General features: G+C 71.7%; 47 protein-coding genes (1 of these 47 running past the window's edge). 28 read left to right on the forward strand and 19 right to left on the reverse strand.

Annotation, left to right across the window (positions count from 1 at the left end):
* The coding region (locus tag ACLQ29_RS28360) for a C39 family peptidase (RefSeq protein WP_425774489.1) at positions 1-290 on the reverse strand (290 nt) is incomplete at its 3' end.
* A gap of 633 nt (positions 291-923) precedes the next feature.
* Positions 924-1,112: a hypothetical protein gene (locus tag ACLQ29_RS28365; RefSeq protein ID WP_425774490.1), complete on the reverse strand. Its 189-nt coding sequence runs from the start codon at positions 1,110-1,112 to the stop codon at positions 924-926.
* Between the two features lie 19 nt (positions 1,113-1,131).
* Between ACLQ29_RS28365 and ACLQ29_RS28370 the strand changes: the two genes are divergently transcribed.
* From ACLQ29_RS28370 to pulA, 5 genes are all read left to right on the forward strand, one after another.
* Complete coding sequence (locus ACLQ29_RS28370; protein ID WP_425774491.1) at positions 1,132-1,902, forward strand: hypothetical protein; 771 nt, start codon at positions 1,132-1,134, stop codon at positions 1,900-1,902.
* A gap of 37 nt (positions 1,903-1,939) precedes the next feature.
* The gene (locus ACLQ29_RS28375; protein ID WP_393362848.1) at positions 1,940-2,329 is read left to right on the forward strand and encodes a hypothetical protein; all 390 of its coding nucleotides are present in this window, start codon (positions 1,940-1,942) and stop codon (positions 2,327-2,329) included.
* 153 nt (positions 2,330-2,482) lie between these two features.
* Positions 2,483-3,124 (forward strand): hypothetical protein, encoded by a 642-nt coding sequence (locus ACLQ29_RS28380; RefSeq protein ID WP_425774492.1) that lies wholly within the window; start codon positions 2,483-2,485, stop codon positions 3,122-3,124.
* A gap of 98 nt (positions 3,125-3,222) precedes the next feature.
* Positions 3,223-3,924, forward strand: a complete 702-nt coding sequence (locus ACLQ29_RS28385) for a cellulose binding domain-containing protein (protein ID WP_425774493.1) — start codon at positions 3,223-3,225, stop codon at positions 3,922-3,924.
* Positions 3,925-4,034: 110 nt separating this feature from the next.
* Positions 4,035-9,536: a pullulanase-type alpha-1,6-glucosidase gene (gene pulA, locus ACLQ29_RS28390; RefSeq protein ID WP_425774494.1), complete on the forward strand. Its 5,502-nt coding sequence runs from the start codon at positions 4,035-4,037 to the stop codon at positions 9,534-9,536.
* 52 nt (positions 9,537-9,588) lie between these two features.
* On the opposite strand, the gene ACLQ29_RS28395 is transcribed toward pulA, so the two are convergent.
* The 3 genes from ACLQ29_RS28395 to ACLQ29_RS28405 form a co-directional block, all read right to left on the reverse strand.
* Entirely contained in the window at positions 9,589-11,253 is a 1,665-nt protein-coding gene (locus ACLQ29_RS28395) for a hypothetical protein (protein WP_425774495.1), read from the reverse strand.
* Between the two features lie 301 nt (positions 11,254-11,554).
* Positions 11,555-13,861: a right-handed parallel beta-helix repeat-containing protein gene (locus ACLQ29_RS28400; protein ID WP_425774496.1), complete on the reverse strand. Its 2,307-nt coding sequence runs from the start codon at positions 13,859-13,861 to the stop codon at positions 11,555-11,557.
* A gap of 244 nt (positions 13,862-14,105) precedes the next feature.
* Positions 14,106-15,587 (reverse strand): aminopeptidase P family protein, encoded by a 1,482-nt coding sequence (locus tag ACLQ29_RS28405; RefSeq protein WP_425774497.1) that lies wholly within the window; start codon positions 15,585-15,587, stop codon positions 14,106-14,108.
* A gap of 128 nt (positions 15,588-15,715) precedes the next feature.
* Between ACLQ29_RS28405 and asnB the strand changes: the two genes are divergently transcribed.
* Positions 15,716-17,677: an asparagine synthase (glutamine-hydrolyzing) gene (gene asnB / locus ACLQ29_RS28410; RefSeq protein WP_387202573.1), complete on the forward strand. Its 1,962-nt coding sequence runs from the start codon at positions 15,716-15,718 to the stop codon at positions 17,675-17,677.
* A gap of 78 nt (positions 17,678-17,755) precedes the next feature.
* On the opposite strand, the gene ACLQ29_RS28415 is transcribed toward asnB, so the two are convergent.
* Positions 17,756-18,853 carry a lytic polysaccharide monooxygenase gene (locus ACLQ29_RS28415; RefSeq protein WP_425774601.1) on the reverse strand — a complete coding sequence of 366 codons (1,098 nt, stop codon included), beginning with the start codon at positions 18,851-18,853 and terminating at the stop codon, positions 17,756-17,758.
* Positions 18,854-19,247: 394 nt separating this feature from the next.
* Between ACLQ29_RS28415 and ACLQ29_RS28420 the strand changes: the two genes are divergently transcribed.
* Positions 19,248-20,399: an XdhC family protein gene (locus ACLQ29_RS28420; RefSeq protein ID WP_425774498.1), complete on the forward strand. Its 1,152-nt coding sequence runs from the start codon at positions 19,248-19,250 to the stop codon at positions 20,397-20,399.
* Positions 20,400-20,513: 114 nt separating this feature from the next.
* Entirely contained in the window at positions 20,514-21,449 is a 936-nt protein-coding gene (locus tag ACLQ29_RS28425) for a carbohydrate kinase family protein (RefSeq protein WP_425774499.1), read from the forward strand.
* A gap of 164 nt (positions 21,450-21,613) precedes the next feature.
* Here ACLQ29_RS28425 and ACLQ29_RS28430 read toward each other — a convergent pair whose 3' ends face one another.
* Both ACLQ29_RS28430 and ACLQ29_RS28435 read right to left on the reverse strand, forming a co-directional pair.
* On the reverse strand, positions 21,614-22,444 hold the full coding sequence (locus ACLQ29_RS28430; protein ID WP_425774500.1) for an MBL fold metallo-hydrolase: 831 nt from the start codon (positions 22,442-22,444) through the stop codon (positions 21,614-21,616).
* Positions 22,441-22,845: a thioesterase family protein gene (locus tag ACLQ29_RS28435; protein WP_357803715.1), complete on the reverse strand. Its 405-nt coding sequence runs from the start codon at positions 22,843-22,845 to the stop codon at positions 22,441-22,443. The genes ACLQ29_RS28430 and ACLQ29_RS28435 overlap by 4 nt, the downstream gene beginning before the upstream one ends.
* A 128-nt stretch (positions 22,846-22,973) precedes the next feature.
* Between ACLQ29_RS28435 and ACLQ29_RS28440 the strand changes: the two genes are divergently transcribed.
* Positions 22,974-24,062, forward strand: coding sequence for a phosphatase PAP2 family protein (locus ACLQ29_RS28440; protein WP_425774501.1), 1,089 nt, complete (start codon positions 22,974-22,976; stop codon positions 24,060-24,062).
* 207 nt (positions 24,063-24,269) lie between these two features.
* Here the strand turns inward: ACLQ29_RS28440 and ACLQ29_RS28445 are convergent, their stop codons facing one another.
* The 3 genes from ACLQ29_RS28445 to ACLQ29_RS28455 form a co-directional block, all read right to left on the reverse strand.
* Entirely contained in the window at positions 24,270-25,772 is a 1,503-nt protein-coding gene (locus ACLQ29_RS28445; protein WP_425774502.1) for a PH domain-containing protein, read from the reverse strand.
* 88 nt (positions 25,773-25,860) lie between these two features.
* Positions 25,861-26,412: a PH domain-containing protein gene (locus ACLQ29_RS28450; RefSeq protein ID WP_425774503.1), complete on the reverse strand. Its 552-nt coding sequence runs from the start codon at positions 26,410-26,412 to the stop codon at positions 25,861-25,863.
* Positions 26,409-26,639 carry a hypothetical protein gene (locus tag ACLQ29_RS28455; protein WP_425774504.1) on the reverse strand — a complete coding sequence of 77 codons (231 nt, stop codon included), beginning with the start codon at positions 26,637-26,639 and terminating at the stop codon, positions 26,409-26,411. Before ACLQ29_RS28455 ends, ACLQ29_RS28450 begins: the two co-directional genes overlap by 4 nt.
* Positions 26,640-26,880: 241 nt before the next feature.
* Here ACLQ29_RS28455 and ACLQ29_RS28460 point away from each other — a divergent pair, with 241 nt between their 5' ends.
* From ACLQ29_RS28460 to ACLQ29_RS28470, 3 genes are read left to right on the forward strand one after another with little or no spacing between them, the layout of a single operon-like run.
* Positions 26,881-27,987, forward strand: a complete 1,107-nt coding sequence (locus ACLQ29_RS28460) for an AAA family ATPase (RefSeq protein ID WP_425774505.1) — start codon at positions 26,881-26,883, stop codon at positions 27,985-27,987.
* A complete protein-coding gene (locus ACLQ29_RS28465; RefSeq protein WP_425774602.1) occupies positions 27,966-28,964 on the forward strand; it encodes a DUF58 domain-containing protein in 999 nt (332 codons plus the stop codon). Before ACLQ29_RS28460 ends, ACLQ29_RS28465 begins: the two co-directional genes overlap by 22 nt.
* Entirely contained in the window at positions 28,961-29,911 is a 951-nt protein-coding gene (locus ACLQ29_RS28470; protein ID WP_425774506.1) for a VWA domain-containing protein, read from the forward strand. The genes ACLQ29_RS28465 and ACLQ29_RS28470 overlap by 4 nt, the downstream gene beginning before the upstream one ends.
* 75 nt (positions 29,912-29,986) lie before the next feature.
* On the opposite strand, the gene ACLQ29_RS28475 is transcribed toward ACLQ29_RS28470, so the two are convergent.
* From ACLQ29_RS28475 to ACLQ29_RS28495, 5 genes are all read right to left on the reverse strand, one after another.
* The gene (locus ACLQ29_RS28475; protein ID WP_425774507.1) at positions 29,987-30,199 is read right to left on the reverse strand and encodes a hypothetical protein; all 213 of its coding nucleotides are present in this window, start codon (positions 30,197-30,199) and stop codon (positions 29,987-29,989) included.
* A 62-nt stretch (positions 30,200-30,261) separates the two neighbouring features.
* Positions 30,262-31,494, reverse strand: a complete 1,233-nt coding sequence (locus ACLQ29_RS28480; RefSeq protein ID WP_425774508.1) for an acyltransferase family protein — start codon at positions 31,492-31,494, stop codon at positions 30,262-30,264.
* Positions 31,491-32,396, reverse strand: a complete 906-nt coding sequence (locus tag ACLQ29_RS28485) for an alpha/beta hydrolase (RefSeq protein WP_425774509.1) — start codon at positions 32,394-32,396, stop codon at positions 31,491-31,493. The genes ACLQ29_RS28480 and ACLQ29_RS28485 overlap by 4 nt, the downstream gene beginning before the upstream one ends.
* 99 nt (positions 32,397-32,495) lie before the next feature.
* Positions 32,496-33,158 (reverse strand): response regulator transcription factor, encoded by a 663-nt coding sequence (locus ACLQ29_RS28490; protein WP_357248668.1) that lies wholly within the window; start codon positions 33,156-33,158, stop codon positions 32,496-32,498.
* The gene (locus tag ACLQ29_RS28495) at positions 33,155-34,384 is read right to left on the reverse strand and encodes a sensor histidine kinase (RefSeq protein ID WP_425774510.1); all 1,230 of its coding nucleotides are present in this window, start codon (positions 34,382-34,384) and stop codon (positions 33,155-33,157) included. Before ACLQ29_RS28495 ends, ACLQ29_RS28490 begins: the two co-directional genes overlap by 4 nt.
* Before the next feature lie 155 nt (positions 34,385-34,539).
* Here ACLQ29_RS28495 and fabG point away from each other — a divergent pair, with 155 nt between their 5' ends.
* From fabG to ACLQ29_RS28515, 4 genes are all read left to right on the forward strand, one after another.
* On the forward strand, positions 34,540-35,244 hold the full coding sequence (gene fabG, locus ACLQ29_RS28500; protein WP_425774511.1) for a 3-oxoacyl-ACP reductase FabG: 705 nt from the start codon (positions 34,540-34,542) through the stop codon (positions 35,242-35,244).
* A gap of 28 nt (positions 35,245-35,272) precedes the next feature.
* Positions 35,273-36,040, forward strand: a complete 768-nt coding sequence (gene fabI / locus ACLQ29_RS28505; RefSeq protein WP_425774512.1) for an enoyl-ACP reductase FabI — start codon at positions 35,273-35,275, stop codon at positions 36,038-36,040.
* A 99-nt stretch (positions 36,041-36,139) separates the two neighbouring features.
* The gene (locus tag ACLQ29_RS28510; RefSeq protein ID WP_425774513.1) at positions 36,140-37,192 is read left to right on the forward strand and encodes a ferrochelatase; all 1,053 of its coding nucleotides are present in this window, start codon (positions 36,140-36,142) and stop codon (positions 37,190-37,192) included.
* Positions 37,185-37,964: an HAD-IIA family hydrolase gene (locus ACLQ29_RS28515; RefSeq protein ID WP_425774514.1), complete on the forward strand. Its 780-nt coding sequence runs from the start codon at positions 37,185-37,187 to the stop codon at positions 37,962-37,964. The genes ACLQ29_RS28510 and ACLQ29_RS28515 overlap by 8 nt, the downstream gene beginning before the upstream one ends.
* 843 nt (positions 37,965-38,807) lie before the next feature.
* Here the strand turns inward: ACLQ29_RS28515 and ACLQ29_RS28520 are convergent.
* Positions 38,808-39,602 carry a hypothetical protein gene (locus ACLQ29_RS28520; RefSeq protein WP_425774515.1) on the reverse strand — a complete coding sequence of 265 codons (795 nt, stop codon included), beginning with the start codon at positions 39,600-39,602 and terminating at the stop codon, positions 38,808-38,810.
* Between the two features lie 452 nt (positions 39,603-40,054).
* Between ACLQ29_RS28520 and ACLQ29_RS28525 the strand changes: the two genes are divergently transcribed.
* Positions 40,055-40,867, forward strand: a complete 813-nt coding sequence (locus ACLQ29_RS28525) for a DUF3097 domain-containing protein (RefSeq protein ID WP_425774516.1) — start codon at positions 40,055-40,057, stop codon at positions 40,865-40,867.
* A gap of 93 nt (positions 40,868-40,960) precedes the next feature.
* Here the strand turns inward: ACLQ29_RS28525 and ACLQ29_RS28530 are convergent, their stop codons facing one another.
* A complete protein-coding gene (locus ACLQ29_RS28530) occupies positions 40,961-42,262 on the reverse strand; it encodes a serine hydrolase domain-containing protein (RefSeq protein WP_425774517.1) in 1,302 nt (433 codons plus the stop codon).
* Between the two features lie 106 nt (positions 42,263-42,368).
* Between ACLQ29_RS28530 and ACLQ29_RS28535 the strand changes: the two genes are divergently transcribed.
* The 9 genes from ACLQ29_RS28535 (at position 42,369) to ACLQ29_RS28575 (ending at position 54,594) form a co-directional block, all read left to right on the forward strand.
* Positions 42,369-42,842 (forward strand): NfeD family protein, encoded by a 474-nt coding sequence (locus ACLQ29_RS28535; protein ID WP_425774518.1) that lies wholly within the window; start codon positions 42,369-42,371, stop codon positions 42,840-42,842.
* Positions 42,843-42,847: 5 nt separating this feature from the next.
* Entirely contained in the window at positions 42,848-43,954 is a 1,107-nt protein-coding gene (locus tag ACLQ29_RS28540; protein ID WP_425774519.1) for an SPFH domain-containing protein, read from the forward strand.
* Between the two features lie 184 nt (positions 43,955-44,138).
* Positions 44,139-44,942 carry a hypothetical protein gene (locus ACLQ29_RS28545; protein WP_425774520.1) on the forward strand — a complete coding sequence of 268 codons (804 nt, stop codon included), beginning with the start codon at positions 44,139-44,141 and terminating at the stop codon, positions 44,940-44,942.
* A gap of 524 nt (positions 44,943-45,466) precedes the next feature.
* Positions 45,467-46,462 carry a hypothetical protein gene (locus tag ACLQ29_RS28550; RefSeq protein ID WP_425774521.1) on the forward strand — a complete coding sequence of 332 codons (996 nt, stop codon included), beginning with the start codon at positions 45,467-45,469 and terminating at the stop codon, positions 46,460-46,462.
* 154 nt (positions 46,463-46,616) lie between these two features.
* Positions 46,617-47,615 carry an L-histidine N(alpha)-methyltransferase gene (locus ACLQ29_RS28555; RefSeq protein ID WP_425774522.1) on the forward strand — a complete coding sequence of 333 codons (999 nt, stop codon included), beginning with the start codon at positions 46,617-46,619 and terminating at the stop codon, positions 47,613-47,615.
* 13 nt (positions 47,616-47,628) lie between these two features.
* The gene (locus ACLQ29_RS28560; RefSeq protein WP_425774523.1) at positions 47,629-49,131 is read left to right on the forward strand and encodes a class I SAM-dependent methyltransferase; all 1,503 of its coding nucleotides are present in this window, start codon (positions 47,629-47,631) and stop codon (positions 49,129-49,131) included.
* Positions 49,132-49,187: 56 nt separating this feature from the next.
* Positions 49,188-51,914, forward strand: a complete 2,727-nt coding sequence (locus ACLQ29_RS28565) for a hypothetical protein (protein WP_425774524.1) — start codon at positions 49,188-49,190, stop codon at positions 51,912-51,914.
* The gene (locus ACLQ29_RS28570) at positions 51,911-52,300 is read left to right on the forward strand and encodes a hypothetical protein (RefSeq protein WP_393362760.1); all 390 of its coding nucleotides are present in this window, start codon (positions 51,911-51,913) and stop codon (positions 52,298-52,300) included. Before ACLQ29_RS28565 ends, ACLQ29_RS28570 begins: the two co-directional genes overlap by 4 nt.
* Positions 52,301-52,326: 26 nt before the next feature.
* Entirely contained in the window at positions 52,327-54,594 is a 2,268-nt protein-coding gene (locus tag ACLQ29_RS28575) for a transglycosylase domain-containing protein (protein ID WP_425774525.1), read from the forward strand.
* A 166-nt stretch (positions 54,595-54,760) separates the two neighbouring features.
* On the opposite strand, the gene ACLQ29_RS28580 is transcribed toward ACLQ29_RS28575, so the two are convergent.
* Positions 54,761-56,608: a thiamine pyrophosphate-requiring protein gene (locus ACLQ29_RS28580; protein WP_425774526.1), complete on the reverse strand. Its 1,848-nt coding sequence runs from the start codon at positions 56,606-56,608 to the stop codon at positions 54,761-54,763.
* 118 nt (positions 56,609-56,726) lie between these two features.
* Between ACLQ29_RS28580 and ACLQ29_RS28585 the strand changes: the two genes are divergently transcribed.
* Together ACLQ29_RS28585 and argG are read left to right on the forward strand one after the other, a co-directional pair.
* On the forward strand, positions 56,727-57,536 hold the full coding sequence (locus ACLQ29_RS28585; protein ID WP_425774527.1) for a TrmH family RNA methyltransferase: 810 nt from the start codon (positions 56,727-56,729) through the stop codon (positions 57,534-57,536).
* A gap of 49 nt (positions 57,537-57,585) precedes the next feature.
* Positions 57,586-57,671: the 5' end (the start) of an argininosuccinate synthase gene (gene argG, locus ACLQ29_RS28590; RefSeq protein WP_393362751.1), read on the forward strand. The gene runs 1,366 nt beyond the window's last position; only the first 86 of its 1,452 coding nucleotides appear in the window; it begins with the start codon at positions 57,586-57,588; its stop codon lies beyond the right edge, outside the window.

Below are 57,671 nucleotides of genomic sequence, written 5' to 3' on the forward strand. Positions count from 1 at the left end.
GCCTCGGTGGTGCCCATTTCCTTGGCCATGTCGTCGACGTTGATGTTCTTGCCCTGCACGCTCAGGGCGTTACGGGTCGCGGCGGGCCCGCAGTAGTAGAAGTTCGGCTGCGCCTCGTAGCGCACGCCCAGTTCCCGCTCACCGTGAGTCTTGCGGTCGGTCTGGGTCTGCGTGGTCGGCTTGGCGTCGGACGCGGCGTACGCGGCGGTGATCGGGCCGGCGATGGCTCCACCGGTGAACGCGAGGCCAGCGGCGGTCAGAGCGGTCTTACGGATCAGATCGGTACGCATGATGGCGTGCTCCTCTGCATCGGGGGAACCCACACAGCACTCATCCGGGGGAGGTACGGCCGTGCGGGGGAGTTCGTGCCCGGCAGCCCACAACAGGGGCCGGCATCGGGTAGGGGTGTCGCGCCAGCGAGGCATTCCGTCTGCCAGGACGCCGGGCTGTGGTGCTCGGTCCTGCGGGGGATGTAACCGTGGCGGCCCGGCGGGTGTTCCCGGCGGCTGCCGCGCACCAACGACCGGACGGTCGCGGTGCCATGCCAGGTATAACGACCTGGTCCGGCCCCCCATTCCGCCGCCATGGTGACCCCGACCATGGGACGAAACCCACCAGACGGAACGAATCACCCATCCGGTGATCCCGCTAGGCGGGCACCGGGCGATGATCCACTCGCGGTCAGGGATGTCGCGGTGTCAGTGCGGCCCGGACACCGCGATATCGGCAAACCGGAGTGGACGATGGCGGAGTCCGGTTCCGGCCCGAATGGGGTGACCCGAGCCGGAACCGGTCGATCTGCCGCCACGAGCGGGAGGCGCCGAGGGGTCGGCATCACGAGCACCAGCGCGACCGCTACCGTCGCGGCGACCGTCCATGAGGGAGGCCCGAGGGCGCGGCGGTGCGGGAGACGGTCGAGCTGGTCAGGCGCCGGCTGCGGGCTTCGTGGCGTCGCCGGCCTGGGCGTGCCGTTCCCGCAGGCGCTGCCGGATCTCCTCCGGGGTGTACGCGCGCCGACGTCGTTCGGCCCGCGCGATGACCACGCCGGAGGCCGCCACGCCAGCGAGGCCGGCCAGCCCGAGGACCTTCCACCACCGCAATCCTTGCCGCATCGGCCTAGGCTAGTCCCTCATGAGCATCAGCCTGGATGAGGCCGTCGAGTTGACCCGTACCGGAGACGTGTGGGTGTTCCGGGGTCGCAGCGTGCCGGACCGGGCGATCCAGTCCATTACCAACAGCCCGGTCAACCACGTCGGGATGGCGGTCGTGCTGGACGACATGCCCCCGTTGATGTGGCACGCGGAGCTGGGCAGGTCGTTGCCGGACCTGTGGTCGGGCACCCACCAGCGCGGCGTCCAACTGCACGACCTGCGGGACGCGGTCTGCGTCTGGGCGAACCGGTACGGCCAACGTGCCTGGCTGCGGCAACTCGACCCGCCGGCCGACGGTGAGATGGAGCGGGCGGTGCTGCGGACGATCGCGCGGTTGGACGGCACGCCGTTCCCGTCGACGGCGCAGTTGGCGTGGCGCTGGGTACGTGGTCGGGTGCCGACGCTGCCGCTCCCGGGCCGCCTGTCCGCGCTGCCGCGCCCCGCTCGGCCAACACCTGCGCCAACCCAGGCCAGCCCTGACAGCGCGGCCAGCCCTGACAGCGCGGCCAGCCCTGACAGCGCGGCCACCCCCGGGAGCACGGCCGCGTCGGCGGGGGAGCGGGACCGGGCGTTGGAGACGGCGTACTGCGCCGAGGTGGTGGCGGTGACCTATGAGGCCATGGGGTTGCTGCCGGCGGGCCGGCGTCCGAACTGGTATGACCCGGGGCGGTTCTGGAGTGGGGACGACCTTGGCCTGGCCGCCGACGCCCGGTTGGGTTCGGAGATCGAGGTACGGGTGCCGCCGCGCTGAGGTTTGACCTGGGCGGTGACTGGCAACTGCTGTGACCGTGAACGCCTCCACGGATCTTGACACGTTGGCCGACTTCTTCGACAGGTACGGCGTGGCGTTGACCTCCGGCGACCTGCCGGCCATCGCTGGCTGTTACGCCCTGCCGGGGTTGGTGGTGGCCGACACCTACAGCTTCTCGTTCACGTCCGCGGCGGCGGTGGCGCTGTCCTTCGTGGGTGCCGCGCCCGACTACCAGGACCGGGAGTTGGTCGCGGCCCACGCCCGGATCGAGGACGTGCAGCCGCTGTCCGCGTTGTTGACGATGGTGGCCGTGGAGTGGGAGTTCCTGGACAGTCGGGGGCAGGCGGTGCCGGGGGAGCGGTACCGGTACCTGCTGCGGCTCGCTGATGGTGGACCACTGATCTGCACGGTTGTCCGGACGGGCTGACCGACCCGGGCCGGTTGGCCCGATCCGTACCCGCCGGGTTTCCGGTGGGTACGGTGCTGGCTACGCTGTCGCCTCGGTGGGACGAGGGGAGACCTGATGGCGGTGCGGCCGGACGGTGCGGCAGGGTCACGAGCTGCGCGATTGTTGGCGTCGATGCCGTGGGTCGTGGTGTTGCTCGGTGTGTGTGCGCTCGTGGTGCTCCTGGTGATCGCGCTGCTGTCGTTCCGGACCAGGGAGCGGGACGCCGCGCCGCAGGCCGCGCCTTCGGTGTTCCTGCCGACCGTGCCGGCCGCCGCGTCTGCCACCGGTGGGCCGACTCCGGCCGCCGTGGAGCGGCGCTCGGTGTCGCCGCGGCCGTCGCGCAGTAGTCGGGCGCCGTCGCCGCGGGCCACCGTGACCAGCTCACCGACTCCGGGGCGGACGAGCGCGTCGGCGATGCCGGTCGTGCCGACGGCGTCGGTCGTGCCGGCGGACGGCGCGGTGGGTGCCCGCTACCAGGTCGGTACGAACGGCTGGGACGGTGACGCCGCGGTGCTGTCGATCGTGAACGAGTCGAGTCGGTCGGTGGACTGGCTCGTGGAGTTGGCGTTCGACGACGACCTGTGGGCTCTGCGGGTCACCGACGACTCGGGCATCTCGGTGCGGGGCCGGGGGGACGGCATGTTCGTGGTACGTGGCACGCGTTCGTTGGAGGCGGGTGACTCCCGGACGCTGCGGCTGCGCGTCGGCTGGGGTGAGTCGGCGCAGCGGCCGCTTCGGTGCACGATCAACGGGGTCGACTGTCGGCTCGGCTGAGCCGGGTCGGACCGGCGGCGCGGCGGGGCGTGTCGTCGGCGCTTCCGGCTCCGGCCGCCGATCGCTAGGCTGCCCGGACGGTGCGCTGAGGGAGGTACATGTCCGGCATGCGTCGTGCCCCGCGACTGTCGCACGGTCCGGCTGCGATCGTGTCGTCGCCCTGGATCGTGGTGGGCGCTGGTGTCCTCGTGATGGTGGTCCTGCTCTTCATGGCTCTGGGCGCGTACCGGGGGCGTAGTCCCGCGCCGGACGGCGCGCCGGTGCCGCCGGTGGTGCCGCTGCCCACGGGCGTGGGCGCGTCGAGCGCTCCCGGCCCGGCATCGTCGTCGCCCCCGCCGGTGCGGCCGGGGTTGTCCGGGCGGGCGAGTGGGTTGCCGCCGAGCACCCCGCCCGGGTCGCGGTCACCGTCGGTCGGCGCGTCTGTCGGCGCGACGGGGGGTGCGCCGGTGGTGACGCGGTCACCGAGTGGGGCTCCGCAGGGGCAGCCGGCGATGAGTGGGCGGTACCGGGTGGTGCAGAGCTTCGACGGCGGGTTCATCGGCGAGGTGTCGATGGTCAACAGGTCCGCGGTGAGTCGTGGTTGGACGGTCCGGTTGGAGTTCTCCGGTGGGCGGTTGGTGACCACCTGGGTGGAGGGCGTGCCGCAGGGGACGCTTCGTCAGTCCGGCGACGGTTTCACGTACGTCAGTGGGGTGGACGTGCGGCCCGGCGGTTCGGTGTCGTTGCGGTTCCACCTGGAGCGGACGTCCAGCACCCCGCGGGAGTGCACAGTCGACGGGGTGCGCTGTAGCGGATTCTGAGCGGCGCTTCCGCAAGGATGCTGCTGTGTTGCGACTGTGTTTGCAAGTGATTGCAGAATGTTTCGGCAAGGGTTAGCGTGCGGCCCATCAGCGACCAGAGGAAGTTGTCGATGAAACCCTCGCCGATACCGCGCTCCGCACTGCTGGCCCTCGTCCCCCTGCTCACCCTCACGCTCGTCGGCACTCCGGTCGCCGCGCACCAGCCTGCCGCCGCCACGGATCCCCGGCCGTCCGGCGCCGACACGTTGGCCACCACCGGTGCGGTGCAGTGGCGTACCGAACCCTCCGCCGAGGCGCTGCTGAAGGCGGGCGGGAACTCGGCGCGGGCCGAGCAGTTCTACTTCGTGCTGCCGGACCGGTTCGCCAACGGTGACCCCCGCAACGACCGGGGCGGCCTGACCGGTGACCGGTTGCGGACCGGGCTCGACCCGACCGACAAGGGCTTCTACCACGGCGGTGACCTCAGGGGCGTCATCGACAAGCTGGACTACATCCAGGGGATGGGCACCACTGCCATCTGGCTCGCCCCGGTCTTCAAGAACCGGCCGGTGCAGGGCGCCGGCAACGACATCTCGGCCGGGTACCACGGCTACTGGATCACCGACTTCACCCAGGTGGACCCGCACTTCGGCACGAACGAGGAGATGAAGCGGCTGGTCACACTCGCCCACCGGCGCGGCATCAAGATCTACCTTGATGTGATCGTCAACCACACCGCAGACGTCATCAAGTACGCCGAGGGCTCCTACGCGTACGTGGACAAGGCGACCTCGCCGTACACCGACGCGCGGGGGCGGGCGTTCGAGGACCGCAACTACGCCGACGGCAGCCGCGCGTTCCCGCCGGTCGACAGGGAGTCCTTCCCGTACACCCCGGTTCTTCCCGAGCCGGGTGACGCGAGCGTCAAGGTGCCGGCGTGGCTGAACGACGCGACCATGTACCACAACCGGGGGGACTCGACCTTCACGGGCGAGAACAGCGAGTACGGCGACTTCTTCGGCCTCGACGACCTGTGGACCGAGCGTCCCGAGGTGGTCCGGGGGCTGACCAGGGCGTACGGGGACTGGATCGGCGCGATCGGCGTCGACGGGTTCCGGCTGGACACCGTGAAGCACGTCAACATGGAGTTCTGGCCGCAGTTCAGCCAGGGCATCCAGCGGGCCGCCGAGAAGGCCGGCAAGAAGGACTTCTTCATGTTCGGTGAGGTGTACAGCGCCGACCCGGAGATCAGTTCCCGCTACGTCCGCCAGGGTGGGTTGCCGGCCACCCTCGACTTCGCCTTCCAGGAGGCCGCGCGCGGTTACACCACAGGCGCCGGCTCGGCGCGGGCGCTCGCCGACGTGTACGCCCGCGACGACCTCTACGCCGCCCGGGACACCGACGCCGGCCGGCTGACCACCTTCCTCGGCAACCACGACATGGGCCGGATCGGATCGTTCGTCGCCGGTGGTGGCACCGACCCGGCCAGTCACCTGCGCCGCGACCAGCTCGCGCACCAACTGATGTTCCTGACCCGCGGCCAACCGGTGATCTACTCCGGCGACGAGCAGGGCTTCACCGGGCCCGGCGGGGACAAGGACGCGCGGCAGGACATGTTCGCCTCGAAGGTGCCCGACTACCTCGACGACGACCTGCTCGGCACCGACCGCACCCACGGCAGCGACCAGTTCGACACCGACCACCCGCTGTACCGGACCATCGCCGAGCTGGGCCGGCTGCGCCAGGAGCACCCTGCCCTGCGCGACGGCGTGCAGGTCACCCGGTACGCCGCCGACGGCCCGGGCGTGTTCGCCGCCTCCCGGATCGCCCCCGCCGACCGCACCGAGTACGTGGTGGCGGTCAACAACGCCGACACCGCGCAGACTGTCACCGTGGACACCTGGTCGGCCGGCGCCACCTTCACCGGCATCTACGGCGGCAGTCAGACCGCGATGGCCGGCGGTAACGGCAGGCTTACCCTTAGCGTGCCGCCGCTGTCGGCGGTGGTGTACCGGGCCGGCACCCCCATCGCGCAGGCGACCGGCAAGCCGACCGTCACCATCACCGCCCCCGCCCCGGACGCGCCGGTCGCCACCCGGGCGGCGGTCACCGCCCAGGTGACCGGTGACCCCCTCGCCACCGTCACCGTCGCCGCCCGGGTCGCGGGTGGGCGGTGGACGGTGCTGGGCAGCGCCGACCACGCGCCGTACACCGTGCAGCACGACCTGACCGGCCTGGCCGGCGGCACCCGGGTCGACTACAAGGCGGTGGTCCGTGACGGCCGGGGTCGTACCGCGACCGCCCGGTCCGCCGCCACCGTGGGTACGCCCCCGCAGGGCGGTTCCCGGGAGTGGGCGGTGGTGCACTACCAGCGCCCCGCGGGTGGGTACGACGACTGGGGGCTGTACGCCTGGGGGGACATCGACCCGGCGTACGTCACCGAGTGGCCGAAGGGCCAGCCGTTCGCCGGGGAGGACTCCTATGGTCGCTTCGCCTGGGTGAAACTGAAGCCGGGCGCGACGTCGGTGAACTTCCTCGTTGTCGACAGGGCCGGCACCAAGGACGTCGCCCAGGACCGCGGCGTCGACGTCACCCAGACCGGCGAGGTCTGGCTGAAACAGGGCGACCCGGCCGTCTACCCGAGCCGGCAGGCGGCCACCGGTGAGCCGGACCCGCCGGTCGAGGAGGGCACCGCGGTCATCCACTACCGGCGGGCCGACAACACCTACGACGGCTGGGGGCTGCACGTGTGGGACGGCGCGGCCAACCCGACCGAGTGGTCGACGCCGCTGAAGCCCACCGGGACCGACGCGTTCGGGGCGGTGTTCCGGGTGCCGCTGGCGGCCGGCGCGACCGGGCTGAACTACATCATCCACAACGGCGACACCAAGGACCTGCCCGACGATCAGCGACTCGACCTGGCCGGCGCGGGCCGAGAGGTGTGGCTGCTCGCCGCCACGCCGGGGCGGTTGCTGCCGACGACGGCGACCACCGCGGGCGGGGACACCGACATCAGCAAGCAGGAGGCGCACTGGATCGACAGGTCCACAGTGGCGTGGCAGACACCGCCGACCGACGGCCTGACGTACGCGCTCGTCGCCGCGCCCACCGGCGGGATCAGCGTGGTCGACGGGGAGCTGAGCGGGGCGTACACCACGTTGCCGTTGCGGGCGCAGCGCAACGGGCTCACCGAGGCGCACCGCGACAGGTTCCCGCACCTGTGGTCGTACCGTAGCTTCGCCCTTGATCGACGCGACCTGGCGAAGGTCCCGGCGGCGCTGCGGGGGCAGGTGCTCGTCACCGAGCGCGACGCGAAGGGTGCCCTGCTCGCGGCGACGGGTGTGCAGATCCCCGGGGTGCTCGACGATGTGTACTCCCGGGCCACCGATGCCACCCTCGGCCCGACGTTCGACGGTCGGACGCCGAGCCTGGCGCTGTGGGCGCCGACCGCGCGGACCGTGCGGCTGCACCTGTTCGACTCGCCGAGCGCGTCACCCAGGATCGTGCCGATGCGCCGCGACGACCGCACCGGCGTCTGGTCGGCGCGCGGCACCGCCGCCTGGGTCGGCAGGTACTACAGGTACGAGGTGCAGGCGTGGCAGCCCGCCGCACAAAAGATGATCACCGCCGTGGTGACCGACCCGTACTCGGTGGCCCTGGCGGCGGACTCCACCCACAGTCAGCTCGTCGACCTGAACGACGCGGCGCTGGCCCCGGCGGGCTGGCGGACCCTGCGCAAACCGGCCCCGGTGCCGGCGGCGAGGGCGCAGATCACCGAGCTGTCGGTGCGGGACTTCTCCATCGCCGACGAGACCGTGCCGGCCGAGCGGCGGGGCACGTTCCTCGCCTTCACCGACCCGGCGACCGCCGGCATGACCCACCTGAGGGCCCTCGGCGACGCCGGTGTCACCCACCTGCACCTGCTGCCGGCGTTCGACTTCGCGACGATCCCGGAGCGGCGCGCCGACCAGCGTCAGCCGGCCTGCGACCTGGCCGCGCTCCCGCCGGACTCCGCGGAACAGCAGAAGTGCGTGGCGGCGGTCGCCGACACCGACGGCTACAACTGGGGGTACGACCCGTTGCACTACACCGTGCCGGAGGGCGGCTACGCCGTCGACCCGGCCGGCGTGGCGCGGACCACCGAGTTCCGGCGGATGGTCGCCGGGGCGAACGACGCCGGGCTGCGGGTGGTCATGGACGTGGTCTACAGCCACACGGCCGCGGCCGGTACCGACCCGAAGTCGGTGCTCGACCAGATCGTGCCCGGCTACTACCACCGGTTGTTGGAGGACGGCACCACCGCCAACTCCACCTGCTGCGCCAACACGGCCCCCGAGCACGCCATGATGGGCAAGCTGGTCGTCGACTCGCTCGTCACCTGGGCGCGGCAGTACAAGGTGGACGGGTTCCGGTTCGACCTGATGGGCCACCACCCGAAGGCGAACATCCTGGCCGTACGCCGGGCGTTGGACCGGTTGACCGTCGCCCGCGACGGCGTGGACGGCCGGTCGATCCTGCTCTACGGCGAGGGCTGGAACTTCGGCGAGGTCGCGGGCGGCGCCCGGTTCGTGCAGGCCACCCAGGCCAACATGGCCGGCACCGGCATCGGCACCTTCAACGACCGGCTGCGGGACGCCGTGCGCGGCGGTGGGCCGTTCGACGCCAACCCGCGGGCGCAGGGCTTCGCGTCGGGGCTCTACACCGACCCGAACGGCGACGACGTCAACGGGTCACCGGCCGAGCAGAAGGCCCGCCTGCTGCACGCCCATGACCTGATCAAGGTGGGTCTGACCGGCAACCTGCGCGGCTACCGGTTCACCGACACCGCCGGGCGGCAGGTCACCGGGGCGCAGGTGGACTACAACGGCTCCCCGGCCGGCTACACCGCCGCACCGGGGGAGGCCGTCACCTACGTCGACGCGCACGACAACGAGATCCTGTACGACGCGCTGGCGTACAAGCTGCCGCAGGCCACCTCGGCGGCCGACCGATCCCGGATGCAGGTGCTGGCGCTGGGCACCGTGGTGCTGGGACAGGGCGCCGGGTTCGTCACCGCCGGCACCGAACGGCTGCGGTCGAAGTCGCTGGACCGCAACTCGTACAACTCCGGCGACTGGTTCAACCAGATCCGCTGGGGCTGTGAACAGGGCAACGGATTCGGCGCCGGTCTGCCGCCCGCGCCCGACAACGAGGACAAGTGGTCGTACGCGAAGCCGCTGCTGGCCGACCCGGCGCTGGTGCCGGACTGCGCGGCGATCAACACCACCGACGCCCGGTACGCCGAGTTGCTGCGCATCCGGGCGTCGTCGCCGGTGTTCGGGCTGGCCACCGCCGAGCAGGTGCAACGGAGGGTGGCGTTCCCGCTGTCCGGAGCGCAGGAGACGCCCGGCGTGCTGACCATGACCCTGGACGCCAGTGGACTGGGCGGGCCGTGGAAGTCGCTGACCGTCGTCTTCAACGGCACGCCGTCGGCGGCCGACCAGACGGTGACCGGGCTGCGCGGAGCGGCCGTGGCACTGCACCCCGTGCTTGTCGACTCGGCCGACCCGGTGCTGCGTACCGCCTCGTTCGACAGGGCGGCCGGCACGTTCACCGTGCCGGCGCGCAGCGTGGCGGTCTTCGTTCAAAAGTGACGTGAACCGGCCCCCTTCCGCGTCGCGCGGAAGGGGGCCGGTCCGTTGGTGATCAGGCGAAGCAGTTCTCGATGGTGCCGCCCGGGATGGCCAGGCAGTTGGTCGGACGGTTCGCGGTGATCGCGGACTTGTCGTCCACGTTCACGTCTCCGAAGAAGCTGAAGACACCGCCCGGCTCGAAGGTGGAGAAGTTGTAGGCGACCTTCGTCTTCTGCAGGTTGACCTGGCCGAAGACGTTGAAGATGCCGCCGCCGACCCCGATCGGACCGACGGCCCGGTTGCCGACAACCTCGCTGTCGCGCAGCGTGGTGACGCTGCCGGCGTTGAAGAGCCCGCCGCCGAAGAAGCCGGCGGTGTTGTCCTTGATGCTGCTCTTCTCGAACGTGGCCACGCTGTCGAAGGCGATGGCCACACCGCCACCGACACCGGCGGTGCTGTTCTTCTCGACAGTGACGTTGTGCAGGTTCAGCTGGCTGTCCGCCGCAGCGATACCGCCGCCAGCGAGAACCGCGGTGTTGGAGACGAACTTGGTCTCGTACGCCGTGGTGTTGCCCTCGATGTCGAGGTAGCCACCACCGAAGCCCAGCGTCTCGTTGTCGGTGATCTCGGCCTTCTTGAGCTCGACCGTTCCGCCGTCGACGTCCTCGGTGAAGATCTCCGCAGCGCCGTTGGAGATACCGCCACCACCGATGACTGCGGTGTTGTCCTTGATCTTCGACTCCTCGACCTTGAGCAGCCCGGCGTTGAAGACGCCGCCACCGAAGAAGAAGGCGGTGTTACGGGTGACCGTGCTGTGCCAGATCTTCGTGGTGCCGAAGTTGGCCACACCACCACCGTTGCCGCCCGACTGGTTCAGGACGACCTCGGACTCCAGGATCTCGGCGGTGCCACCCGGCTGGACCAGGATGCCGCCGCCGTCGTTCTCCTCCGGCTGCTCGACGAGCGGCGTGACGACGCCCGGTGTGGCCTTCGGGGTGACCTTCGGCGCGGCCTTCAGGCCCGCCTTCGGGTTGGCCTGCCGCGCGGTGAGCGCCTGGGCCAACGGGGTGCCCGCCTTCACCTGCGCGGCGAGCGCCTCGGAGTCCGAGTAGGCCGCCCAGACCGCGGCCGGCTCGACACCGTTCTCCAGCTCGAGGGTCTGGCCACCCTTGATGGTCAGGCCCTTGATCGTCAGGTGACCACCGGCGCCGACGTTGAGGATGCGGAAGTAGTCCGCCGTGGCTTCCCGAGAGATCGTGGTGTGCTCGCCCTTGAGCGTGATCCGCTCGGTGATGATCGGCAGGCCGTTGCCCTGGTAGTCGTTGCGGGTGAGGTTGTAGGTGCAGCCCTTGGCCAGCTCCAGCACACCGCCGTGCTTGTTGTTGGCGAACACGATCGCCTGAATCAGCTTGTCGGTGTCGCAGGGCACCTCCTTCCCGCGCTCGTGGTCCTTGTCCTTGTCCTTGTCCTTGTCCTTGTCCCGGTCCTTGTCCTTGTCCCGGTCCTTGTCTTTGTCCTTGTCCCAGTCGCGCGCCTCGTCACCGCGCTGGTCACCGTCCTTGCTGACCTGCGCGGTGTTCCAGTTCAGGCCGACGGCTCCGGCGCTGCCCGCGACGCCCACCGCCGCGAGACTGATCACGCCCGTCAAACCGGCCACGCCACTGGCGAGCCAGAGCTTGCGGCGGCGCTTGGCCGTCGCCCGCCCGGAGGCTTCGTTGTTCGTTAGGTAGTTGGACATCGGAGCTCTCTGCCCTCTCCTCGTACCAGACAGGGTCGCCGCCGTCAGACGGGTATCCCCTGCTACAAATCGGTTGTAGCTCCCAAAACCACCGTATGAGAAGGTTCCTCGCCTCGCGGGCTTATCCGAGAGAACCCCACATTCGGTTCATATGCCGTCCACGGCGTCGTGGACGCCTCGGCCCGGCACGCGAGCCCCAAGACCTACCGCAGGCCCCCTGAGCTGCCTAAACAGGCACGCCCCTCCGGACCGCGACCGGCCGGAGGGGCGTGCCCTCTCTATGTGGTTCAGCCCCACCCGATCAGGCGAAGCAGTCCGAAACGTTGAAGCAGTTGGTCGGGCGGTTGGCGGTGACCGCGGACTCGTCGTCGAGCGTCACGGTGCCGCCGATGCTGTTGAAGATGCCGCCCGGCTCGAGGGTGGCGAAGTTGTGCGCCACCGTCGTCCGGTGGAGCCTGACCTCGCTCCCCTCGTCGTTGACGATCCCGCCGCCGCGGGCGAACGGACCGACGGCCCGGTTGCCCACCACCTCGCTGTCGCGCAGCGTGGTGACGCCGTCTTCGTTGAAGAGGCCGCCGCCGCCGGAGCCCGCGGTGTTGTCCTTGATCCTGCTGTTCTCGATCGTCGCGACGCTGTCGGAGGTCACGAACACGCCGCCACCGTCGCGAGCCGCGCTGTTCTTGGCCACCGTGGCGTCCTTGAGGGTGAGCTGGCTGTCCGCCACCGCGATGCCACCACCCTCGATCACCGCGTTGTTGTCACTGACAGTCGTCTGGTGCAACGTCGTGGTGCCCTCGACATCCAGCACGCCGCCGCCGAAGCCGAGCGTCTCGTTGTCGGTGACCTCGCTCTTGTAGACCCAGACCGAACCGCCCACAACGCCCTCGCTGCGAATCGCCGGCGCGCCGTTGGAGATGCCACCGCCACCGATGATTGCGGTGTTGTCCTTGATCTTCGACTCGTCGACCTGGAGTACGCCGGCGTTGAAGATGCCGCCGCCGACGAAGAAGGCGGTGTTGTGCGCGACAGTCGTCTTGCTGAGCCTGGTGCTGCCGAAGTTGGCCAGCCCACCGCCGTTGCCGCCGGACTGGTTGTAGAGCAACTCGCTGTCCAGGATCTCCGCCCGTCCACCGGGCTGCACCAGCACCCCGGCCCCGTCGTTGAACCCCGGCTCCTCCACCAGCGGCACCACCGCAGACCCGGCCGGCGCCGGTGTCGCCACCGCGGCTACCGGTTTGGCGGCCGTTACTGCGGCGTTGGCTTTGGGTGCTGCGGCCTCGGCTCCGGCGGCCTTGACCGCTGTGGCCTTGACCGCTGTGGCTCTGGCTTCGGTGGCCTTGGCTTCGGCTTCGGCGGCCTTGACCGCTGTGGCCTTGGCTTCAGTGGCCTTGACCGCCGTGGCGTCAGCTTGAGCGGCCTTGACCGCTGCCGTCGAAGCCTTGGCACCCGTCGTGGGTGTGGCCGCGGTGGGCTTGGCGGCTGTTGTTCCTGCGGCTGTTGTCGCCGCGGCCATTGTCCCCGCGGGCTTCGCGGCCGTGGGCTTCGCGGCCGCTGTCGCCGCGCTGGGCTTCGCGGCCGTTGCCGCCGCGCTCGGCTTTGCGGCCGTAGCCGCCGCGGGCTTGGCTGCCGCCGCCGCCTTTGCGGTGGACGGCGAGGTCGGCGTGCCGGCGGGTGCGGTGGTGACCGCGGGCTTGGGTGCCGTACCGGCCGCGACGGACCGGGCCGAGTAGGGCGCCCAGACCGTCGCCGGGTCGGCGGTCACCGATTCCTGAAGGGTCTGGCCGCCCCTGACGCTCAGGCCCTTGAGGGTGAGGTGCCCGCCGGGGCCGACGTTGAGGATGCGGAAGTAGTCGGCGGTGGCCTCACGGCCGATGGTGGTGTGCTCACCCTTGAGCGTGATGTTCTCGGTGATCACCGGGAGGCCGTTGCCGTCCTGGTTGCGGGTCAGCGTGTAGGTGCAGCCCTTGGCCAGTTCCAGCACCCCGCCGTCCTCGTTGTTGGCGAAGGTGATCGCCTGGATCAGCCTGTCGCTGTCGCACGGGACCTGCCGGCCGCGGTCCTTCTCCTCGTGCTTGGCCTCCTCGTGCTTGGCGTCCCGGCCCGACCGGTCGTCGACGCCGCTCCAGTCGTCGCCGCTCCAGTCGTCGTCCCGACCGCCGCCCTCGTGGGCACCGTCTTTCTTGGCACCGTCATCCTTCGTGCCAGCGGAGTCGCTGACGTTCTGCCGATTTGTCGACGGCTGCGTGTCGGACGCCCGTTTGGAGGCGGGCTTGTCGTCCCGAGCGGCCACGCCGCCGAGAGCCGCCAGGCCCACCACGCCGGTCAGCCCAGCCACGCCGGCGACCCAGAGCGCCCGCCGTCGTCGTGTCGGCGGAGCCGTCGAGGCCCCGCCGTCGGTACTCGTTACGTCGTTGGACATCAGAGCCTTCCGCCCTTTCCTGTTACCAGACGGGATCGCACCGCCCGAGGCGCCACGACCAGCTACAAATGGGTTGCAGCCTCTGATCCCCACCGTATGAGAACCATCTTCGCGATGCGGACTTATCCGAGATAACCCCGCATTCGGCGCAGGTCGGATGAGGTCGGACAGGCGGGAGATTTGATCCACTCGGGTTCAGGGATGACGCGGTGTCGGTGTGGTCCGGACAGCACGACTTCCGTGAAGCCGAGTGGATCTTGCCGAGAACGACAGCGGCGCCGCCGTCGGCCGTTGATCGGCCGGCGGCGACGCCGGTGCGGGCTGGTGCCGGGTCAGGGCTCGTGCCGGGTCAGGGCTCGTGCCGGGTCAGGGCTGGAGCCGGGTCAGGGCTGGAGCCGGGTCAGGGCTCATGTCAGGTCAGGGCTCGAGCGGGTCAGCCGGGCAGGCGGGGGCCTGCCTCGCGCTGCTCGGCCAGCCAGGTCTCCACCTCGTCGGAGGTGCGCGGCAGCGCGGCCGACATGTTCACCGCGCCGGTCGCGGTGACCAGTACGTCGTCCTCGATCCGGATGCCGACGCCGCGCAGCTCGGCGGGGACCAGCTCGTCCTCCGGCTGGAAGTACAGACCGGGCTCGACGGTGAGCACGTAGCCCTCGCCCAGCGCGCCGTCGCGGTAGGTCTCCTTGCGGGCGTTGGAGCAGTCGTGCACGTCGATGCCGAGCATGTGACCGAAGCCGTGCAGCGTCCACCGCCGGTAGACGGTCGACTTCTCGTCCATCGCCTCGTCCACGCTCACCGGCAGCAGACCCAGCTCGGACAGGCCCTCGGCGAGCACCCGCATGCAGGTCAGGTGGACGTCCTTGAACGCCACCCCGGGGCGGATGGCGTCGATGCCGGCCTGCTGCGAGGCGTACACGATGTCGTAGACCTGGCGTTGCAGGGCGGTGAACCGCCCGTTGACCGGCAGCACCCGGGTCACGTCGGCGGTGTAGAGGTTGCGGCCCTCGACGCCCATGTCCATCAGCAGCAGGTCACCCGGCCGGGTGGCGCCGTGGTTGTGCACCCAGTGCAGGATCGTGGCGTGCTCGCCGGCGCCGACGATCGAGCTGTATCCGACGTCGTTGCCGTCGTGGCGGGCCCGCAGCGCGAAGACACCCTCCAGCAGCCGCTCGGAGACGGCGCGGTCGGCCGGCAGGATCCGGGCCACGTCCTCGAAGCCGCGTACGGTGGCGTCGATCGCGTCCTGGAGTTGGCCGATCTCCCACTCGTCCTTGACCAGCTTCATCTCCGAGAGGGCGATGGCCAGCTCCCGGTCGCGGGGCGGTTGGCCCTCGGCGCGCGGTCCGTCGTAGGCGCGGACGGCCGCGTCCACCTGGGCGTCGAAACCGCGCAACACCCGGGTACGCCCCGGCGCCAGGTCGGCGAGCGTCGCCTCCAGGCCGGTCAGGTCGGCGGTGGGCAGGCCCAGCTCGGTCGACTTCTCGCTGAGCGTGTGCCGCCGGCCCACCCACAGCTCGCCGTTGCGGCTGCGGAAGAACTCGTCGGTCTCCCGGGACGAGCGGGGCCGCATGTACAGCGTCGCGTCGTGCCCCGAGCCGTTGGGGCGCAGCACCAGCACGCTGTCGGCGTCGTGGTCGCCGGTCAGGTAGGCGAAGTCACTGCCCGGCCGGAACGGGTAGTCGGTGTCGTTGGCCCGGACCTTCTCGCTGCCGGTGGGGATGACGAGCGTCTCGCCCGGGAAGGCCGCGGAGAGCGCGGCACGCCGCTTGGCGTAGTTGGGCGTCTCCGGGCGGGGCGTCACGGGGAGCGCGGTGTCGCGCCAGCCCTGCCGCATGAAGGACAGGAACGCCTCCGGGAAGTCCGGATCGTGCGATTCCGTGCCGTCCGTCGGCGTACCGTCGGTTTGTCCCTCGGTCATTGCGCCGCTCCCTCCGCTTCGTTGCTGATCTCGACGGTACCGCGCGCCGAGTTCGCGTTGGTGACCCCGGGAGTCGGATCGACGGACGGCTGCGACGGGCCGACAGCGCGCGTGGAAAGATGACCACCATGTGCGGACTTCTGGCCTTCTTCAGCGCGAACGGTAACGCCGCCGCGCACCGCGACCACATCGCCGGAGCGTTGGAATGCCTGCACCACCGCGGCCCCGACGAGACCGGGGTCGAGGTGGTCGGCGACGCTTCCGGCCGGTACGCGGACGGCGTGTTCGCCCACAAGCGGCTGGCCATCATCGACGTTGCGTCGAGTCACGAGCCGCTGCCCTACGCGAACGGCCGTTACCTGCTCACCTTCAACGGTGAGATCTACAACTACATCGAGCTGCGCGAGGAGTTGATCAGGAACTTCGGCGCGCAGTTCGCCACGGCCGGTGACGGCGAGGTGATCGTGGCGGGCTACCACTTCTGGGGCGAGCAGGTGCTCACCCGGCTGCGGGGCATGTTCGCCTTCGTCATCTGGGACCGGCAGGAGCGGCGCGCGTTCGGTGCCCGCGACTACTTCGGCATCAAGCCGATGCACTACCTGGAGACCGCCGACGGCCTCTACCTGGCGTCGGAAAAGAAGGCGCTGTTGCCGTTCGCGCACAGCAGCTACCAGGGTGACGCGGGCGTCGACGGAGCCAGCCTCAGCCACTACCTGACCCTGCAGTACGTCCCCGAGCCCGGCACCCTGCACAAGGGCATCAGCCGGATCGGCTCGGGGGAGTACCTGAACTGGACCCCGGGTGGGCGCATCGACGTGCGCCGGTGGTACCGGCCGGTGTTCCGGCCGGCGCCTGTCGACGACGAGCAGAAGCTCTACCACGAGATCCGGGAGACGCTGCGGGAGAGCGTGCGCATGCACATGCGCTCCGACGTGCCGGTCGGCTCGTTCCTGTCCAGCGGCATCGACTCGACGGCTGTGGTCGCGCTGGCCCGGGAGTTCAACCCGAACATCCTGACCTTCACCGTCGGCTACGACGTCCCGGGTTACTCGGAGATCGACGTCGCCCAGGAGTCGGCGCGGCACCTGGACGTCACCACCATCCCCACCAAGATCGGTCCGCAGGACATGATCGACGCGCTGCCGAAGATCGTCTGGCACCTGGACGACCCGGTGGCCGACCCGGCGCTGGTGCCGCTCTACTTCGTGGCCAAGAAGGCCGCCGAGCATGTGACGGTGGTGCTCTCCGGTGAGGGCGCGGACGAGTTCTTCGGCGGCTACACGATCTACCGGGAGCCGTTGTCGCTGGGCACCGTCAACGGTCTGCCCGGCGGGGTGCAGAAGGGCCTGCGCGCGGTCTCCAAGGCGATCCCGCAGGGGGTCAAGGGCAAGAGCTTCCTGGAGCGGGGCACCACCCCGATCGAGGAGCGCTACTACGGCAACGCGCGGATGTTCACCGAGGAGGAGAAGCAGCACCTGATGCGCCGCTACGACCCCTCGGTGCGCTACACCGACGTCACCGCCCCGATCTACGCCGAGTGCACCGAGCTGGACGACGTCACCAAGATGCAGTACGTCGACCTGTACACCTGGCTGCGCGGCGACATCCTGGTCAAGGCCGACCGGATCTCGATGTCGCACTCGCTGGAGGTGCGGGTGCCGTTCCTCGACCGCGAGGTGTTCGACGTCGCGGCGAAGATCCCGGTGGACCTGAAGCTGCCGCCGCGCTCCGACGCCACCAAGTACGCGATGCGTCAGGCGTTGCAGGGTGTGGTGCCGCCGGCCATCGTCAACCGCAAGAAGTTGGGCTTCCCGACCCCCACCCGGGTCTGGCTGCGCGGCGAGATGTACGAGTGGGCCCGGCACGTGCTGAGCACCTCGGGCGCGGGCGACCTGCTCGACCTGTCGTACGCGCTGCGGCTGCTCGACGAGCACAAGCGGGAGGAAGCCGACCACTCCCGCAAGGTGTGGACGGTGTTGATCTTCTGCATCTGGCACGCCATCTTCGTGGCCAAGACCCTCGACCCGGGCATCCAGCGCAACCAGTCCGCCCTGCTCACGAAGCCGGTGGTCGGTTCGATGGTCCGCTGACACCCTGTTGACCAAGAGGTTTGCGTCATCCGGAGCAGTTCCGGTGACGCAAACCTCTTGGTCATTTCAGGGGGGCGGTTACTTGCGGGCGCAGGTGACCGTCGGGAGTCCGTTCGTTCCTGTGCTGCTGGCCAGGAAGCCGAACGTGGTGGTGCCCTCCGGTGCGACGGTGCCGTTGTAGTTGACGTTCGTGGCCGTCACCGTCGAGCCGGACGATGTCTGGGTGGCGCTCCAGATCTGACTTATCGACTGCCCGTTGGGCCAGGTCCAGCTCGCGGTCCAGCCGTTGAACGGCGTACTGCCGTGGTTCATGATCGTGACCTCGCCCTGGAAGCCACCCTGCCAGGTGCTGCTCACCTTGTAGACCGCCATGCAGTCACCGCCGCTCGGCGGCGGGGTGGTGGTCGGCGGCGGGGTGGTCGGGTCCGGCGGCGGGGTCGTCGGGTCCGGCGGCGGAGTGGTCGGGTCCGGCGGCGGGGTCGTCGGGTCGGGCGACGGCGAACCGGTACCCGGGCCCACCCCGGTCACCTGACCGTTGCCGCCGTCGAAGGTGACGTCGGAGCAGCCGAAGAAGTTCTCCTGCGAGTCCGAGCGCACCCAGCGGGAGTAGATGATGTGCCGGCCACTCTTACCCGACGGCAGGTTGCCGCTGAAGTAGTAGTGCCCGTCGTTGCTGCCGACCGAGCCGCGCTGCGGCGGGTTGGTCACCGTCAGGAACGGCTGCTCCAGGTCGCTCCAGGCCAGGGCCCGGGTCGGGCTCCAGCTGTCCTTGGTCACGTAGAAGTAGAACGTGCCCGGGTGGTGCGCCCAGTTGCTGTACTTGAAGTCCAGCCGGGACCCGGCGGTCAGGTGGGTCAGCGGCCAGTCGGTGCGCGGCAGGTCGTAGCCGCGGAAACCGGTGGCGCCGCCGCTGCACAGTTGCCCGTCCGGGATGAAACCGGTGGTCCGGCCGCCGGCGTCGGAGCGCAGCACACTGAACCAGTTGTAGAGCGAGTTGGCCCCACTCTGCGCCACCGCGGCGGAGCACGCGGGGTTGTTCGGCCGGATCTCACCGGTCTGGCTGCGGCCGTCCTGCCAGCACAGGTAGGTGCGGCTGCCCGGCGTCATCGCCGCGCCGTGCGCGGCGGCCGGCTGGGGACTGGACGCCAGGGCGACAGCGCCCAGCGCGAGGGTCATGGCCGCGGTGAGCAACGCGGCCGTACGGGAACGGTTCACGGGTTCTCCTGACTCGCGAGGCGTGCCGCCCGAGCCGTCCCGCCGCAAACGGGTGGGACGTGGCCTGCTCGCCCCGCTGAAGTGAACGGTGCGACGATCACGGCGACGTGCCCCGGCGAAAGACCGGCCGGTGGACGCGCGCCATCAACGGTCCTGTCAGGGACCGGCGCCCTCGCGTGTGTCGAACCCGGCAACCGGTGGCGCGGCAGCCCTCGCACCGCCCGGTACCCGTCATCCCACCACGCCCCGCCGCGCCGCGCAATAGCTGTTCCTCGATGGATGGGTTGACCCACCGGCCGCCGTCGAACGCCATATCCTGCGGACGGGGACGACGGAGGCGGAGAGGCGGCGGTCGGTGCCGGACGTGTTCGACGAGGTGCACCGCAGGTGCCGCGCCGGTGAGTCGGTCGGCCTGGCCACCGTCGTGGCCACCTGGCACTCGGCGCCGCAGCCGCCCGGCGCGACGATGGCCGTCGCGATCGACGGCACGGTCACCGGCAGCGTCTCCGGCGGCTGCGTCGAGGCGGACCTCTACGAACGGTCCCGCCGGGTGCTGGACACCGGCGCGGCTGAGCTGATCCGCTACGGCATCAGCGACGACGACGCGTACGGCGCGGGTCTGACCTGCGGTGGCATCCTCGACGTGTTCGTGGAGCGCGTCGACCCCGCTGCCGTGGCGGAGTTGGCGGCGGTCGCCGCCGCCCGCCGGGGCGGCCAACCGGCGGCGGTGGTCACCTGCGTGGCCGCCGACGCCGGTGATTCACCGGGCGCGCCGCCGACCGATCCGGCTCGGCGGTTGGGGCGGCGGCTGGTGCTGACCGGTCAGCTGTCGATCGGCTCGCTGGGTGACGACCGGCTCGACGACGCCGCGGCCGTCGACGCCGCCGGGCTGCTCGCCGCCGGGCACAGCGGGGTGCTCCGCTACGGCTACCACGGGCAGCGGCGCGGCAGCGGCGTCAGCCTCTTCGTGACCGCGTACGCCACCCCGCCCCGGATGATCGTCTTCGGGGCCATCGACTTCGCCGCCGCGGTCGCCCGGATCGGTGCGTTCCTCGGCTACCGGGTCACCGTCTGCGACGCCCGAGGAGTCTTCACCACCGCGCGGCGCTTTCCCGACGCCGACGAGGTGGTGGTGCAGTGGCCGCACCGCTACCTGCGGACGGAGTTGGACGCGGGCCGGGCCGACGGGCGGACTGTGGTGTGCGTCCTCACCCACGATCCGAAGTTCGACGTGCCGGTGCTGGAACTGGCGTTGCGCCACCGGTTGGCGTATGTCGGCGCGATGGGTTCGCGGCGTACCCACGACGAGCGGCACAAGCTGCTGCGCGAGGCAGGGCTCGGTGCGGAGCAACTCGCCCGGCTCGCCTCCCCGATCGGGCTGGACCTCGGTGGTCGTACCCCCGAGGAGACCGCGGTGAGCGTGGCCGCGCAGATCGTCGCGGCCCGCTGGGGTGGCAGCGGTCGCCCCCTCGCTGCGCTCGACGGGCCGGTCCACCGGCCGGGGTAGCCCCGTGCGCCGCTTCGGCGCCCACCGAGCGGCCCGCTGTGCCAGCCTGGTGGCACGGCGACCGGCTCGGCGGGCGACGGCCGGCGGTGGGCTGGCCGCGACGGGAGGATCGGCATGGGGTACGCGGTGGTGCTCGGCGAGGCGCTCGTCGACCTGCTCGACAGCGAGCGCGACGGGGAACGGGTCTACCGGCAGGCGATCGGCGGCGGGCCGCTCAACGTCGCCGTCGGGGTGGCCCGCCTCGGTGGTGCGGCACAGTTCGTCGGCTCCCTCGGCGACGACGTGCTGGGCGGCCGGATCCGCGCCTTCCTGACCGCCGCCGACGTCGGGGTGGCCGGTGCGGTGACGGTGCCGGCGCCGACCACGCTCGCGGTGGTCACGTACGCCGGGCCCGAACCCGACTTCCGCTTCTACGGCGAACCGGCGTCCTACGGCCTGCTCGGCCCCGACGACCTGGACCTGGCGCTGCTGGAGGGCGCCGACGTGCTCTACTGCGGCTCGATCGTGCTGCTCCAACCCGACACGCTGGCCGCCGCCCGCCGTGCCTGGTCGCTCGCCGCCGGCCTGCGGGTCTTCGACCCGAACGTGCGCCCCCGGCTGCTGCACGGGCCGGAGGCGCCCGACGGGCTCCGCCAGGTGGTGGCCGAGTTCGCCGCCGGCGCGCACCTGGTCAAGCTGAGCGCCGCCGACGCCGCGCTGCTCTATCCCGGTGAACCGGTCGAGGGGGTGGCCGCGTACCTGCGCGAGCTGGGGGCGGCCACCGTGGTGGTGACGCTCGGCGCGGCCGGCGCGGTGCTGGCCGCCGCCGACGCCGACCCGGTCCGGGTGCCGGCCCCCAAGGTCGACGCGATCGACGCCACCGGCGCCGGTGACTCGGTAATGGCCGCGCTGATCGCCGACCTGCTCCTCGACGGCGAACCGGACTCCCCGGCGGGCTGGGTCGAGCGGGTCGCGTTCGCGTTGCGGGTGGCGGGCCTGGTCTGCGAAAAGCCCGGTGGCGCCACCGCCATGCCCACCCGCGCCGACGTCGACAGCCGTTTTCCGGCCTAGGGCCCGTGTCAAAGCCCCTGGCCGGTCTGCGGCGGGCCCAGACGACGACCGGCCGCGTTGGAGATTGACCCGGATAGAAACACCGGTATTCGGACCGATCTCCGCCTTGCCGGGACCGCCGCCTGGACTCCGCCTCGGCTCGACCGAGGACTTTGACACAGGCCTTAGACCTCGCCGTCCAGCTCCCGGTAGCCGCGGCGGGCGGCGACCAGGGCCGCGCGGGCGCCGAAGGGAGCCTCCGCGGCCACCCGCTCCGGCGGCGCGCTGCCGGTGTGCGCGGCGCGGATCAACCAGGCCAGCCGCACCAGGTCGGCATGCTGGGCGCGGACGAAATCGACGCCCACCGGGTCGCCGTGACCCGGCACCACCACCGTGCGCGCGGTGGTCAGCCGCAGCAGGTCCGCGACCGCGTCCGGCCACCGCAGGGGGTACGCGTCCTCGAAGGCGGGCGGGCCACTCTGCTCCACCAGGTCACCGGCGACGAGTACGTCGGCGTCCGGCACGTGCACCACCAGGTCCGCGTCGGTGTGCCCCCGCCCCGGGTGGCGCAGCAGCACCCGCCGGCCACCCAGATCGAGCGACGTCTCCGTGTGCACGGTGTGCGTCGGGGCGAGCAGTGGGGTGTCGGTTAGCTCGGCGGCGAGCGCCGGATGCTCCTCGCGCAGCTCCTCGTACGCCTCCCGGCGCAGCCGCTCCGGGTCCTGGCGCAGGGCCGCGGCGGCCAGCTCGTGCGCGTACACCGGGCGGGGTGGGTCGCCGGCCAGGACGGCGTTGCCGAAGCAGTGGTCGTAGTGGTGGTGGGTGTTGACAAGCGTCAGCGGGCGGTCGGTGACCGCCCGGACGGCGGCGGCCAACTCGGCGGCCTGCGCGGCCGAGGAGAGCGTGTCCACCAGGAGCGCCTCGTCGTCGCCGACGACAAGTGTGACGTTGACCCGCAGCAGTGGTTCGCGAAGCACGTGCACCCGGTCGGCGACCTCGACGAACCTGGCGGTCACGACGATCGTCCGGCGCGCTCGACGAAGCGTTGCCGGTCCACCAGGATCCGATCCACCCGGCCCCGGGCCACCGTCTGGTCCCCGTCGCTGACCGTGACCTCGAACGACAGTCGACGGCCGTCGACCGTCGCCAGCAGGGCCTGCGCCCGGACCGTCCGGCCGACAACTGTCGGCGCCAGGTGCTCCAGCTCGACACGCGTCCCCACGGTCGTCGACCCCGCCGGCATCCCGGTCGCCGTCGCCGCGACGGTGGCGGCCTCGGCCAGGGCGAGCACCCGGGGAGTGCCCAGCACCGGTACGTCCCCGGAACCGACAGCCTGGGCGGTGTCCGCGTCGGTGACCGTCAACTCGACCTGGGCGGTCAGACCCGGCGCGAAGGCCGGCTCGGGCTGCTCCTGCATGGTCGTCAGCCTAGGTGCTCGGTGCAGGCGTCGGGCACGCGCCCGGCGATCCGCTCGCACCCCACCCCGAACGACCGACGGGTGGTCCCCGTCTGTCGATGCCGTACCCGTCGTTAACCTTGACGACGATGGCCGTCGTGACTGACCCCCAGCCCCCCGCCCGGACCGACCCGCCCGCGTCCGGCGACGGGGGTCGTCGACGTGTCGTCGCCATGAGCGTGTGGGCCGTCGCCTTCGTCGCCGCGTGGCTGGCGATCGGGCTGCCGACCGACCCCACGTACGCCTTCGTCTGGATCTGGGCGGCGACCATCGCCTGGAACAGCGACCGGCCGTGGCGTAGTCACCTGCGCTTCGCCCGGGACTGGGTGCCGGTGGTGCTGCTGTTCGTCGTCTACAACCTCTCGCGGGGGTTCGCCGACAACGGGGCCACCCCGCACGCGATGGAGCTGATCGTCGCCGACCGGTTCATGTTCGGCTGGGCCACCGGCGGCGAGGTGCCCACCGTCTGGTTGCAGCAGCACCTCTACCGCCCGCAGGTGCACTGGTGGGACATCGCCGCGAGCTGGGTGTACTTCTCCCACTTCGTGGTCGCGTTGACCGCCGCCGCGGTGCTCTGGCTGCGCGACCGGCACCGCTGGGCGGCGTACATGCGGCGCTGGGGCTTCCTCTGCGCCGCCGGCCTGGTCACCTACTTCATCTACCCGGCCGCCCCGCCGTGGTGGGCGGCGCAGAACGGCCTGCTCACCGAGGTCGCCCGGATCTCCACCCGGGGTTGGAAGGCGTTCGGCATGCACGGTGCCGGCAACGTGCTCAATGCCGGCCAGATCGCGTCCAACCCGGTCGCCGCGATGCCGTCGCTGCACACCGCGTGGGCGCTGTTCGTGGTGCTGTTCTTCCTGACCACCACCCGCCGCCGCTGGTGGCCGCTGCTGCTCGCGTACCCGCTGGCGATGACCTTCACCCTGGTCTACTCGGGTGAGCACTACGTGATCGACGTGCTGGTCGGCTGGGCGTACGTGGGGCTGACCTTCCTGGCGGTCGGCCTGGCGGAGCGCGGTTGGGCGGCCTGGCGGGTCCGCCATCCGAGCGCCAAGGCGGCACGCCCCACGGAGCAGCCCACCGATCCCACCGACCCCCCGCCCGGCCAACCCGAGCCCCCACCCACACGCGGCCCAGAAACCCCCAGAACCCACCCCCCAGTCCCGGCCGACCACTAACCCCACCCCCACACCCCACCCCGGCCCCCACCCCCGCCCCCGGCCCCCACCCCCACCCCCGGGCCCCCGGCCCCCTGGCGCTTTCCCCGTTGATCATGAGGTTATTGCCCTCCCGCACGGCGTGTCAGGGCAATAACCTCATGATCAACGCGGGGGAGGGGGAGGACGCGGGGGAGGGGGCGGGGACCGGGTGGGGTGGGGTGGGGGTTAGGTCTTGGTTTGGGCTTGGTGGGACCTTGTGGTCAGTTCGGCTGCGATCGCCCACGCTTCGGCCAGGTCGCGGTCCTGGGCGGTGGCACCGGAACCGCCCGCGGTGTCCGCGTGCACGGTGGCCAGCCCCAGGCGGCGCTGCACCGGCCCCTGCACCACCCGCACGCTCTGGATCCGGGCGTACGGCAGGATCACCAACTGCCGGGTGAGCCGCCCGGACCGGGTGACGAAAACCTCGTCGAACAGACCCGCGCCGAACGCGCGACGGCCCAGCGGGTGCAGCCAGCGGGTGCGGGTCGGTGGAGGGGTCAGCGGCAGGGTGTCGAGGCGTACCCCGGGCAGCACCTCGGCCACGATCATCGTCGCCGTCGGCAGGTCACCGACCGGCAGGAGCCGGTCGGGCCGGTTGCGGTCGTCGGCGTCGGCGAGCGAATACCCGGCCACCTCCAGGCGCAGCCGCAGCCAGCCCTTCATCCGCCAGAGCAGCGGCCAGGTGGCCCGTACGGTCTGTACCCGCGCCAGCGGCACGGCCTGCGCCCGCGTCTCCAGCAGGCCGTTGTGCACCCGCAGCGTGCCACCGTCGCGGGCCAGTCGGAAGTTCCAGTCGTCGAGGACCCGGCGGACCGGTTGCAGCAGCACGCCCGCCATCGCGGTAAGCGTGCTCGCCACCGCGACGAACGACCACGACCCCGCGGTGACGAACTGCACCACGACGAAGGCCACCCCGAACGGGAGCAGGAACGCCTGCGGGGTGAGCAGTTGGCTGACCAGCAGGTCCTGGTTGCGTACCGCGTGCAGTGGCCGGCCCGGCGCGGCCAGCACCGGTGGCGCCGCCGACCCCGGGACCACCGCGGGCGCCGCGTCGCCCGGCACGGTCGGTTGCGTCACCCGCCCGGCCAGCGCCAGCAGCCGCTCGCGCAGCCGGGCCGCGTCGGCCACCCCGAGGTACGCCAGTGGCGCCTCGGTCTTGCCGCCGCCGACCACCTCCAGACGCAACTCGGCCAGACCGCTGAGCTGGGCCAGCAGTGGCCGGACCACCTCGACGGCCTGTAGTCGCTCCAACGGGATGGCCCGGGTACGCCGCCAGAGCAGCCCTTCGTACACCCGCAGTTCGCGGCCCACCACGTGGTAGCCGGTGTTGTACCAGCTGATCACCGACAGCACCGTCGCGCCGAGCGCCAGCACCGCCACCATGGCGGCGAACCAGCCGAAACCCACCCGGGACAGCGTCGACCACGACAACCCGGCGATGACCACGGCCAGAGACTTGGCACCGTGCAGGAGCGGGCTGAGCGGATGCAGTCGCTGCCGAGGCTCGCCCTCACCATGACCAGCGGCCGCCGGCCACGCGGCGGACTCCGCCGACGGCACCGGCCCGTGCGGTGCCGTGTCCGCGGGTGGCATCGGGCCGTGCGGGGCCGCGTCGGCGGGTGGCATCGGGCCGTGCGGGGCTGCGTCGGCGGGTGGCGCGGTGCTCGGCTCGGCGGGACCGTCGCTCATCGGGCCGGCCCCCGGCCCGGGCGGTGCTCGGCGCCGGACGTGCCAGGTCGGTCGCGGCGCGGCCCGCGACGCCACCTCGTCGCAGCGCTCACAGCCCCTCCGCCCGGTCCGCGCCGAGCGCGGTGAGCCGGTCGCGGAGCCGGGAGGCCTCCGCCGGGCGCAGCCCCGGAACCCGGGCGTCACTCGCCGCCGCGGCCGTGTGCAACTGCACGGTGGCAAGGTCGAAGGCGCGCTCCAGCGGCCCGGCGCTGACGTCGACGAACTGCATCCGCGAATAGGGGACGATGGAGAGCCGGCGGACCAACAGCCCGTGGCGGACCAGCAGGTCGGTGTCCCTCTCGGCGTACCCCCAGGCCCGGACCGCGCGGACGATCGCCACCGCCCGCCACCCGCCGAGCAGCACCACGACGGCGACGGCGAGCCCGAGCGACCAGTGGCCGCTCAACGCCCAGCCGACCCCGGTCGCCGCCAGCCCGATGGCGACCACGATCGCCAACCGGATCAGCTCCACCCAGATCAGATCGGTGGAGATCGGCTGCCAGCGGACCGTGTCGGGCCAGGGCTCCAGCGGCCCTGGGCCCGCCGGTGCGGCCGTCGGGGCGTCGGATCCGGGAGGCGGTGGGGCGCCGGGGGTGCTCACGTGTCGAGCGTAGGCGATCCCGGCACCGCGGTGACGGCACGCAGGAAGCCGCGAGCGTCCAGGAAGTCACCGAGGCTGGTCCGGTGGTCGGCGCAGGCCAGCCAGGTCTTACGCCGCTCGGCGTCGTGCAGCCGGGGATTGTTCCACTCCAGGGTCCAGACAGCGGCGGCCCGACAGCCGCGGGCCGAGCAGACCAGGGCGTCGTCGGCGGTGGAGGGGATGCTCATCCGGGCCAGTCTAGGGTGGCCGGACGGAAAGTTTGATCGCCGGGCGACCACGGGGGGAGCCGCCCGGCGACGGGGTGAATCGTACACGCGGCAGGCCGGTCCTTGTACACCCTCGTCGGGCGATTCTGCTGCTGGGGACGGCGCGGCGAAAATCGGCTTCTCCCCACCTCGACACTCAGCAAGGCATGCGAGTCTTGATACCGCACGAGCCGCGACGACCGACAAACGCTGTGGAGGACCGGTGGCCCAGCCGACCATGCCCGACGCCCCGACGCCGAACGGGGCGGCACCGCAGACACCCGCGGCGGTGACCACACCCGCGCAGGACGCCACCCTGTTGGAGCGGGCGATGTTCGAGATCAAACGTGTGATCGTCGGGCAGGACCGGATGGTGGAGCGGATGTTCGTCGCGCTGCTCGCTCGCGGCCACTGCCTGCTCGAAGGGGTGCCCGGGGTCGCCAAGACCCTGGCGGTGGAGACCCTCGCGAAGGTCGTCGGCGGGTCCTTCGCCCGGGTGCAGTTCACCCCGGACCTGGTGCCCGCCGACATCATGGGCACCCGCATCTACCGGCAGTCCAGCGAGAAGTTCGACGTGGAGCTGGGCCCGGTCTTCGTCAACTTCCTGCTCGCCGACGAGATCAACCGGGCGCCGGCGAAGGTGCAGTCCGCGCTGCTGGAGGTGATGAGCGAGCGGCAGGTGTCCATCGGCGGCGAGAGCCACCGGGTGCCCGACCCGTTCCTGGTGATGGCCACCCAGAACCCGATCGAGCAGGAGGGCGTCTACCCGCTGCCGGAGGCGCAGCGGGACCGGTTCCTCATGAAGATCGTGGTGGGCTACCCGACCGACGCGGAGGAACGCGAGATCGTCTACCGGATGGGCGTGTCCGCGCCCGAGCCGACCGCGGTCTTCGACACACCCGAGTTGATCGCCCTGCAACGCAAGGCCGACCAGGTGTTCGTGCACAACGCCCTGGTCGACTACGCGGTCCGGTTGGTGCTGGCCACCCGCGCCCCCGCCGAGCACGGCATGCCCGACGTCGCCCAACTGATCCAGTACGGGGCCAGCCCTCGCGCCTCGCTGGGCCTGGTCCGGGCGACGCGTGCGCTGGCGCTGCTACGCGGGCGCGACTACGCCCTGCCGCAGGACGTGCAGGACATCGCGCCGGACATCCTGCGGCACCGGTTGGTGCTCAGCTACGACGCGCTCGCCGACGACGTGCCCGCCGACCACATCGTGCACCGGGTGATGTCGACGATCCCCCTGCCGGCGGTCGCGCCCCGGCAGCAGGCCACTCCGTCGACGACCGCGCCGCCGCCGGGCGCTGGCTGGCCCGGGCAGCGGCCGTGAGCTCACCCACCCCTCGTCCCGCCCCCGATCGCAGCGAGGCAGTGCTGTCCCGGTTGCAACTGCTCGTCACCCGCAAACTCGACGGTCTGCTCCAGGGCGACTACGCCGGTCTGCTGCCCGGGCCGGGCAGCGAGGCGGGCGAATCCCGGGAGTACCGCCCGGGCGACGACGTGCGCCGGATGGACTGGCCGGTCACGGCACGGACCACCACACCCCACGTGCGGCGTACGGTCGCCGACCGGGAACTGGAGACCTGGCTGGCGGTGGATCTGTCCGCCAGCCTGGACTTCGGCACCGGGCAGTGGCTCAAACGCGAGGTGGTGGTGGCCGCCGCGGCAGCCATCACCCACCTGACCGTGCGCGGCGGCAACCGGATCGGCGCGGTGATCGGCACCGGCGGCGGCGTGTCCGCACCGGCCCGCCGCTGGCGTGGCAGACCACCACCGCCGGCCGGACCGGGGGTGCTCACCCGGTTGCCGGCCCGCTCCGGCCGCAAGGAGGCGCAGGGCCTGCTGCGTACCCTCGCCGGCACCGCCATCCAGCCGGGCCGTGGTGACCTGGGCGCCCTGATCGAGATGCTCAACCGGCCGCCCCGCCGGCGCGGGGTGGTCGTGGTGATCTCGGACTTCCTCGCGCCGGCCGAGCAGTGGGCCCGGCCGATGCGCAAGCTGCGGGTCCGCCACGACGTGCTCGCCATCGAGGTGATCGACCCGCGCGAGCTGGAGTTGCCCGACGTGGGTGTGTTGCCGGTGGTCGACCCGGAGAGCGGCGAGTTGCACGAGGTGCAGACCGCCGATCCACGGCTGCGGCAGCGCTACGCCGAGGCCGCGACCGCCCAACGGGCCACGATCGCCGCCGCCCTGCGCGGCGCCGGCGCGGCCCACCTGCGTCTGCGTACGGACCGAGACTGGCTGCTGGACATGGTGCGATTCGTGGCCGCGCAGCGGCACGCGCGTACCCGGGGGACGACACGATGATCCGTTTCATGCAACCGTGGTGGTTGTTGGCCGTGCTGCCGGTGCTCGCCCTCGCGGCGTTCTACGTCTGGCGGCAGCTACACCGTCGGGCGTTCGCGATGCGGTTCACGAACGTGGACCTGCTGCGTGCGGTGGCGCCGAAGGGGCTCGGTTGGCGTCGGCACGTCCCGGCGACGGCGTTCCTGCTCTGCCTGCTGGTGCTGGCCACCGCGCTGGCACGGCCGGCGGTGGACACCCGGGAGCCGCTGGAACGGGCCACGGTGATGCTCGCCATCGACGTGTCGCTGTCGATGCAGGCCGACGACGTGGCGCCGAACCGGCTGGAGGCGGCCCAGGAGGCGGCCAAGCAGTTCGTCGCTGAACTGCCGGAGAGCTACAACCTTGGTCTCGTGTCGTTCGCCAAGGCGGCGAACGTGCTGGTGCCGCCGGGCAAGGACCGGGACGCGGTGACAGGTGCCATCGACGGTCTGGTGCTGGCCGAGGCGACCGCGACCGGCGAGGCGGTGTTCACCTGTCTGGAGGCGATCCGGTCGGTGCCGGCCGACGGCGCGGCGGGCATCCCGCCGGCACGGATCGTGCTGCTCTCCGACGGCTTCCGCACCTCCGGTAGGGCGGTGGAGGAGGCGGCGGCGGCCGCGCAGGCGGCGAACGTCCCGGTCTCCACGATCGCGTTCGGCACCGACACCGGCCAGGTCGACATCGGCGGGCAGTTGCAGCGGGTGCCGGTGGACCGGTTGGCCCTGGCCGAGCTTGCCGAGACCACCGAGGGCTACTTCTACGAGGCGGCCTCGGTGAGCGAGTTGAAGCAGGTCTACCAGGACATGGGCAGCTCGATCGGCTTCCGGACCGAGCCGCGGGAGGTGACCCAGTGGTACGCCGGGTTGGCTCTGCTGCTGGCGCTGTGCGCCGGGGCGCTCAGCCTGCTGTGGTCGTCGCGGATGATCTGAAGCGGTGGACCGGCGGCGGTCACCGGCCGCCGCCGGCCGTCAGCACCTCAGTGGCCGCCGCCGGCCGTCAGCACCTCAGTGGCCGCCGCCGGCCAGCACGAAGACGATGGCCACCCAGACGGCGGCGAGGGTGAAGCCCAGCGGGGCGACGTAGCGGCTCATGGACGTCTCCGGGTGGCGGCTGGACGGTCCGCGTGCGGGGGCGGACCGCAGGGGTAGGGACGCGCACACGAAGTCGTGACCGGGCGGCTCCCGGCGACCGTCGGCGAACCGGACGGCGCGACACACCCCGGCGTGTGCCGAGGGGTGGGGGAGCGGAGCGGGGTCAGCTCACCAGACTGAGTCGTGGCTCAGCGGGGCTGACCATCGGCCCGGCCACGACTGGGAGGATCGCTATCTCGCACAGCGATCACCTCCTGCAAGTCGGGCGGGCCGGAACGTCGATGATCGTACACCTGCGACGCCGACGAGACGCACTCGGCCGACCGGTTGGCGACCCCTGGGCCGCCCGGCTGGCGAGGCGATCTCGACTGGCCCGCCCGCACGACCGTGACCAGCACCGCGGCCAGCACCGGCAGCCAGCAGAAGCGCGCCAGCACCCAGCCCGCGTCGTCCGGCACGGTGTGCAACCCGGGTAGCGCCAGCCCACCGCGGGCGGTGAGCGCGGTCACCCCCACGAGTATCGGCTGGTGGCACAGATAGATCCGGAACGCGCACCTGTTCACCTTGGTCACCGCCCGGCCCGGCAACGGCCGGGCCAGCAGCCGTTCCAGCGCCGGCCGGGCGAGCAGCCCCAGCCCGACCTGGGTCACCGCCAGCGCCACGGCCAGCAGCGACGGCGGGTTCAGGTTGGACACCCCGGCCCCGGGCACGCCGACCGCGCTCACCGGGTAACCCAGGGCCAACAACGCCGCCAACACGGTCACCCCACCGGCCGCGAGCGTGCCCGCCGCCCGGCGACCGACCAACCGCCCGTCGGCGTGCGCCACGCCCAGCAGGTAGGGCACCGACCAGGCCGCCACGACACTTACCGGTGGCAGGTGGCCGCCGGCCGGCAGCAGGCGTACCGCCAGGTCCGCCGCGGCGACCACGACCACCGCCGGTACGACGCAACGACCCCACCCCCACCGGCGTACGGCGGTGCGCAGCGGCCCGGTCATCGCGATCAGGAACACCAGCGGCGCGAGGAACCACAACGGACTGATCGCGAGCCGCAGCGCGACGGTGAGCGTGTCGTCCGGGGTGCCGGCGACGGTGGCGGCGAGCAGCACGGCGGCGCCCACCCCCAGCAGCGCCACCATCGGCAGCAGCAACCGGCGCAGCCGACCGGCCAACCAGCCACCCGGACCGCCACGGTGGCCGGCCAACGACCGGGCCGAGCCGAAGCCGGCGGTGAAGAAGAACAGCCCGAGCGTCTGCAACACCCAGGTCACCGGGGCCAGCGCGGGCAGGGCGGTGAGCGGGCTGGCCTGGCGCAACCCGCCGTCGCCGGTCAGCACCAACCCGGTGACCAGCCAGTGCCCCAGCACCACCCCGCCGATGGCGTACGCCCGCAACGCGTCGACGGTACGGTCCCGGTTCACCGCGCGTCCCCGATCCGGTCGGCGTCGACACCGTCCAGCACGACCGCCGCCACCGCGACAAGCGTGGCGCTGCCGGGGGCGAGGTAGCCGTCATGCCCGCTCACCCCGCCCACCGGCAGGCTGCGGGCGCCGAACGACGGGTCGCCGGGGCGGCGGCCGAAACCCAGACCGGGCAGTCGTACCGACGGAACCCGCCGGATCCAGTCGGTGGCGGCCTCGGCCGCCCAGAACCGCCGCCCGCCGGGCAACTCGTCGGCGCGCTGCACCCCCGCGCCGACGCCGCCGAGGCTCACCACATCGGTGACCTGGGCCGGGGCGTCCGCCGCGGCCAGGGCCACCACAAGCGCCCCGTAGCTGTGCCCGACCAGCGTGATTGTCGCCGCCGGACGGCGCGCGGCCAGTTCCCGCAGCAGCCCGGCCAGCCCGGCCGCGCCGCGTCGGGCGCTGAGGCCACCGGCGGCCGTCCACGCCCCGTCGGGCGGGTCGTAGCCGAGCCAGGCCAGCACCGCGACCCGCGCCGACGGCTCGCTCACCCGCACCTGCTGGTAGAGCTGCCCGGCCTGCACCGCCGGCGCCCGGTGGGCGACCCCGCCCAACCCCCTGTCGAAGTCGGCCAGCGTGCTACCCACCCCCGGCACCAGCACCGCGATCCGGTCCGCGCCGGCCAGGTCGCCGAGCACCTCGACCGCGCGGCCGTCGCCACGCGTGTCGAACGACAGAAACCGGCGCCCGTCGGCCGCCCAGTCCGCGTACGGCGGGCCGGCCGCGCGCATCGCCGCCGCCGTGACCGGGTACGCCTCCACGAACCCCGTCGCCGCGACCGGCTCGGCTCGGGTCGGCAGGACCAGGTTCACGCCGAGCAGCGTGGCCAGCACCACCCGGCCGGCACCTCGTCGTCGCATCTCGTTCTCCCTCCGGAATGTCGTCCGGAGGGACAGTGCGCGGGTGGGCGGTGCGCGGTCATCGTCCCGGGGAGCCGTCCGCGGGGTGGCTCCCCGGGACTACTCGCCGGCGGCCACCAGACCCGTCTCGTACGCCAGCACCACGGCCTGGGCCCGGTCGCGCAGCCCCAGCTTGGCCAGGATCCGCCCGACGTGCGTCTTCACGGTCTGCTCGGCGACCACCAGGTCACCGGCGATCTCCGCGTTGTTGCGACCCCGGGCGATCAACCGCAGCACCTCGGTCTCCCGGGGGGTCAGCCCGGCCAGGTCGGTGGGGCGGGGTCGACGACGGTCCGGGCGGGCCGCGAACTCGGCGATCAACCGGCGGGTGACCGCCGGGGCGAGCAGCGCGTCCCCGGCCGCCACCACCCGCACCGCCTGCACCAGATCGGCCGCCGGGGCGTCCTTGAGCAGGAAGCCACTGGCCCCGGCGCGCAGCGCCTCGTACACGTAGTCGTCGAGGTCGAAGGTGGTGAGGATGAGCACCCGGGGTCGCTGCGCCGACCGGTCGCCGAGCAGCTTGCGGGTGGCCTCCAGCCCGTCCATGACCGGCATTCGCACGTCCATCAGCACCACGTCCGGGTCGAGCCGGCGGGTGGCGGCGACGGCCTGCGCGCCGTCGGCGGCGTCACCCACCACCAGCAGGTCCGGTTGGGCGGCGAGCAGCGCGCCGAAGCCCTGGCGGACCATCGCCTGGTCGTCGGCGATCAGCACCTTGATCACGCGTTCCCGCCCTCCACGTCGTACGGCAACTCGGCCGCCACCGCGTAACCCCCGTCGGGCAGCGGCCCGGCGCTGAACGTACCGCCGAGCGAGGTGGCCCGCTCCCGCATGCCGGTCAGGCCGTGCCCGGAGCCGCCGTCGGCGGTCGGTCGGACGTCGGCCGGGGAGTTTTCGACGCGTACCCCCAGCCCGGACGGACCGGTGCGGACGGTGACGCGCACCGCGGCCCCGACCGCGTGCCGGGCCGCGTTGGCCAGGCACTCCTGCACGATGCGGTACGCGGCCAGCCCGACCGGCGCGGGCACCCGGTCGTCGTCCATCGGCTCGGCGTCCAGGGAGACCGGCAGCCCGGCCCGGCGCGCCGCGTCCACCATCGCGCCCAGGTCGGTCAGGTTCGGCTGCGGTGCGGTCTGCGGACCGGTCGCCTCGCTGCGCAGCACCCCCAACAGCCGCCGCATGTCGGTGAGCGCGTCGCGAGCCGAGGCGGCGATCGCGACGAACTCGGCGGCTGCCGGCGCCGGCACGTCGGTCAACCGGTACGGGGCGGTCTCCGCCTGCACCGCGATCAGCGACATGTGGTGCGCCACCACGTCGTGCATCTCGCGCGCGATCCGAGTGCGTTCCTCCAACACCGCGCGGCGCTCCTGCTCCCGTTCGCTCAGCTCGGCCTGCGCGGCCAGCGCCCGCCGGGACAGTCGGTTGCGGCGGACCAGGTCGCCGACGATCGCCAACGCGCCGAGCAGCAGCAGGACCGGAACCCGGTTGTTGGGATGGACGAGGGTGAGCACCGGCACCGTGCTGATCGTCACCACCCAGGCCAGTACCGGCCGGTCTACCCGTGCGACGACCACCGCCAGCACCGCGATCGACCCGAGCGCCAGCGGCGGAGTCCACGGCCAGGCCTGGTCGGCAGGGGCGTTGAACGTGCAGATCAGCAGGGCCAGCACCGTCAGCCGCCAGGCCAGCAGCGGACGCCGGGGCAGCGCCAGCAGGGGCGCCACCGTCATCACCGCGAACAGGAGCGCGATCGGCGGCGGCAGGCCCCAGTCGGTCTCCACGGTCAGCGTGATCAGGAAGAGACCGAGCGCGGCGAGCAGGCCGACCGGCGCGGCGTAGCGGCCCGGCCCGGGCCAACGGGCCAGCAGCGGCCGTTCGGGCCGGGCGTCCGGGCCCAGCAGGGTCTGCCGCAGCGCCCGCAGGGCCACGGCGATCGGTTGCCGGTTCACCATCCGGAGGCTACGGGCCGACCCCGTCACGAGGCGTGCCACCAGGGGTTGATCCCGGTGTCGTACCACGGTGTGACGCGACTCCCGTTAGCGCTTACCTACCGGTAACCCCTAGGCTCCGACGCGTCCGTGCTGACCATTCGCAAGGGGGAACAGTGGCCCGTACCGTGCTGGTGACCGGGGGTAACCGGGGGATCGGCCTGGCCATCGCGCAGGCCTTCGCCAAGCAGGGCGACCGGGTGGCGATCACCCACCGCAGTGGCGACGCGCCCGAGGGGCTGTTCGGCGTACGCGCCGACGTCACCGACGCGGCCTCGATCGACGCCGCGTTCACCGCCGTCGAGGCCGAGCTGGGTCCGGTCGAGGTGCTCGTCGCGAACGCCGGCATGACCGCCGACACGCTGCTGCTGCGCATGACCGAGGAACAGTTCACAGGTGTGGTGGACACCAACCTCACGGGTGCGTTCCGGGTCGCCAAGCGGGCCTCCGGAAAGATGCTCCGCGCCAAGTGGGGCCGCATGATCTTCATCTCCTCGGTGGTCGGCCTCGCCGGCGGCGCCGGGCAGGTCAACTACGCCGCCAGCAAGGCCGGTCTGGTCGGCGTGGCCCGCTCGATCACCCGGGAGCTGGGCAGCCGCAACATCACGGCCAACGTGGTGGCGCCCGGCTTCATCGACACCGACATGACGGCCGGCCTGCCCGAGGACCGCAAGGCGGAGATCCGCAAGTCGATCCCGGCCGGCCGGATGGCCAGCCCGGACGAGGTCGCCGGGGTGGTCACCTGGCTGGCCTCCGACAGCGCCGGGTACGTCTCCGGCGCCGTGATCCCGGTCGACGGCGGCCTCGGCATGGGCCACTAACCCTTTTTGAGTACGGAGGAAATCAGCGATGTCCGGACTGCTCGCCGGTAAGCGGCTGCTCGTCACCGGTGTCATCACCGACGCCTCGATCGCCTTCTCGGTGGCGAAGCTCGCCCAGGAGAACGGCGCGCAGGTCGTGCTCACCGGCTACGGCCGACTCTCCCTGGTCGAGCGGATCGCCAAGCGGCTGCCCGAGCCCGCCCCGGTCATCGAGGTGGACGTCACCAACACCGAGCACCTGGCCGGCCTCGCCGACCGCGTCCGCGAGCACGTCGACGGCCTCGACGGTGTCGTGCACTCGATCGGCTTCGCCCCGCAGAGCTGCCTCGGCGGCGGCTTCCTCGACGCACCCTGGGAGGACGTGGCCACCGCCCTGCACGTCTCCACCTTCTCGTACAAGTCGCTGGCCATGGCGGCGCTGCCGCTGATGTCGCCCGGCGGCGCGGTCGTCGGCCTGACCTTCGACGCGACGAAGGCGTGGCCGGTCTACGACTGGATGGGCGTGGCCAAGGCCGGCCTGGAGTCCGCGTCCCGCTACCTGGCGCTGCACCTGGGCAAGCAGGGCATCCGCAGCAACCTGGTGGCCGCCGGGCCGCTGCGCACCATCGCCGCGAAGTCGATCCCCGGCTTCGACCAGTTCGAGGAGGTCTGGGCCGAGCGGGCCCCGCTGGGCTGGAACCTCACCGACCAGGAGCCGGCCGCGCGGGCCTGCCTGGCGCTGCTCTCCGACTGGTTCCCGGCCACCACCGGCGAGATCGTCCACGTCGACGGCGGCTACCACGCCATCGGCTCCTGACGTTCCCAGGCGACGCCCCCGACCCCCGCCGACGTGACCCACGTGGCCGGACCAGGGGGCGTCGCCGGGTGCTCCCGGCCGACCGGCAAGAATGACCCCATGTCGTACGACGCGGTGGTGCTGGTGTCCTTCGGCGGGCCCGAGCGGCCCGAGGACGTGATGCCGTTCCTGCAGAACGTCACCCGGGGTCGGGGCGTGCCGCCCGAGCGGCTGGCCGAGGTCGCCGAGCACTACCAGCACTTCGGCGGGGTCTCCCCGATCAACCAACAGAACCGCGAGTTGCTGGCCGCGATCCGCGCCGACCTCGCCGCGCACGGCGTCGACCTGCCCGTCTACTGGGGCAACCGCAACTGGGACCCGATGCTCGCCGACACCGTGACCCAGATGCGCGACGACGGCGTCACCCGGGCCCTGGCCTTCGTCACCAGCGCGTACGGCGGCTACTCGTCCTGCCGGCAGTACCAGGAGGACATCGCCGCCGCGCGGGCCGCGGTCGGCCCGGACGCCCCGGTGATCGAGAAGCTGCGCCAGTTCTGGGACCACCCCGGCTTCGTCGACCCACACGCCGACGCCGTCCGGGCGGCGCTGAGCCAACTCGACCCGACGCGGCGGGACACCACTCGGCTGGTCTTCACCGCCCACTCCATCCCCACCTCGATGGCGGCGAACGCCGGCCCGCACGGCGGCCGGTACGAGGCGCAACTGCACGAGACCGCCCGGCTCGTGGCCGCGGCCGCCGCCCCCGACCTCGCGTACGACCTGGTCTGGCAGAGCCGCTCCGGCCCACCACAGATGCCGTGGCTGGAGCCGGACATCAACGACCACCTGACCGCCCTCGCGCAGGGCGGCACCACAGCGGTGGTGGTCAGCCCGATCGGGTTCGTCTCCGATCACCTCGAGGTCGTCTGGGACCTGGACACCGAGGCGCTGGAGACGGCCAAGCAGCTCGGCCTGGACTTCGTCCGGGCCGCCACCCCCGGCACCGACCCGCGCTTCGTCACAATGGTGCGGGAGCTGATCACCGAGCGGACCGACCCGGACGGCGCGCAGCTGCGCCGTCGCCTGGGCGAGCTGCCGATGTGGGACAGCTGCCCGACCGTCTGCTGCGTACCGACCCGTCGTCCGACACCTGCTGGGGGCACCGATGCATGACCGCAAGCCCGTGCAGAGTTGGCTGACCGACATGGACGGCGTGCTGGTGCACGAGGGCCAGCCGGTGCCCGGGGCGCCGGAGTTCATCAACCGGATGCGCTCCTCCGGCAAGCCGTTCCTGGTGTTGACCAACAACTCGATCTACACCCCGCGTGACCTGACGGCCCGCCTCAGCCGGATGGGGCTGGACGTCCCGGAGGAGTCGATCTGGTCGTCCGCGCTGGCCACCGGCCAGTTCCTCGCCGACCAGCGGCCGGGCGGCACCGCGTACGTCATCGGTGAGGCCGGGCTGACCACGGCGCTGCACGCGGTCGGTTACGTGCTCACCGACTTCGCCCCGGACTACGTGGTGCTCGGTGAGACCCGCACCTACAGCTTCGAGGCGATCACCAAGGCGGTCCGCCTGATCAACGACGGGGCGCGGTTCATCTGCACCAACCCCGACGTGACCGGCCCGTCCGTGGAGGGCGCGCTGCCGGCCGCCGGCTCGGTCGCCGCGATGATCTCCAAGGCGACCGGGGTGGAGCCGTACTTCGTCGGCAAGCCCAACCCGATGATGATGCGCTCGGCCCTCAACACCATCAACGCGCACTCGGAGACCACCGCGATGATCGGTGACCGGATGGACACCGACATCCTGTGTGGCCTGGAGGCCGGCCTGGAGACCATCCTGGTGCTCACCGGGATCAGCAGCCGCACCGAGGCGGAGCGCTACCCGTACCGCCCGTCCCGGATCATCAACTCGGTCGCGGACCTGCTCGACGAGATCTGACCGCCGAGTCCAGCGGCACGTCCCCGGGGTCGCTTCGTCGTGGCGTCGCGTGGCGTGGCGTGGGCGGTGCTGGCGGTCGTCGCGCCGATCTTGCAGTTTCGGTTGTCGATATAGGTGATATGCCCCTTGTGTCGGGACAGAAAGTGCAAGATCGCGGAGCGGGGGCAGTCCGGGCCCGGCAATCACCTAGTCCTGGTGCCGGGCTTGGGGGCTTATAGGCGCTCTGTGCAGGCCACAACTTCGTGATCGGCGAGGCAGCGCGGTCGACGAGCAGCGGTTCCGCCAACAGCAACGGTGTTGTCCTGGATCTCAACGTGGTTACGGTGGCGCTGCGCCGGCCCGGCACGACCTCGATCACCAACCGCTCCTCGGGCAAGGTGCACGAGCCGCCCCCCTTTGCTCTGCACCCCAATAGGCGCCGGTCACAGACCGTAGCCGTCGCACCCGCGGGTGCAGAGCAAAGGACCCCCGACCACCCCCGGACACGCAGAGCCTGCCCCGTCGACCGGCACCCCGCGCACCCCTGGCCGATCAACCTGGGTCGAAGAACAAGACCACCCCGCACAAAAGCATGATCGGCGAGACAGTGCCCATTGACGAACAACCGCTCGCCCTAACACAACGGCGCTGACCAGGATGTAGTGGTCCTCCGCCCACGGCAGGCCACTACATCCTGGTTCGAGCACGATCATGGCCGGCGTGGCGTGGCGTGGCGTGGCGTGGCGTGGCGTGGCGTGGCGTGGCGTGGCGTGGCGTGGCGTGGCGTGGGGCCGTGCCCGGCCTGGTGTGGCGTGCCCGGCGGGTGTGGCGTGCCCGGCGTGGCGTGAGCGGGGCGGGGCTCCGTCAGGGGCGCAGGGGGGCGTTGCAGGCGGCCACCAGTGCCTGGCGGCAGGCCGTGGTGAGGGGGCGCAGAGCCGCGTCGCGCTGCTGGGCCTCGTAGTTGTTGATCGCGCCGCCGGGCGCGGCGTGCCCGGCCAGCGCGAGCACCCGGTCGAGCACCGCGGCGCGGGCGAAGAGCCGGCGGGCTCGTGGGTCGAAGCCCGGTGGCAGGTCGGTGGTGCCGTCCGGGCGGCGCAGTGCGGCCAGCGCACCAGCCAACTCGGGCCGCCACTGGGCCACGTCGAGTCGGGTCAGCGCGGCGGTCGTCTCGGCCAGCGCGGCGGCCAACTCGGCCTCCGCCTCAGCGGCGCCGGGCAGCGCGAGTGAAGCGGCGGGCGCGTTTGCCGGCAACGGGTAGACCCGCCAGAGCACCGTTTCGAAACAGTCCCCCGAACCAGAGGTGTGCGTGCGCACCTGGGGGATCAGACCGAGCCCACCGGCGACCACCGCCTCGCCGGTGACCAACGCCGCACCGGCGAAGTCGCCCGGACCGGGCAGCCCCCGCGGGTCGCCCGGAGCGGGCAGCACCAGGCGGATGTCGTCCGGGGAGAGTTTGGCCAGGGTGGGCAGCGCGGCGCCGAGCGGGACATCGGTCCAGGTGCCGGGGGCGTCCGCGACGAGATGTTCCTCGTCGCCGGCGATGGCGTCAGCGACCTCGTCGTACGGCACCAAGCCGGCGCGCCACGCGCGCACCCAGGCAACGAACCGGCTCGACCGGCGCGGCGTGAGTGTGGCCGCGCCCGTTGCGGGGGTGGACATGCCGAAAGGGTACGTGGTCCTGACCGGCCCTGTCTCGACTGCCGCTCCGACCGCCCGGCCTGCCCCGAACTGCCCCGTTAGCCCGAATCCCCACCCTGCCCGCCCTCCCGCCCGCCCCACCCGCCCTCCCGCCCGCCGCGCCGCTCCGTCGCCGCGCCGCACCCCCGCACCCCGACTCAGTCGATCATGGGGTTGTGGTGGGCGGTAGGCGCTTTTTCGGCTGTTTCATGGGGCGCCACGACTGCTTGATCGACGCGGGCGTGCGACGTAGGCGGGACGCGGGCGGGCGATGCGGGCGTGCGACGTAGGCGGGACGCGGGCGGGCGACGCGGGCGGGCGACGCCGGCGGGCTCGCGGGCCGGCGAACTCGCGGGGTGGGCGGGCGGGTGTGGGGCGAGGTGGGGTGTGTCGGGGGGGTTCGGGCGGAGGTCGGGGGGTTAACGTGATCCACCATGGCGGGGCGATACGGCGAGGACGTGTTGGCGGGGGACTGGCGGCGGCGAAAGGTCACCCCCGAGGTGGACGCCGAACCGGATCTCGTGGTCGAGGACGCCGACTCCGGATTCTGCGGAGCGGTGGTGGGCTTCGAGGCCGGCGCGGTCGTGCTGGAGGACCGGCATGGCCGACGGCGCAACTTTCCGCTGCTGCCGGCGGCGTTCCTGCTCGACGGCCGTCCGGTGACATTGCGCCGCCCCGCCCGCGCGCCGGTGCCGGCGGCCCGTCGACGGACCGCGTCCGGTTCGGTGGCGGTCGACAACGTCCGCGCCCAGGTAGCCAAGGCGAGCCGGATCTGGGTGGAGGGGATCCACGACGCGGCTTTGGTCGAGCGGATCTGGGGTGACGACCTGCGGATCGAGGGTGTCGTCGTGGAGCCGCTGGACGGCATCGACGCCCTCGACGCCGAGGTACGCGACTTCGGTCCCGGCCCGACCCGACGGCTCGGCGTCCTCGTCGACCACCTCGTGCCGGGCAGCAAGGAGAGCCGGATCGTGGCCCGGGTCAACTCGCCGTACGTGCTGGTGACCGGCCATCCGTACGTGGACGTGTGGCAGGCGGTCAAACCGGCGGCGCTGGGTATCGCGGCGTGGCCGGTCGTGCCGCCGGGGCGACCGTGGAAGGAGGGGGTCTGCGCGGCCCTCGGGGTCGCCGAGCCGGCCGACATGTGGCGGCACATCCTGTCCCGGGTCAACAGCTTCGCCGACGTCGAGACGCCCCTGATCAACGCCATGGAACGCCTCATCGACTTCGTCACCGAAGCACCCTGACCGTCGGATCCGTGGCTCCCTGACCGCCGGATAATAAGCTCCCTGACCGTCGGATCCGTGGCTCCCTGAGTGCCGGATCCTTCCGGCGGTGGGTCAGGGGACCTCGTCGGGGCTGCGCGTGAAGACGAACGTGGCGATGTCGACCGCGACCGCCCGTCCGCTCTCGTCGCGCAGCACCGACAGGATCTCGCCGTTCTCCGGGCCGGATCGTCCCCGCCAGCGGTCCGTCCCCTCGGCGCCGAACCGGCTCACCCGCTCACCGCGTACGTGGGCCACCAGGTCACCGGCGTCCCAGCTCAGGTCCAGCGAGGTGCCCATCCACCACCAGCGGCCGGTCAGCTCGGCCAGGTCGGGCGCGGGCGCGGCGGTGGCCGGCAGCCACGGCTGCGGGAGCGCCGGCTCGGCGTCCAGCACGGTGGTCAGCAGCCGGCGGCCGAGCCCGGTGATCGGGAAGCCGTAGGAGTTGGCGAAGCCGACCACGGCGGTACGGGTGGAGCGGTGCACCATCAGGGTCGCCACGTACCCGGGCATCGAGCCGCCGTGCCCGACGTACACACGCTCGCCGTCCCGGTAGAGCTCCAGCCCCAGACCGTGCCCGCCGGTCCAGGAGTCGGGATCGGTGATCGCCACGAGCGCGCACATCTCGGTGAGCGTCCCGGCGGCCAGCACCGACGGGTCGGGGTCGGCCAGGAACGCTGCCCACCGGCCCAACTCCTCGATCGTCGACCAGAGCTGCCCGGCGGGGGCCATCGCGCCGGTGTCGGTACGCGGCTCCTCGCGCAGGGTGCCGTGCCAGGGGTGGACGACGTAGCCCTCGGCGAACGGCTCGGTGGCCGCGTAGGTGGTGCGGCGCAGGCCCAGCGGGCCGAGGATCCGCTCGTGGAGCAGGTCGACCCAGGGCTTCCCGGTGAGCCGTTCGAGCACCCCGCCGAGCAGCCCGTACGCCAGGTTGGAGTAGTGGTACGCGGTGTGCGGCGGGTAGGCGATCTTGTCAGCGCTCACGCCGGCGAGCAGCGCGGCCAGGTCGGTGCCCGCGGCCCGTTCCCACCAGTCGCCCTCGGGTTCGCGCTGGATGCCGCTGGCGTGCCCGAGCATCTGGCGCAGGGTGAGCTGACCGACGCCGGTGCCCGGCAGATGTTTTTCCAGCTCGTCGTCGACGGCGAGGCGGCCGGCGTCGCGCAGTTGCATGATCAGGGTCGCGGTCATCGTCTTGCTGATCGAACCCAACCGGTACTGGAGGTCGGCGTCCGGGCGGGGGTGTTCGCCGGCGCTGGCCAGGTGGACCAGCGCGCCGTCGCGGACCACGCCCAACACCAGTGACGGGGTACGACAGTCGAGCTGCGCCTGGGCGACCTGGGCGTCGATCCGGCGGGTGGTCTCGGGCAGCAGGGTCAACGGGACCTCCTCGGTCGGGCCCGGATCTTTGTCGAAAACGGGCCGCGCCGAGCCTACTGATCTTCCTGGGGAGGCCGCGCGTGCATATACGTGTCACGATCGTGGTGTGGACGCGGTGGTGTGGATCGTATTGGGTGTGCTGCTGGCCGTCGCCGAGATCTTCACGACGACGCTATTTCTGATCATGTTCGCGGCCGGCGCGTTCGCCGCTGGCGGCGCCGCCGCCCTGGGCGCGCCGGTAGCGGTGCAGGCGCTTGTCTTCGCGGTGGTGTCCGCGCTGAGTCTGTTGGTGGCCCGGCCGGCCCTCCGGCGGCACCAGCGGTCGTCGCTGGAGAGCGGCGAGCAGCCGTTCGGCCTGGAGGCGATCGAGGGTTCCACGGCGCTGGTGCTGGAACGGGTGGACGCGGACCAGGGCCTCGTCAAGATCGACGGTGAGCTGTGGAGTGCCCGCTCGTACGACACGACGCAGACGTTCGACCCCGGTCAACGGGTGCGGGTGATCAAAGTCCGGGGCGCGACAGCCCTGGTCTGGCAGGACGATGTTTCTTCCGCCGGCGAGCTGCCGGAAGCGAGAGGGTGAACGGGATGACGATATTCGGGGTGGTGGTGATCGCGGTGGCGTTGATCGCCGTGATAACGCTGGCGAAGGCGGTGCGGATCGTGCCGCAGCAGCGCCAGGACGTGGTGGAACGGCTCGGCAAGTACAAGCGCACCCTCAGCCCCGGCCTCAACCTGCTGGTGCCGTTCATCGACGCGGTGCGCACGAAGGTCGACATGCGGGAGCAGGTGGTCAGCTTCCCGCCGCAGCCGGTGATCACCTCGGACAACCTGGTGGTCTCGATCGACACGGTGCTCTACTTCAAGGTGGTCGACTCGGTCCGGGCGACCTACGAGATCTCCAGCTTCCTCCAGGCCATCGAGCAGCTGACCGTCACCACGCTGCGTAACGTGATCGGCTCGCTGGACCTGGAGCGCGCGCTGACCAGCCGGGACGAGATCAACCGACACCTCTCCGGGGTGCTGGACGAGACCACCGGCCGGTGGGGCATCAAGGTGACCCGGGTGGAGATCAAGGCGATCGAGCCGCCGGCGAGCATCCGTGACTCGATGGAGAAGCAGATGCGCGCCGAGCGGGACCGTCGCGCGGCGATCCTCACCGCCGAGGGCCACAAGCAGTCGGTGATCCTCACCGCCGAGGGTGACAAGCAGTCGGCGGTGCTGCGGGCCGACGGTGACCGGCAGGCCCGGATCCTGCAGGCCGAGGGTCAGGCGAAGGCGATCCGCACGGTCTTCGACGCGATCCACCAGGCGAACCCGAGCCAGAAGGTGCTCGCCTACCAATACCTGCAGGCCCTGCCGCAGATCGCCCAGGGCAGCGCCAACAAGGTCTGGATCATCCCGGCCGAGCTGACCAAGGCGCTGGAGGGCATGGGCGGCGCGCTCGGCGGGTTGAGCCAGATGGTGGGGGATCTTCCCGCGCCGGAGGCGGCCGAACACGCGAGCCAGGTCGAGCGCGAGGCCGCGGAGGCGGCGCAGGCCGCGGCGGACGCCGCCCAGCAGATCCACGACGAGGTACGCGTCGCCGAGGCGCAGGCCACCGGCGGAAACAAGCCGCAGGGGCTGCCCGCGCCGGAGCCGGTGTCTGCGGCCAGCCTGACCGAGGACCCGGCCGACCAGCGCGAGCGCGGCTGATCGTTCCGCCGGCACGACAGGGTGTGTCGACGCCTCGACCGAGGCGTCGACTCCCGGCCTTAATGCGAGAAAGACTCATGGGGCGCTCCGAGGCCTGCCACGATCGGTCCTAGGACGGGTGGTGACCAGGCAATCGGGGCGCCCCGGCGCGTTCCGCACCACTCGCGGACGAGCGAGGTGACGCATGAAGGATCCGGCGAATCGGATGTGGTCCTCGGCCCCGGTGCCCGGCGCGCACGACCCGGTCGCCCCGCTGGGCTCCCGCAGCACCGGTGGTGGGTTCGGCGTACTGCCGTTCGTCGACGAGCCAACCCCGGGCGGCCCGGCCACGAACGCCAGTTGGGCCTGGTCGGTACGCCGGTTCGCGCGGGCGGCGGTGTGGCTGCTGCCCGCGTACGCCATCCTCTACGGTGCGGTGGCGATGGCCAGTGACGGCGGGGTGGGCAACGACCCCTATCCGGCCGACGGCCGGGCGGTGTACCTGCTCGGTTGGGTGGCCGCGGTCTGGCTCGGCCTGCTCGCGCTGCTGGCCCTCACCGGGCTGCTGGCGGCGACCCGCAGCCGCCGGGTGGCCGCCGCCGGGCTGCTGGTCAGCATCGCCGGCACCGTGCTGATGCTGCCCTTCGCCGGGCTCGCCGAGCAGACGCCGGTCTTCGGGACCACCGCGCGGGCGCTCGTGCTGCTCGGCGCGACGTTCTACAGCGTGGGTTGGTTCCTCACCGGGTGGGCGGTGGCCCGCTCGGGCACCTTCAGCCTCGGCGACGGCGTCATGCTGATCATCGCCGCGCCCCTTCTCGGCCTGGGCGGCGCGCTCATCGGTTCGCTCCAGACGTTCGGGGCGATCTTCGTCCTGATCGCCGGCATCGGCATCGGCTATCGCTCCGGCCGCCTGATGCCCCGGGAAACCGCCCGCGACGCGGCCAGCGCCAGCCTCTCCACCCCGGCCCCGCCGCCCACCGCCTCGGGCGGGCCTATTTCCGCCGCCTGATTGGCCCCGCGAAAACTCCGCCACGACGGCGGCCGACGGCTGGCGCATAAGCCGGAACCACTTTATTGGCAGCCCGATAGCGGAGAATGGCGTTCTTCGAACTGTCGGATCCTTGACGCCTGGGTGTTGCCGGCGTCGGCCATGCCGGCCATTGTCGACGCCGCTGCCGTCAATCCTCGACAGCGGCGAGGTGGCCGGCGCGTTCGCCGCGGACGACAATTCAATTGATGTGCGGTGGGGCGTCGTCGCTGGTGAGGGCAGGGGTGGGCGGACCAGATCGTGCCGTGGCGGCGGCCGAGCGCCGGTCCGTTCGTCGTGACACCGACTCCGCCGGGCGGGGATCCACCCAGGGCCCGGGCGTGTGGCTCCGGAAAGCACACAGCCCATGCCGCCCCGTCCCAACGGCGTGGTACGGGTCCGTTTGGTCATTGTCGAAGGACGCAACGTGGAGGTGACCCAGTCGATGAGCCGTGCCACCATTGGTGCTCAATTCACGGCGAGGTCGACATTCCTGGAGCAATATCGTGGCTGCGTTTCCCCGATTGACCGTGCTGCTCTGCGATAGTGACGACGCCGCCGCGGGGCGGCTCTACCAGGAACTGACCTCCAGCACTCTGGTGGAGCGGGTGGTGGCGGTCGGGAGTCTGGCCGACGCCGTTCGCGAGGCGGGCACGGGTTCATTCGACGTGATCGTCGTCGATCCACTCAGCACCGATCTGGTGCAGGCCGGCAGGTTCGCGCTGTCCCGGTCGGGCGAGGGGGCGGCCGTGGTGCTCTACGTCGACCTGGCGCGGGTGGAGGAGCAGGCGGCGGCGTTCTACCACGGCGACCGGAGCCGCCTTCGGGATGCCTTCACGCTCGACAAGCGAACTCCACCCGACATGCTGGCCGACGAGGCCGACGCCGTCCTGACCAACTGCCAGGCGTTCCGGCTGCTCGCTACCAGCAGATCCAACGCGGACAAGCTCATCGGCGAGGTGCGGGACCGGGCGGCCAGCAGCGGCGACGACGAATTGGGTCGCCTCGTCGACGACGTGGATCAGGCGCGGATCCTGGAACACGTCCGACCCGACCCGGGCCTGGTGCGGCCGAAGGTCGCCAGCAACAGCGTTTTCCTGTCGTACCGGTTCAAGGAGGAGGACGGGTACGTCCGCGGCCTCAGCGGATTGTTGGAGGACAACGGTTTTACCGTGATCACCGGTCGGGCCGCGGACGGGTACGTGGGAATTGCGGTGCTGAACCGAATTCGGGAGTGCGAGTTCTTCGTCTCGCTAATGACGCGGTCCCGGCAGTTCGCCGAGCCCGGCGAGAAGTTCGCGACCAGCGCCTGGCTGATCGAGGAGAAGGGTGCCGCCCTGGCCTTCAGCAAGTACATGGTGCTGCTGGTGGAGGAGGGGGTGGACGACATCGGCGGGCTGCACGGCGACTGGCAGCGGCACCAGTTCACCGCGCCGACGTTCACCACGGCGGCCCGCGCCGCCGTACAGCAGTTGCGCAACCACAGCGGCCGGTCGGCCTGAGCGGGCCGGGACGATTTCACACGCCGGTCATAAAGATGGCCGTTCGGTCGGACAACGCAGTCTAATGGCCAATGGTGGTGGGTCTCAAGCCATTGTTCCGCGTCATTGCCCTACCATCAGGTCGACGGCAGCTCTGACTTCGTCGGAGGACGTTGTGACAGAGACGATCGGCGAGGCGGGCACGGGTGCCAACCTACGAGCGCAATCAGGTCCGACGGGTGACGCGACTCGCTGCCGGTCACCACAATTCGAGTGTGAGCGGCACCGCCGCGCCGCGCTGGCGGCCATCCACGCCGGCCGGCTGCCCCTCAAGTTCGCGTACGCCGGGAGCGCCGCCCACACCCACGACGCCTACGCCCGCACCGACGACTACCTGAGCATGCTCGCCTCCGCCCGTCACGAAGCCGAAGCGCTGCTGGCTGCGCAGACGCTGACGGCCGGCGCGCTGGCCGTCGCCGAGATCGGCCCGGGCAACGGCAAGCGCAGCAGCGCCTTCCTCAACCGGCTGACAAGCCTCGGCCACCCCTGCCGGCGCTACCTCGCGTTGGACTTCAGCGCCACCCTGCTCGCCATCGCCTGTCACCGGTTGGCCCACTTCGCGGATGGCCAGATGAGCGTTGACTCCCACGTGTGGGACATCGAGTCCGGCGCCTCCCAGGGTGTCGAGCGGTGGCGGCCGGGGCCTGAGCCGGTGGTCGCCTGCCTGCTCGGGCACACCCTCGGCAACCTGGAATGCCCCACCACGGCCCTGGCCAACATCCGTGCCTCCCTACGCCCCCGCGACGTGCTGGTGCTCAGCGTGGTGGTGGGCCGGCCGGACGAGCCGGCGGAGACGGTGCTGGCGCCGTACCGCTGCCCGGAGTTCCGCACCGCGGCCCTGGAGCCGTTGCTCGCCGCCGGTCTGCCCGAGGTCGACCTGGATTTCGTGCTGCGCTGGCGGGACGGGGCGGTGACCGGCGAGGCGGTGCTGCGACGACCGGGTGTCCTGGACGGCACACGGCTGCCGGCGGGTCATCGCATCCGCTGCTTCCAGTCCCGCAGGTTCAGCTATCCCGACGTCATTGCCGCCGTTCGGGACGCAGGTTGGCGCATCCGGCACGCCGCGTTGGCGTCGGGGAGCCACCATTTGGTGATCACGGCGTCGCGAGGGTGAGGGAGTGGCGGACATGACCGAGCGAAAGGGGGCGCCTGACCGGGTCACGCCCGTCGACCTGATCGACCGGGCGCGTCGGGCCAGCCTCTTCTATCGGGCCTCCTACGAGGGGACCGACCCGAACTGTGTCCGGCTGCCCGACGCGGCGATGGACGAGTTGGTGCAGGGGCTCGTCGCCGGGGTGCACGACGAGCTGTGCCAGATCGTCCCGTACACCACTGCTGGTCGTCCCGCCGATCCGTTCTCCCGGGCGCTGTTCCGCCAGTTGGCACGGCGCGCGACGGTGCGCCGCATGTACCTCGTGCCGGGGGAGGACGTGGGCGCGGGGGAGATCGACGAGCAGTTGGCAGAAGACCGTAAGCACGATCTGGACTCGGTGATGGTGCCGGTCTTCATCGCCGGCGAACTCCCGCTGGTGCCGATGACCGACATGTGGCTGATCGATGGTCAGGTGGTGGTCCGACAGGAGGTGGGCGGGGACGGGCTCGCGTCCTGGGTGGTCAGTGGCCACTCCGAGGAGGTGAATCGGGCCCGCCTGCTCTGGGATCGCCTGATGAGCCGGTCCTGCCTCCCCGACCGGGGCCGACCGCGCGTGCCCGGCCCCGAGCTCACCCGCTGGCTGCTCCAGTCGGCGAACATGCTGTACGCGATGGCGCCGATGTCCTGCGGACCGTCCCACCTGGACAAGAGCAACTGCTCCTGGTACCACCAGTCGTGGCAGTACCTGCGCCTGTTCGACATGGTCAGCAGCCCGCAGTGGCACGCGGAGTTCTACGCCGCTCAACTGGCCGAGGCGGTCCGCCAGGGCGCGCGCCGGGTGCTGATCAGCGGCACCGCCGACTACACGATCCTCGCCTTCCTCCTGGAGGCGGTGCGGTCGGCGACCGGGGGCATTCCCCCCGACCTGGACGTGCACGTGCTCGACATGTGTCAGACACCGCTGCTGGCCTGCGACTGGTACGCCAAGCAGATCGGTGCCCGGGTCGAGGTGCACCAGGCCGACGTGACCTGCCCCGACGCGGTTGCCCGGATCGTCGAGGGCGGCCGGTTCGACCTGGTGTTGGCCGACGCGTTCCTGACCCGGTTCAACCGCGCCTCCGCGGACGCGGTGATCGGCAGTTGGTCCGCGTTGCTGAATCCGGGCGGCTCGGTGATCACCACCGTCCGGCTGCACCCGGGCAACGAGTGGCCGAGGGATGACGAGGAGCAGGACGGCCGCCACCGGGTGTCGGATCTCGTCGACGACTTCGAGCTGCGGTTCCGCGAGCGGGCCGCCGGTTGGCGTGGGCTGCTCTCCGTGGAGCTCGACGAGCTCGCCGGCGCCGCCCGCCGGTACGCGACGCGGATGGCCAGCCACGACCTTGGTGACGCCGACGAGGTGCGGGCAGCGTTCGACCGAGGCGGTTTCCGAGTGTCCGCTTCGGACGTGAAAGCCGTCAACGGGGAGCTGGTCCGGACCCAGTACCTCCGACTGCGCGTGGACCTGCCCTGCGACAGCGGGAGGACTGGCGGTTAGCATCAACATGTCGTGGTGTCCTGGTTGACCCACGGTGATTGCCGAAGGGGGGGTCGGTGCCCGACTATTCGCCCTGGTTGGCCGTCAACGCTCTCGGTTCCGACCCGGGCGCGTACGAGTTGCTCACCGCGGCCCACAAGGACCTCACCACCCAGACGGCCCTGCTCGACGAGCGGCCCGCCGCGTTGCGGGTGCTCAGCGCGACGACGGAGTTCCGCGACGGCGTGGGGCACGAGCTTGTCGTCCGGGTGGAGGCGATGGGCCAGCCCACCGAGGTACGGATCGCCGAGAAGATCGTCCGGGCCACGACCGCCGGCGACGGCGCGCACGGTGTCACGCCGTTGGTGCTTGTGGCGTACGCCCTGCAGAAGGATCCGTTCGGCTCCGGCTGGCGGCCCCGGCGGGTCGGGCACGCCGAGCCGCCCTCGGTCGAGGCGATGGGATACTACGCCCGACTGGACCGGCTGACCGACAGCTCCACCCAGGTGGAACGGCAGCTCGAGGCCGGTCGGGACGTGGTGGTGATCGGCGAGCACGGATGCGGGAAGTCCGCGCTGGTGGCCAACATCGCCGACAAGCGGCGCGCCGACGACGGCGTCGTGTGGCTCAACCTCGCCGATCCGGCGGACGGTCCGGAGTCGATCGTGTTGGCCCTGCTGGAGCAGGAGCGCAGCCGCACCGGCCGTTACCTGGTCGTCCTGGAAAACCTGCACGCGAACCCGCTGGTGCTCAACGAGCTGTTCGACTGCGTGACCCGGCTGCGCTCGGACTTCGGGCTCGAGGTGCAGGTGCTCGCGACGAGCTACAAGGTGGCGGGCCCCAACCTCGCCGGTGGCGAACCCACCCGCGAGCTGCGACAGGTCCTCGCCGAGGGGCGGCCGTTGGTCAGCCAACTGCTTGTCGACAGCGGCATCGACGAGGCGCACTGGCAGACGATCCGGCGACTGGCGCAGGACGACGTGCACCTCGCGTTGACCGCGATCGACCTCTATGGACAGCGCGGTGCGGTGCCCACCGAGGCGGACCTGGAGGCGTACTACACCCGGCAGGTGACAAGCGACGACCAGCGCGAGGTGCTCTACCGCGTGGCCTGCCTGGGTGTGCTGGAGTTGCAGATGGCCACCCGGGAGGCGGGCCCGTTGCGGCAGGCGCTCGAGCGGCTGCGCGACGACGGTCTCATCTACCAGGTCGACGGCGCCTACCTGATCGGCTCCCGCCGCCGTGCGCAACTGGTGATGAACCACGCCCGCCGGCACTGGAACGCCGACAGCCGGTGGAAGAGCCCACAGCACAACGTGTGGCTGCATCTCCAGCGCGGCGGGGAGCGCCTGATGAAGGCGACGCTGAGCCGGCTCGACCAGTTGGTCGCGCCGGACACCGCGCGGACCGACACGCTGCACCTGCTGAGCACCTGGGAAACGCTGATCCGGCTCGGCCGTACGATGCGGAAACGCAGCAACGTGGACCCGTCCTGGGGCGACAATTCCGGCGCCGCCGTCTTCGCGGCGAGCGCCCTCAACCAGCTCAACCACGTCGACTCCTGGTGGACGATCGCCGGTGTGGTGCGAGCCCGCTGGAGCTACGACGCGCCGGACCACGGGTTGCCCGAGCCCACCGGCGATGTCACCGCCGACTACCAGGACTTCGTGAAGATCCAGCAGTCGATGGCGAAGGAGGACGCGATCCTCGGCGCGGCGCCGCACCTGGCCGGCATGCGCGCCGAGGACCTGGACACCGGGCTGATGTACCGCAACTGGGTGCTGGGTCTCCTGCTGGGTTTCGAGGGCTCCGCTCCGGCCGTCCACCAGGATCAGGCCCGGATCGACCGCCTGATCGAGGTGGCCCGTGAGGCCCAGGACGAGGACGGCTACTTCTACCCGGCGCGGGTGCCGTGGGTGACCGCGCGGGTGGTCCTCGGTCTGTGTCAGGCGAACCTGCGCAGGGACCACCCGGTGGTCCGGGAAGCCTGTAACTGGCTCCTGCTGCAGGTGTCCAATCGCGGGTCGTTCGACAACTGGTGGCGCAGCGGCACCGGCACGTGGAACCGCGACGAGGCCACCACCGCCATGTGCCTCAGCGCCCTGCTGCGCGCCGGGGTGCCGATGCGACCGGAGATGGAGACCGCGCACGCCTGGCTGATGGGGCGGGAGGGGGAGTGGACCACTCGGGGGCGGGAGATCGACATGGCGCAGGCGATGGAGGCGACACTGCTCTGCACCGGAGCCGCCAACGGCACCCGGGAACACCTCAAGACGCTCTTCCAGCGGATCGTCACCGAGCAGCGGAGCCCGACGCTGCTGCCCACCGCGCCCGAGGAGCGGCTGCGCATTCCGTTCGTGGCAGCCCAACTCGCCGACATCGTGTGGCGGATCGTGCAGTTGGAGAGCCTGAAACTGTTCGGCGACGTCATCAACCAGGGTCGGCTGGAGCCGTCCGAGCCGACGGAGGTGTCCGTGGCGCCGCAGCCTGTCGCGTCGTCCTCCGCCGGGGCGAGGCTGTCCAGCCGTCAACTGCGGGCGTGGCAGCGCGGGTGCGAGCAGATCGAGGAGACCATCCGCGCTCGGCTCGCCAAGCGCGACGGGCCGATGCGGACGCCGGCGGTGGAGAAGGTGCTCACGGAGCAGCGGGCCTACCGGGCTCAGGTCACGGAGTTGGCCAGCCGGCTCGACGAGCACGCCGACCAGGAGCTGTTGGAGCAGATCGACGCGCTCGGGCGCCTGGTCTGCGGCGTCGCCTGGCCGGACCTGCCGTGGCCGGACGCGGGATCGGACCCGACCTCGTGAGCATCGCGGTGCCCGCGCCGTCCACGCTGAACTTTCTGGCCGGGCTCTTCGCCGGAGCCGGGATCAACATGCTCACGTCCGTCTCCACCGGCCCCGCTGGCACGGATGTCTCCACCGGCAAGATCGCGCTGGATTCGGCGCTCTGGGTGGTCGCCGCCGGCTTCCTGACCTGGGCGGCGCACCTGTTCCAGGCGGCCGAGCGCGACGCCGACCTCTACATCGACCGTGACTTCAGCGAGCCCGAGAAGCAGGAGATCCGGCAGGAGTACCTGCGGCGGGCGTTGCGGCGCGCACGGCTGCCGTTGGCGATGACGGTTCTGGCGCTTGTGTGCGCCGTGCTCCTGTTGCCCGGTTTCATCCGCTGGAGCGGCGTACTGGGCGGTTGACGGTCGGGTCGCCGCCACAGTTGTCGGTGAATTGCCTGACAATTGCCGCCCAGGCTGGCCGATTTCCGAATGTCGTGGCAATCCTGGGGAGCATGGCCGCCTCCCGCTCGCCGCTGTCGCGGCTGTTCACCGTGCTGCTCGCCGGCGTGTTGGCAGGGCTCGCCCTGGCCGTCGCCGCGCTCCCGGGCAACCTGCTGCTCGGGCTCGGCGCCCGCTCCGCGCTCGGCTCGTACGCCGCGTTGCCGGCCTCGCTGAAGACCCCGGCCACGCCGCAGCGCTCGTACCTGTACGCCAACGACGGCAAGACGCTGATCACCACGTTCTACGACGTGAACCGCACCGACGTCCCGTTGTCGGAGATCGCGCCGGTGATGCGGCAGGCGATCGTGGCGGCCGAGGACCGGCGTTTCTACGACCACGGTGGGGCGGACCTGCGTGGCCTCGCCCGCGCACTTGTCGCGAACGTCAAGGGCGGCGGCACCGAGCAGGGCGGCTCGACGCTGACCATGCAGTACGTCCGTAACGTCCTCAAGACCGACCCCACCCGCACCGCCGAGGAGCGGGCCGCCGCCACCGACCCGACCGTCGGGCGCAAGATCCAGGAGATCCGGTACGCGAGCGCGCTGGACAAGAGCCTCGGCAAGGACGAGATCCTCGACCGGTACCTGAACATCGCCTACTTCGGTTCCGGCGCGTACGGAGTCGCGGCGGCCAGCCAGCGGTACTTCGGCAAGCCACCGGCGCGGCTGACCCTCGCCGAGTCGGCCCTGCTCGCCGGCCTGGTGCAGTCCCCGGACGCGTACAGCCCGATCAGCGGTGACAAGGACGACGCGGTGGCCCGCCGGTCGTACGTGCTGGACTCGATGGTCGCCACCGGCGCGATCACCGCCGCGCAGGCCGCCCAGGCCAAGGCGGAGCCGTTGACCCTGCACCCCACCGCCCAGCCCAACGGCTGCACCGCGGTGTCCCAGGGGCACGACGACTGGGGCTACTTCTGCGACTACCTGCGCCAGTGGTGGCTGACCCAGCCGGCGTTCGGGGCAGGAGTCGCGGAGCGCGAGCAGGCCCTGCGCTCCGGGGGTTACACCGTGGTCACCTCGCTGGACCCGAAGATCCAGGCCACCGCGCAGAAGCAGGCCACGAAGGTCTACTCGTACGACAACAAGCGCGCACTGCCGATCGCGGCGGTCCAGCCGGGCACCGGGCAGGTGTTGGCGATGGCGGTCAACCGGCACTACAGCCTGGCTGACAACCCGGCCGGTCAGGCGAACTACCCGAACACCGTCAACCCGCTGATCTCCGGCGGGGCCAGCGTCGACGGGTACCAGGCGGGTTCGACGTTCAAGCTCTTCACCATGCTCGCCGCGTTGGAGTCGGGCCGTACCCTCTCCACCGGCTTCGACGCGCCCGCCAAGCTACCCACCCGGTACGCCGCCGAGGGGCCGGGTAGCTGCGACGGCCACTGGTGCCCGGCGAACGCCAACCCGGACTGGATGGACGGGTACCGGATGATGTGGGACGGCTTCGGCCGCTCGGTGAACACCTACTTCGTCTGGTTGGCCGAGCAGGTCGGCCAGGCCAAGGTGGTCCAGATGGCGCAGCGGCTCGGCATCACGTTCCGCGCCGACTCGGACGCCGCCTTCGCGAAGAACAACGCCGCGAACTGGGGTTCGTTCACCCTCGGCGTGGCCGCCACCACCCCGCTGGACCTGGCCAACGCGTACGCCACGGTGGCCGCCGAGGGCACCTACTGCACCCCGGTGCCGGTGGTCTCGGTGACCGCGGCGAACGGCGAGAAGGTGCCTGTCGGGCAGCCGTCCTGCAAGCGCGTCCTCGACGCCGACGTCGCCCGTGCCGCGACCGACGCCGCTCGCTGTCCGGTGGGTCAGCAGTCGGCGTTCGGGCAGTGCAACGGCGGCACCGCCACCGGGGTGAACGACATCCTCGACGGCCGGCCGGTGGCCGGTAAGACGGGCAGCTCGGAGGAGAACTCCACGGAGACGTTCGTCGGTTTCACCCCGCAGGTGGCGGTGGCCGGCATCGCCGCCAACCCGGACGACCCGGCCGACTCGGTGGGCTCGGCGGTGCAGGGCAAGGTGATCGACGCGGTGGCCCGGGTCATCGCCACCGCCGTGCAGGGACAGCCGGAGAAGGCGTTCGTGGCGCCCAGCCACGAGCTGGCCGGTGACGCGCGCCGCCCGGTGCAGCGCCCCGCGGTCCCGGACCGTCCACAGCCGCCCACCACCGAGGAGCCCCGCTCGCCCCTGCAACGCTGGCTCGACCGCCGGGGCTGACCCGGCACCGTGCCGAGGCTGACCCCGCCCGCCCCCGCCCGCCCCCCGCGATCTTGCACTTTCTGTTGCCGAATAGCGCACTAGTGCGGCATTTGTCGCAGCAGAAAGTGCAAGATCGCGGGAGGGGGCGGGGGGGGCGGGGCGCGGGGCGCGGGAGGGGGCGCGGTTAGCGGTCTCGGCGGCGGGGGCGGTAGCTCGCGAGCGTCGACGGGATGCCGCGGCGGATGATGCCGGCCCAGTCGGTGTCGCCGCGCAGCACCGCCGCCGCGGTCTTGCGGGCCTGCTCGACGGTGAAGTGCGGCGGCAGCATCAGCTCGGCCGGGTCGACCAGGGCGTTGATGACCACCGGCCGGTCGGCGGCGAGCGCCCGCTCCCAGACCGCGGGCACCTGCTCCGGTGCGTCGACAAGCTCACCGTGCAGCCCGAGCACCTCTGCCCACTTGTGGTAGGCGATGTCCGGCAACTGCTGGCTGTCCGGGAACATCGGCGTCCCCTCCGTGGAACGCTGCTCCCAGCTGACGAACGCCAGGTCCCGGTTGTTGAGCACCAGCACCACGAATCGTGGGTCGGCCCAACCGCGCCAGTACTTCGCCACGGTGATCAGCTCGTTGACGCCGTTCATCTGCATGGCGCCGTCACCGATGAGCGCGACGAGCGGCCGGTCCGGGTGGGCGAACTTGGCGCTCAGCGCGTACGGCATGGCGCCGCCCATGGACAGCAGGGTGCCGGACAGGCTGGCCAGCATCCCGGGGCGGACCTGGAGGTGGCGGGCGTACCAGGCGGTGGTGGTGCCGCAGTCGACGGCGAGCAGCACGTCGTCGGGCAGCCGCTCGTTGAGGGTGTGGAAGAGCAGTTGCGGGTTGACCGGGTCGGCGCTCTGCTCGGCCAGGTCGCTCTGCACGCGACGCCACGCCGAGGTGGCCTCGGCGATCTCCGCCCGCCAGGCGGTCGGCCCGGGTCCGGGGCCCAGCTCGTCCAGCAGCGCCCGCAACGTGGGACGGGCGTCGCCGGTCAGGTTCACCTCGGTCGGGTACCGCAGCCCGAGTTGGGTGCCGTCCAGGTCGATCTGCACCGCGCGGGCCTGTCCGGGTGGCGGGTAGAACTCCGAGTACGGCATGTTGCTGCCCACGATCAGCAGCCGGTCGCAGCCGGTCATCAACTGCCAGCTCGGTCGGGTGCCGAGCAACCCGATCGCCCCGGTGACCCACGGCTCGCGGTGGTCGACGACTGTGAAACCGAGCAGGGCGGTGGCCACCCCGGCGCCGAGTCGATGGGCGATCTCGCGGACCTCCTCCTGCGCGCCCAGGGCGCCCTGCCCGACCAGCATGGCCACCCGCTGCCCGCCGGCGAGCACCTCGGCGGCCCGGCGCAGGTCGGCCTCCGGCGGAACGGTGGGAGTGCTGCTCGGCACGTTGCTGGTCTGGTAGTAGCCGTGCGCGTGGGGTGGGTCCGGGATGGCCGGCTCGTCCTGGATGTCCAGGGGGAGGATCAGGGCGGTGACGGTACGCCTGGCCAACGCGGTGCGGCACGCCCGGTCGACCAGGTGGCGTACCTGCGCCGGGTGGTCGAGCTGGGCGAGGAACGCCGCCGCCACGTCCTTGTAGAGGGCGAGTAGATCGACCTCCTGGTAGTAGCCGCCGCCCTCGGCGGTGGTCGCGGTGTGCCCGACCAGGGCCACCACCGGTTGGTGGTCGAGCTTGGCGTCGTACAGGCCGTTGAGCAGGTGGATGGCGCCCGGCCCGCTCGTCACCAGGGCGCAGCCCAGCGGCCCGCCGCCGTACTTGACGTGTGCCGACGCGGCGAAACCCGCGGTCTCCTCGTGGCGGACCTGGATGAACTGGGTGCGACCCTGGGTGCGTTGCAGCGCGGACGTGAGGCCGTTGATGCCGTCGCCGGGGTAGCCGAAATAGCGGTGTACGCCCCAGCTCAACAGTCGCGACACGATGTGGTCCGCGACGGTGGGGTGCCGGGGTAGAGTGCCGGCTTCGCCCGGTCCGGTGTGCTCTGTGCTCACCTGGCTGGTCCTTCCCGTCGGGTCCGCTCCTTCCCCGGTCGTTCCCCTTCTCCACCGGACAAAACACCCCACGGGTGGGCATCGGTGGGGGAGGTGTGCCGTCCGGCAGAATCGTCGGGTGCCCGTCCACCAGATCACCGACCCTGACGACGACCGCATCGCCGACTACCGTGCGCTCACCGACGTCGAACTGCGCACCCGCTGGGAGCCGCCGCACGGCCTGTTCATCGCCGAGGGGGAGCTGGTGCTGCGGCGGGCGTTGCGGGCCGGCTACCCGGCCCGGTCGTACCTGGTCGACGCCAAGCGCATCGACCAGCTCGCCGACCTGGACACCGGCGACGCGCCGGTCTACGCCGCGACGCCTGACGTGCTGGAACGGGCCACCGGTTTCCACGTACACCGGGGGGTGCTGGCGTCGTTCCACCGCCGGCCGCTGCCGACGGCGGCCGAGGTGCTCGCCGCCGCACGCCGGGTGGTCATCCTGGAGGACATCAACAACCACACGAACCTGGGAGCGATCTTCCGGGGCGCCGCGGCGCTCGGCATCGACGGGGTGCTGTTGTCGCCGACCTGCGCCGATCCGCTCTACCGGCGCAGCGTCCGGGTCAGCATGGGCGAGGTCTTCGCGGTGCCGTACGCGAAGATCGAGCGCTGGCCCGATGGCCTGGACCAGGTGCGGGAGGCGGGCTTCTCCGTTCTCGCCATGACGTTGGCTCCGGACGCCGTACCCATCCAGCTGTTGACGCCGGCGCGGCGCGAGCGGCCGGCGCTGCTGCTCGGCGCCGAGGGGCCCGGCCTCACCGCGGCGGCCCAGGCCGCCAGCGACGTCCGGGTGGTCGTTCCGATGCGCCGGGGCGTCGATTCGCTGAATGTCGCCGCGGCGGCGGCTGTCGCCTTCTGGGAGTTGAGCCGAGAGGACCCTGTCTGACGGCCGCTTCAACTTGCATGGCCATGCGTTCTATTGCATAATTTTCCCCGTGTCCAAGGTTCTCACCTCCCTGCCCTCCGGCGAACGTGTCGGCATCGCCTTCTCCGGCGGCCTCGACACCTCGGTCGCGGTCGC

Source organism: Micromonospora sp. DT228 (genome assembly GCF_049841595.1).
GTDB lineage: Bacteria > Actinomycetota > Actinomycetes > Mycobacteriales > Micromonosporaceae > Micromonospora.

What these genes read in the sequence shown, in the direction of transcription:
- pulA (WP_425774494.1), top strand. Translation starts at nt 4,035, where the DNA reads ATGAAACCCTCGCCGATACCGCGCTCCGCACTGCTGGCCCTCGTCCCC.
- ACLQ29_RS28380 (WP_425774492.1), top strand. Translation starts at nt 2,483, where the DNA reads ATGCCGTGGGTCGTGGTGTTGCTCGGTGTGTGTGCGCTCGTGGTGCTC.
- ACLQ29_RS28485 (WP_425774509.1), bottom strand. Translation starts at nt 32,396, where the DNA reads ATGCGACGACGAGGTGCCGGCCGGGTGGTGCTGGCCACGCTGCTCGGC.
- ACLQ29_RS28415 (WP_425774601.1), bottom strand. Translation starts at nt 18,853, where the DNA reads ATGACCCTCGCGCTGGGCGCTGTCGCCCTGGCGTCCAGTCCCCAGCCG.
- ACLQ29_RS28385 (WP_425774493.1), top strand. Translation starts at nt 3,223, where the DNA reads ATGTCCGGCATGCGTCGTGCCCCGCGACTGTCGCACGGTCCGGCTGCG.
- ACLQ29_RS28560 (WP_425774523.1), top strand. Translation starts at nt 47,629, where the DNA reads ATGACCGAGCGAAAGGGGGCGCCTGACCGGGTCACGCCCGTCGACCTG.
- ACLQ29_RS28455 (WP_425774504.1), bottom strand. Translation starts at nt 26,639, where the DNA reads ATGAGCATCCCCTCCACCGCCGACGACGCCCTGGTCTGCTCGGCCCGC.
- ACLQ29_RS28540 (WP_425774519.1), top strand. Translation starts at nt 42,848, where the DNA reads ATGACGATATTCGGGGTGGTGGTGATCGCGGTGGCGTTGATCGCCGTG.
- ACLQ29_RS28545 (WP_425774520.1), top strand. Translation starts at nt 44,139, where the DNA reads ATGAAGGATCCGGCGAATCGGATGTGGTCCTCGGCCCCGGTGCCCGGC.
- ACLQ29_RS28525 (WP_425774516.1), top strand. Translation starts at nt 40,055, where the DNA reads ATGGCGGGGCGATACGGCGAGGACGTGTTGGCGGGGGACTGGCGGCGG.
- fabI (WP_425774512.1), top strand. Translation starts at nt 35,273, where the DNA reads ATGTCCGGACTGCTCGCCGGTAAGCGGCTGCTCGTCACCGGTGTCATC.
- ACLQ29_RS28510 (WP_425774513.1), top strand. Translation starts at nt 36,140, where the DNA reads ATGTCGTACGACGCGGTGGTGCTGGTGTCCTTCGGCGGGCCCGAGCGG.
- ACLQ29_RS28445 (WP_425774502.1), bottom strand. Translation starts at nt 25,772, where the DNA reads ATGAGCGACGGTCCCGCCGAGCCGAGCACCGCGCCACCCGCCGACGCA.
- ACLQ29_RS28425 (WP_425774499.1), top strand. Translation starts at nt 20,514, where the DNA reads ATGGGGTACGCGGTGGTGCTCGGCGAGGCGCTCGTCGACCTGCTCGAC.
- ACLQ29_RS28440 (WP_425774501.1), top strand. Translation starts at nt 22,974, where the DNA reads ATGGCCGTCGTGACTGACCCCCAGCCCCCCGCCCGGACCGACCCGCCC.
- asnB (WP_387202573.1), top strand. Translation starts at nt 15,716, where the DNA reads ATGTGCGGACTTCTGGCCTTCTTCAGCGCGAACGGTAACGCCGCCGCG.
- ACLQ29_RS28515 (WP_425774514.1), top strand. Translation starts at nt 37,185, where the DNA reads ATGCATGACCGCAAGCCCGTGCAGAGTTGGCTGACCGACATGGACGGC.
- ACLQ29_RS28520 (WP_425774515.1), bottom strand. Translation starts at nt 39,602, where the DNA reads ATGTCCACCCCCGCAACGGGCGCGGCCACACTCACGCCGCGCCGGTCG.
- ACLQ29_RS28405 (WP_425774497.1), bottom strand. Translation starts at nt 15,587, where the DNA reads ATGACCGAGGGACAAACCGACGGTACGCCGACGGACGGCACGGAATCG.
- ACLQ29_RS28470 (WP_425774506.1), top strand. Translation starts at nt 28,961, where the DNA reads ATGATCCGTTTCATGCAACCGTGGTGGTTGTTGGCCGTGCTGCCGGTG.
- ACLQ29_RS28370 (WP_425774491.1), top strand. Translation starts at nt 1,132, where the DNA reads ATGAGCATCAGCCTGGATGAGGCCGTCGAGTTGACCCGTACCGGAGAC.
- ACLQ29_RS28435 (WP_357803715.1), bottom strand. Translation starts at nt 22,845, where the DNA reads ATGCAGGAGCAGCCCGAGCCGGCCTTCGCGCCGGGTCTGACCGCCCAG.
- ACLQ29_RS28365 (WP_425774490.1), bottom strand. Translation starts at nt 1,112, where the DNA reads ATGCGGCAAGGATTGCGGTGGTGGAAGGTCCTCGGGCTGGCCGGCCTC.
- ACLQ29_RS28395 (WP_425774495.1), bottom strand. Translation starts at nt 11,253, where the DNA reads ATGTCCAACTACCTAACGAACAACGAAGCCTCCGGGCGGGCGACGGCC.